36 protein-coding genes and 1 CRISPR repeat array are annotated in these 57,671 nt (G+C 69.0%); of the genes, 16 read left to right on the forward strand and 20 right to left on the reverse strand.

The features are described from left to right. Positions 1-924: 924 nt before the first annotated feature. Both ACFQUV_RS10995 and ACFQUV_RS11000 read left to right on the forward strand, forming a co-directional pair. On the forward strand, positions 925-2,895 hold the full coding sequence (locus ACFQUV_RS10995; protein WP_244601547.1) for a M23 family metallopeptidase: 1,971 nt from the start codon (positions 925-927) through the stop codon (positions 2,893-2,895). Positions 2,896-3,105: 210 nt separating this feature from the next. Beyond that, positions 3,106-4,503, forward strand: coding sequence for a nucleobase:cation symporter-2 family protein (locus ACFQUV_RS11000; protein ID WP_129608735.1), 1,398 nt, complete (start codon positions 3,106-3,108; stop codon positions 4,501-4,503). A gap of 153 nt (positions 4,504-4,656) precedes the next feature. Here ACFQUV_RS11000 and clpB read toward each other — a convergent pair whose 3' ends face one another. Beyond that, complete coding sequence (gene clpB, locus ACFQUV_RS11005) at positions 4,657-7,254, reverse strand: ATP-dependent chaperone ClpB (RefSeq protein WP_129608734.1); 2,598 nt, start codon at positions 7,252-7,254, stop codon at positions 4,657-4,659. 344 nt (positions 7,255-7,598) lie between these two features. On the opposite strand from clpB, the gene ACFQUV_RS11010 reads away from it, so the two are divergent. Then, positions 7,599-8,690, forward strand: a complete 1,092-nt coding sequence (locus ACFQUV_RS11010) for an NAD(P)/FAD-dependent oxidoreductase (RefSeq protein ID WP_129608733.1) — start codon at positions 7,599-7,601, stop codon at positions 8,688-8,690. A gap of 37 nt (positions 8,691-8,727) precedes the next feature. Here ACFQUV_RS11010 and ACFQUV_RS11015 read toward each other — a convergent pair whose 3' ends face one another. Then, a complete protein-coding gene (locus ACFQUV_RS11015; RefSeq protein WP_129608732.1) occupies positions 8,728-10,065 on the reverse strand; it encodes an SLC13 family permease in 1,338 nt (445 codons plus the stop codon). A 328-nt stretch (positions 10,066-10,393) separates the two neighbouring features. Between ACFQUV_RS11015 and ACFQUV_RS11020 the strand changes: the two genes are divergently transcribed. Beyond that, a complete protein-coding gene (locus ACFQUV_RS11020) occupies positions 10,394-11,866 on the forward strand; it encodes a patatin-like phospholipase family protein (RefSeq protein WP_129608731.1) in 1,473 nt (490 codons plus the stop codon). Positions 11,867-11,884: 18 nt separating this feature from the next. On the opposite strand, the gene polA is transcribed toward ACFQUV_RS11020, so the two are convergent. From polA to ACFQUV_RS11035, 3 genes are all read right to left on the reverse strand, one after another. Beyond that, positions 11,885-14,923, reverse strand: a complete 3,039-nt coding sequence (gene polA, locus ACFQUV_RS11025; RefSeq protein ID WP_129608730.1) for a DNA polymerase I — start codon at positions 14,921-14,923, stop codon at positions 11,885-11,887. A 93-nt stretch (positions 14,924-15,016) separates the two neighbouring features. Then, complete coding sequence (locus ACFQUV_RS11030) at positions 15,017-15,403, reverse strand: DUF488 domain-containing protein (RefSeq protein WP_129608729.1); 387 nt, start codon at positions 15,401-15,403, stop codon at positions 15,017-15,019. 33 nt (positions 15,404-15,436) lie between these two features. Further along, positions 15,437-16,522 carry an acyltransferase family protein gene (locus tag ACFQUV_RS11035; RefSeq protein WP_129608728.1) on the reverse strand — a complete coding sequence of 362 codons (1,086 nt, stop codon included), beginning with the start codon at positions 16,520-16,522 and terminating at the stop codon, positions 15,437-15,439. A 162-nt stretch (positions 16,523-16,684) separates the two neighbouring features. Here ACFQUV_RS11035 and hrpB point away from each other — a divergent pair, with 162 nt between their 5' ends. Together hrpB and ACFQUV_RS11045 are read left to right on the forward strand one after the other, a co-directional pair. After that, positions 16,685-19,216 (forward strand): ATP-dependent helicase HrpB, encoded by a 2,532-nt coding sequence (hrpB, locus tag ACFQUV_RS11040; protein ID WP_129608727.1) that lies wholly within the window; start codon positions 16,685-16,687, stop codon positions 19,214-19,216. 81 nt (positions 19,217-19,297) lie between these two features. Further along, complete coding sequence (locus tag ACFQUV_RS11045; protein WP_129608726.1) at positions 19,298-19,816, forward strand: peptide deformylase; 519 nt, start codon at positions 19,298-19,300, stop codon at positions 19,814-19,816. Positions 19,817-19,839: 23 nt separating this feature from the next. Here ACFQUV_RS11045 and ACFQUV_RS11050 read toward each other — a convergent pair whose 3' ends face one another. Continuing rightward, positions 19,840-20,313, reverse strand: coding sequence for a pyridoxamine 5'-phosphate oxidase family protein (locus ACFQUV_RS11050; RefSeq protein WP_129608725.1), 474 nt, complete (start codon positions 20,311-20,313; stop codon positions 19,840-19,842). Positions 20,314-20,408: 95 nt separating this feature from the next. Here ACFQUV_RS11050 and ACFQUV_RS11055 point away from each other — a divergent pair, with 95 nt between their 5' ends. Genes ACFQUV_RS11055 through ACFQUV_RS11065 form a run of 3 tightly spaced genes read left to right on the forward strand, consistent with a single transcriptional unit; the run spans position 20,409 to position 23,066 of the window. Continuing rightward, positions 20,409-21,635, forward strand: coding sequence for an acyl-CoA dehydrogenase (locus tag ACFQUV_RS11055; RefSeq protein WP_129608724.1), 1,227 nt, complete (start codon positions 20,409-20,411; stop codon positions 21,633-21,635). Positions 21,636-21,665: 30 nt separating this feature from the next. Beyond that, positions 21,666-21,815 carry an OadG family protein gene (locus tag ACFQUV_RS11060; RefSeq protein ID WP_111388246.1) on the forward strand — a complete coding sequence of 50 codons (150 nt, stop codon included), beginning with the start codon at positions 21,666-21,668 and terminating at the stop codon, positions 21,813-21,815. 15 nt (positions 21,816-21,830) lie between these two features. Continuing rightward, on the forward strand, positions 21,831-23,066 hold the full coding sequence (locus ACFQUV_RS11065) for a sodium ion-translocating decarboxylase subunit beta (protein WP_129608723.1): 1,236 nt from the start codon (positions 21,831-21,833) through the stop codon (positions 23,064-23,066). Positions 23,067-23,204: 138 nt separating this feature from the next. Here the strand turns inward: ACFQUV_RS11065 and ACFQUV_RS11070 are convergent, their stop codons facing one another. From ACFQUV_RS11070 to ACFQUV_RS11120, 11 genes are all read right to left on the reverse strand, one after another. Next, the gene (locus tag ACFQUV_RS11070) at positions 23,205-24,053 is read right to left on the reverse strand and encodes a class I SAM-dependent methyltransferase (protein ID WP_207211439.1); all 849 of its coding nucleotides are present in this window, start codon (positions 24,051-24,053) and stop codon (positions 23,205-23,207) included. A gap of 135 nt (positions 24,054-24,188) precedes the next feature. Beyond that, positions 24,189-24,614, reverse strand: coding sequence for a DUF3574 domain-containing protein (locus ACFQUV_RS11075; RefSeq protein ID WP_165363849.1), 426 nt, complete (start codon positions 24,612-24,614; stop codon positions 24,189-24,191). A 137-nt stretch (positions 24,615-24,751) separates the two neighbouring features. Then, the gene (locus ACFQUV_RS11080; RefSeq protein ID WP_129608720.1) at positions 24,752-26,149 is read right to left on the reverse strand and encodes an NAD(P)(+) transhydrogenase (Re/Si-specific) subunit beta; all 1,398 of its coding nucleotides are present in this window, start codon (positions 26,147-26,149) and stop codon (positions 24,752-24,754) included. A gap of 152 nt (positions 26,150-26,301) precedes the next feature. Continuing rightward, on the reverse strand, positions 26,302-26,625 hold the full coding sequence (locus ACFQUV_RS11085; protein WP_111388374.1) for a proton-translocating transhydrogenase family protein: 324 nt from the start codon (positions 26,623-26,625) through the stop codon (positions 26,302-26,304). Between the two features lie 175 nt (positions 26,626-26,800). After that, positions 26,801-27,934 (reverse strand): Re/Si-specific NAD(P)(+) transhydrogenase subunit alpha, encoded by a 1,134-nt coding sequence (locus ACFQUV_RS11090; protein WP_129608719.1) that lies wholly within the window; start codon positions 27,932-27,934, stop codon positions 26,801-26,803. Between the two features lie 72 nt (positions 27,935-28,006). After that, positions 28,007-28,159, reverse strand: coding sequence for an aa3-type cytochrome c oxidase subunit IV (locus tag ACFQUV_RS11095; RefSeq protein WP_111388376.1), 153 nt, complete (start codon positions 28,157-28,159; stop codon positions 28,007-28,009). A 650-nt stretch (positions 28,160-28,809) separates the two neighbouring features. Continuing rightward, positions 28,810-41,132: direct repeats of the CRISPR family, unit length 36 nt; unit sequence CTTTCCGCGGTTTCACCGCCGCGGCCTCATTGAAGC. Between the two features lie 29 nt (positions 41,133-41,161). Further along, entirely contained in the window at positions 41,162-41,812 is a 651-nt protein-coding gene (locus ACFQUV_RS11100) for a CAP domain-containing protein (protein WP_207211440.1), read from the reverse strand. Then, entirely contained in the window at positions 41,812-44,253 is a 2,442-nt protein-coding gene (locus ACFQUV_RS11105) for a DUF3772 domain-containing protein (RefSeq protein ID WP_378394814.1), read from the reverse strand. The genes ACFQUV_RS11100 and ACFQUV_RS11105 overlap by 1 nt, the downstream gene beginning before the upstream one ends. Positions 44,254-44,285: 32 nt before the next feature. Next, on the reverse strand, positions 44,286-44,648 hold the full coding sequence (locus ACFQUV_RS11110) for a hypothetical protein (RefSeq protein WP_207211618.1): 363 nt from the start codon (positions 44,646-44,648) through the stop codon (positions 44,286-44,288). 296 nt (positions 44,649-44,944) lie between these two features. Next, complete coding sequence (locus ACFQUV_RS11115) at positions 44,945-45,523, reverse strand: sigma-70 family RNA polymerase sigma factor (RefSeq protein WP_111387743.1); 579 nt, start codon at positions 45,521-45,523, stop codon at positions 44,945-44,947. Then, entirely contained in the window at positions 45,520-45,756 is a 237-nt protein-coding gene (locus ACFQUV_RS11120; protein WP_378394817.1) for a NepR family anti-sigma factor, read from the reverse strand. The genes ACFQUV_RS11115 and ACFQUV_RS11120 overlap by 4 nt, the downstream gene beginning before the upstream one ends. A 163-nt stretch (positions 45,757-45,919) precedes the next feature. Here ACFQUV_RS11120 and ACFQUV_RS11125 point away from each other — a divergent pair, with 163 nt between their 5' ends. The 5 genes from ACFQUV_RS11125 (at position 45,920) to ACFQUV_RS11145 (ending at position 52,434) form a co-directional block, all read left to right on the forward strand. Next, entirely contained in the window at positions 45,920-46,723 is an 804-nt protein-coding gene (locus tag ACFQUV_RS11125) for a response regulator (RefSeq protein WP_129611572.1), read from the forward strand. A 667-nt stretch (positions 46,724-47,390) separates the two neighbouring features. Further along, complete coding sequence (locus ACFQUV_RS11130; protein WP_129611571.1) at positions 47,391-49,238, forward strand: HWE histidine kinase domain-containing protein; 1,848 nt, start codon at positions 47,391-47,393, stop codon at positions 49,236-49,238. A 226-nt stretch (positions 49,239-49,464) separates the two neighbouring features. Beyond that, the gene (locus ACFQUV_RS11135) at positions 49,465-50,004 is read left to right on the forward strand and encodes a hypothetical protein (RefSeq protein WP_129611570.1); all 540 of its coding nucleotides are present in this window, start codon (positions 49,465-49,467) and stop codon (positions 50,002-50,004) included. 583 nt (positions 50,005-50,587) lie between these two features. Further along, positions 50,588-51,391, forward strand: coding sequence for a L,D-transpeptidase (locus ACFQUV_RS11140; protein ID WP_129611569.1), 804 nt, complete (start codon positions 50,588-50,590; stop codon positions 51,389-51,391). A 251-nt stretch (positions 51,392-51,642) separates the two neighbouring features. Next, positions 51,643-52,434 carry a DUF2865 domain-containing protein gene (locus tag ACFQUV_RS11145; protein WP_129611568.1) on the forward strand — a complete coding sequence of 264 codons (792 nt, stop codon included), beginning with the start codon at positions 51,643-51,645 and terminating at the stop codon, positions 52,432-52,434. A gap of 51 nt (positions 52,435-52,485) precedes the next feature. Here the strand turns inward: ACFQUV_RS11145 and ACFQUV_RS11150 are convergent, their stop codons facing one another. Further along, a complete protein-coding gene (locus ACFQUV_RS11150) occupies positions 52,486-54,318 on the reverse strand; it encodes an ABC transporter transmembrane domain-containing protein (RefSeq protein ID WP_129611567.1) in 1,833 nt (610 codons plus the stop codon). Between the two features lie 260 nt (positions 54,319-54,578). Between ACFQUV_RS11150 and rpmE the strand changes: the two genes are divergently transcribed. Then, positions 54,579-54,803 carry a 50S ribosomal protein L31 gene (gene rpmE / locus ACFQUV_RS11155; protein ID WP_111386631.1) on the forward strand — a complete coding sequence of 75 codons (225 nt, stop codon included), beginning with the start codon at positions 54,579-54,581 and terminating at the stop codon, positions 54,801-54,803. 410 nt (positions 54,804-55,213) lie between these two features. Here rpmE and ACFQUV_RS11160 read toward each other — a convergent pair whose 3' ends face one another. Beyond that, complete coding sequence (locus tag ACFQUV_RS11160; RefSeq protein ID WP_129611566.1) at positions 55,214-55,735, reverse strand: DUF1465 family protein; 522 nt, start codon at positions 55,733-55,735, stop codon at positions 55,214-55,216. A gap of 430 nt (positions 55,736-56,165) precedes the next feature. After that, positions 56,166-56,360 carry a DUF1192 domain-containing protein gene (locus ACFQUV_RS11165; RefSeq protein WP_129611565.1) on the reverse strand — a complete coding sequence of 65 codons (195 nt, stop codon included), beginning with the start codon at positions 56,358-56,360 and terminating at the stop codon, positions 56,166-56,168. Positions 56,361-56,601: 241 nt separating this feature from the next. On the opposite strand from ACFQUV_RS11165, the gene ACFQUV_RS11170 reads away from it, so the two are divergent. Beyond that, positions 56,602-57,612, forward strand: a complete 1,011-nt coding sequence (locus tag ACFQUV_RS11170; protein ID WP_129611564.1) for an NAD(P)H-quinone oxidoreductase — start codon at positions 56,602-56,604, stop codon at positions 57,610-57,612. Positions 57,613-57,671: the final 59 nt, after the last annotated feature.

Here is a 57,671-nt window from a genome sequence, read left to right on the forward strand (position 1 = left end):
GCCATTGCGGCTCGGCCGGCCAAACCGGGGTGACGGCGGCGCCGTCGGCGGGCCGCCGCCCCTCCCCGGCCTGCCCACTGCTCGCCCACCGACCGAACCCGAGCGTCGTCCCACTCGCTGCGGACTCAGCCCCACTCGCTCGCGGGAGACGCCCCACTGAGAGGACGACCGAGCGGGGACCGATCCCGCACTCGGCACCCGTCCGCGAGGCGGGGGCGCCGCACCGATCGGGCCGCAGGGGCGGGGACGCGCTCCACGAGCGCACATTCGTCGGATAGGAGGCTGGCCGTGTCTCCCGTCTCCCGGCCACTCCACCACTCCACCCCCGGCGCCAGTTTTCCCCCAACAGCCCGCAGGCCGGCCGCGGCCGGGCCACGAATGGCCGACCGCGAACGGGCGGCCGGCGAACCGACGCGGTCGATCGGCGCAGCGGCGTCGGCCGGCAGAGCGCGAATCGCCCGACGCAGCCCCGGCAGCACCCCGCCCCGGTGTCGCGCCGGCCACACCCGCCCGCCGAGTGCGGCCGTTGCGGCCGGAAGCCCCATTGCGGCCACAAATTTCGGGCGACTGTGGTGGCGTACGGGTAAGGGAGTCCATCCAGGGTTTCGACGGCCTGCCGCGTCGACGCGACCGACCGAACACCGTCCGGAGTCTCGGCCTGAAGGCGCTGCCCCAACGGCGCAATCTCCGAACGGCTCGATCTCCGAACGGCACCGTCGTTCCACAGCACGGTCTTCGAAGACGACATCGCTCGAAGACGGCACTGTCCGAACGACGGCCGATCGGCCGCAGCGCGATCGCGGCGAGGGACCGACCGGCCGGCTTGGCGCTCATGGCGCCGCGCTGTCGTCGTGCCGCCGGGGGGCGGCGCCGAATCTGGATGAGAGCGGCCGCCCGGTCGCTCGACAAGGGGGAACGAAGGCCGTGGATCAAGGCAGGCCGCGCGGGCCGTATCGGCCGGGACCGAGTCCCGCCGCCATCGATCTCGGCAACGAGCCGCCGCTGTCGGTGGACGGCGAGGTCGGCGAGCTCGACCGTCGCCGCATCTCGGTCCAATGGTTCAGCGGCACCATCCTGACAGGCCTGTGCGGCGCCGCCCTGATGGGGGGCGCGGTGTTCGCCGCTCTCGACGGGGAAGCCAATTTCGCCGCGAGCCCCGAGCGATTCGAGGCCGGCCTGCGCGGCACCCTCGGCACTCAGGGTGAGCGCACCGCCAGCCGCAAGGGCGACCGCCTGCCGACCGCCAGCGAGACGGTGGCGGCCCGTCACGTCATCCGGGTGTCCACGACGGCCCGGATCGGCGACCGCGAGATGGTGCGGGTGCGCCCCTATGTCCGGGTCGGCGCCAACCTGTCGCTGTCGCTCAGCGAGGCCGCCGGCACGATCCCGCCGTTCAATCCGCAGAAGCTGATCGCCGAGCCGGGCGCCGCCACCGCATCGACCGACGACGGCGCCGCCGCGCCCGACGCCGAGGTCACCTACGTGACCCGCGATCTCGGCAGCGTGCTGCCGCGCGCCAAGATCGCCGTCACGGTGCCGCTCGACGAGGTGCTGGGCCGCGTCCGCGAGGCCGCCAACTGGACCGGCGCCGGCTCGACCCGCTACGCCTCCGCGGATCTCACCGGCACCCGCCTCGCCTATGCGGTGGAGGGCGCGATCGACCCCTATGCCGGCTTCGAGGCGCGGATCGTTCCAGAGAACATCACGCTGCTGCCCAAGACGGCGAGCCAGACGACCGGCGGCAGCACCGCCAACGAGCGCATCGTCCCCGTCAAGAAAGGCGACACGGTCGCCTCGATGCTGCGCGAGCTCGGCGCCACCGCCGAGGAGATCCGGGCGATCGCCGCCCTGCTCGGCCCGCGCGGCCGCGACGCCCTGCGCGAGGGCCAGAAGCTGCGCGTCCTGCTGTCGCCCGCACCCGGCGGCCGCAGCCAGCCGGCCCGGGTGATGCTGATCGGCGAGACCGCCATCGAGGCGGTGGTCGCCCTGTCGGACCTCGGCAAGTATGTGGCCGTCGACGTCCAGAGCGCCATGACCCAGCAGGTCAGCGAGCCGGACGACGAGGAAGACGACGGCACCGGCGTCCGCCTGTATCAGAGCCTCTACGATACCGCACTGCGCAACAACATTCCGCGCCCCGTCATCGAAGATCTGATCCGCATCTACTCGTACGACGTCGATTTCCAGCGCCGGGCGCAGGCCGGGGACTCGTTTGAGGTGGTCTATGCGGGCGAGGACGACACCGCCGGGAAGGATACGGCGGGACGTTCGGAAATCCTCTATGCCGGCCTGGTGGTCGGCGGCGAGACCAAGAAGTACTACCGCTTCCAAACATCCGACGACGGCGTCGTCGACTACTACGACGAGACCGGCAAGAGCGCGAAGAAGTTCCTGGTCCGCAAGCCGGTCGCCACCGGCATCATGCGCTCGGGCTTCGGCTCCCGCCACCACCCGATCCTCGGCTACACCAAGATGCACACCGGCGTGGACTGGTCGGCCCCGATGGGAACGCCGATCTTCGCCTCCGGTCACGGCACCATCGAGAAGGTCGGCTGGGAATCCGGCTACGGCAAGTACATCCGCATCCGCCACGCCAACGGCTACGAGACCGCCTACGGCCACATGACCGCCTATGCGCGCGGCATGGAGATCGGCACCCGGGTGCGGCAGGGCCAGGTGATCGGCTTCATCGGCTCCACCGGCCTCTCGACCGGCGCCCATCTGCACTACGAGATCCTGGTCAACGGCCGCTTCGTCGACCCGATGCGGGTGCGCCTGCCGCGCGGCCGGGTGCTCGACGGCCCGACCCTCGTCGGCTTCGAGCGCGAGCGCGACCGGATCAACGGCATGATGGGTCAGACGCCTGCGCGTGTGGCGCAATCCAGCCGCTCGTGACTTCTCCGTAAATTATCGGACGCCGCCCCACCCGAAACGTGATCATGCTCGCGCGCTCTACCACCATAGGGTGGAGCGTTCCGAGCCCGTGCCGGGCTGCCCCCGTCCCCGGGCCTGCGAACCGCGTGTGTATCGCGGTGCACTCCTCGCGATAGACACGCGATTTCACTTCGCTTCGTCCATCGCCGCCCAACCGTAAGGGGGGAGACCTTGCAGCGCGCCTTCGATCCCGTCGACGAAGTCCTTCCGGCACCTCGTCTCGTCACCCTCGGCCTCCAGCATGTCCTCGTGATGTATGCCGGCGCCGTCGCGGTGCCGCTCATCATCGGCCGCGCCCTCAAGCTGCCGCCCGAGGACGTCGCCTTTCTGATCAGCGCCGACCTGTTCGCCTGCGGCATCGTCACGCTGGTGCAGTGCGTCGGCTTCCCCGGCGTCGGCATCCGGCTGCCCGTCATGATGGGCGTCACCTTCGCGGCGGTCGGCCCGATGCTGTCGATGGCCGCCTCGCCGGACATCGGCCTGCTCGGCATCTACGGCTCGGTCATCGCGGCCGGCGTGTTCGGCATCATCGTGGCGCCGTTCATCAGCCGGCTGTTGCCGTTGTTTCCGCCCGTGGTGACCGGCTGCATCATCCTGATCATCGGCATCTCGCTGATGCGCGTCGGCATCAACTGGGCCGGCGGCGGGCTGCCCACCATCACCAAGGTGGTCGATGGCGTGCCCGGGGCGTTCCCGAACCCGAACTACGCCCAGATGGAAGGTCTCGCCATCGCCCTCTTCGTGCTGCTGATCGTGCTCACGCTGGTGCGCTGGGGCAAGGGCTTCGTCTCCAACATCGCGGTCCTGCTCGGCATCGTGGCGGGCTCGGGGCTGGCCGCCTTCCTCGGCAAGATGCACTTCGCCAAGGTGGCCTCGGCCCCCTGGTTCGACCTGGTGCTGCCGTTCCACTTCGGCATGCCGCAGTTCCACATCGTCCCGATCGTCACGATGTGCATCGTGATGATCGTGGTGATGATCGAGTCGCTCGGCATGTTCCTGGCGCTCGGCGAGATGACCGGCCGCAAGGTCGACCAGAAGGCGATCGCCCGCGGCCTGCGCGCCGACGGCGTCGGCACGCTGGTGGGCGGCATCTTCAACACCTTCCCGTACACCTCGTTCTCGCAGAATGTCGGCCTGGTCGGCGTCACCGGCGTGCGGTCGCGCTGGGTCACGGCGGCGGGCGGCGTCATCCTGCTGCTGCTCGGCCTCGCACCGAAGATGTCGGCGCTGGTCGAGGCGGTGCCGCAGGTGGTGCTGGGCGGCGCCGGCATCGTGATGTTCGGCATGGTGGCGGCCACCGGCATCCGCATCCTCGGCGGCGTCGACTTCAAGACCAACCGCTTCAATCCGTTCATCGTCGCGCTGGCGGTCGGCTTCGGCATGATCCCGCTGGTGGCGCCGAACTTCTTCAAGGTGCTGCCGCACGCCCTGCATCCGCTGCTCGAGTCCGGCATCCTGCTCACCGCCATCGTGTCGGTGATCCTCAACGCCTTCTTCAACGGCATCGGCTCGGCCGAGAAGGCGGAGCATGACGCAGCCGACACGGCAGCCGCCGCCGAGCACGTCTGATCGCCTCCCGGGCGCCGCACCGCGGCGCCGCGGGAGCCACCACGAAAAACGGCCGGCCGAGGCATCTCGGCCGGCCGTTTCGTTGTCGCAACCCGATGCTGAAGCTCGACATCGGCGCCACGGGCGGACGGCGCGACACGACGCCGCCGCCGCTCACGCGGCCCGGGCCACCACCTCGCCGTTGAAGGCGAGGCCGGACTTGCCGGCCGTCACCGTGACGGTCTCCTCGTCCTTGACCTTGCCGGACAGGATCAGCTCGGCGAGCGGGTCTTGCAGCGCCTTCTGGATCACCCGCTTGAGCGGCCGCGCCCCATAGGCCGGGTCCCAGCCCTTGTCGGCCAGCCATTCCCGCGCCTTGGGCTCCAGCACCAGCCGGATCTTGCGCTCGTCCAACAGCTTCTGGAGCCGGCCGAGCTGGATCTCGACGATCCGCCCCATCTCGTCCCGCTTGAGCCGGTGGAACAGGATGATCTCGTCGATCCGGTTGAGGAACTCGGGCCGGAACGAGGCCCGCACCACCGCCATCACCTGATCCTTGACGGCGTCGCTGTCCTCGCCCTCCGGCTGATCGACCAGGAACTGCGAGCCGAGATTCGACGTCATCACGATCAGGGTGTTGCGGAAGTCGACCGTGCGCCCCTGCCCGTCGGTGAGCCGGCCGTCGTCGAGCACCTGCAACAGAACGTTGAAGACGTCCGGGTGCGCCTTCTCGATCTCGTCGAACAGGATCACCTGATAGGGCCGCCGCCGCACCGCCTCGGTCAGCGCCCCGCCCTCCTCGTAGCCGACATAACCGGGCGGCGCGCCGATCAGCCGGGCGACCGAGTGCTTCTCCATGTATTCCGACATGTCGATGCGCACCATCGCCTGCTCGTCGTCGAACAGGAACTCGGCGAGCGCCTTGGTCAGCTCGGTCTTGCCGACGCCGGTAGGGCCGAGGAACATGAACGAGCCGATCGGCCGGTTGGGGTCCTGAAGGCCGGCACGCGCGCGGCGCACCGCGGTCGACACCGCCCGCACCGCCTCGGCCTGGCCGACCACGCGGCGAGCCAGCCCCTCCTCCATCTTGAGAAGCTTCTCCTTCTCGCCCTCCAACATCCTGTCGACCGGAACCCCGGTCCAGCGCGACACCACCTGGGCGACGTGATCGGCCGTGACCGCCTCCTCGACCATGGCGCCCTTGCCGTCGGCGGCCTCGGAGGCGGCGAGCTTCTTCTCGATCTCCGGAATGCGGCCATAGGCCAGCTCGCCGGCCTTCTGGTACTCGCCGCGGCGCTGCGCGTTGGCGAGCTCCACCCGGAGCTGATCCAGCTCGGTCTTGAGCTTCTGGGCGTCGGAGAGCTTCTCCTTCTCGGCCTTCCAGCGCGCCGTCAGCTCGGCCGAACGCTGCTCCAGCGCCGCCAGCTCGGTCTCCAATCCGCCGAGCCGCGACCGCGAGCCCGGGTCGTGCTCCTTCTTCAAGGCTTCCTGCTCGATCTTGAGCCGGACGATCTCGCGATCGATGGAGTCGAGCTCCTCGGGCTTGGAATCGACCTGCATCTTCAGCCGCGCCGCCGCCTCGTCGACAAGGTCGATCGCCTTGTCGGGCAGGAAGCGGTCGGTGATGTAGCGGTTCGACAGCGTCGAGGCCGCGACGATCGCCGCATCGGTGATGCGAACGCCGTGATGCGCCTCGTACTTCTCCTTGAGGCCGCGCAGGATCGAGATGGTGTCCTCGACGGTCGGCTCGGAGACGAACACCGGCTGGAAGCGGCGGGCGAGCGCCGCGTCCTTCTCGACGTGCTTCTTGTACTCGTCGAGCGTGGTGGCGCCGATGCAGTGCAGCTCGCCGCGGGCGAGCGCCGGCTTCAGCAGGTTGGAGGCGTCCATGGCGCCGTCCGCCTTGCCGGCACCGACCAGGGTGTGCATCTCGTCGATGAACAGGACGATGCCGCCGTCCGAGGAGGTCACCTCCTGGAGCACGGCCTTCAGCCGCTCCTCGAACTCGCCGCGGTACTTGGCGCCGGCGATCAGCGCGCCCATGTCGAGCGCCAGCAGCTTCTTGTCGGCGAGGCTCTCCGGCACGTCGCCGTTGACGATGCGCTGCGCCAGCCCCTCGACGATGGCGGTCTTGCCGACGCCGGGCTCGCCGATCAGCACCGGGTTGTTCTTGGTGCGCCGCGACAGGACCTGAATGGTGCGGCGGATCTCCTCGTCGCGGCCGATCACCGGATCGATCTTGCCGTCGCGCGCCGCCTGGGTCAGGTCGCGGGCGTACTTCTTCAGGGCATCGTAGGCGTTCTCGGCGGAGGCCGAGTCGGCGGTGCGGCCCTTGCGCAGCGTCTCGATGGCGGCGTTGAGGTTCTGCGGCGTGACGCCGGCAGCGGCGAGCGCCCGGCCGGCCTCGGAATCCTTCTCGATGGCCAGCGCCAGGAGCAGCCGCTCGACCGTGACGAAACTGTCCTTCGCCTTCTCGGCCGCCTTCTCGGCGGTGTCGAACACCCGCGCCAGCGCCGGATCGATGTAGAGCTGGCCGGCGCCCGAGCCGGCGACCTTCGGGCGCTTCTTGAGCGCCGTCTCGACCGCGGTCGCCACCTGGCGGGCATTGCCGCCGGCGCGCTGGATCAGCCCGGAGGCGAGGCCCTCGGGGTCGTCGATCAGCACCTTCAGGAGGTGCTCGGGGGCGAACTGCTGGTGCCCTTCACGAAGCGCAAGGGCTTGCGCGGATTGAACGAATCCGCGCGACCGATCGGTGTATTTGTCGAAGTTCATCACTCGTCTCCCTCGGCCTGGCCGCCCGCCCCGCAGGCACGCGGCGGCCATCGTCACAGGGGCGCGCTCGGCGCGCCGTTGCGTCACAGGGGCGCGCTCAGCGCGCCAGTGCGTACACACCGGCGCGCTGGGCGCGCCGGTGTGTCAACCCGGCGCGGCCCGGAACGGCGCCACGCCTGTCGTGAGAAATGTGGGAATGCCGCCCCGCCCGCGGTAGGGGAGGCGGGCCACCCGGCGACGCTCAATTCGAGAGGCCGGGCAGCCGTTCGCGGACGGCAATTGCCCCGCCGCCGTCCGGATGTTAGCGGGACGCCGGCCGCCCCAGGGCGGCGACGGAGGGCGGCATGCTGGTTCTGGTGGTCGGCGCCGGGGTGGTCGGGCTCGCGGTGGCGCGGGCGGCGGCGCTGTCGGGTCACGAGGTGATCGTCGCCGAAGCGGCGGGCGCCATCGGCACCGGCACCTCGTCGCGCAACAGCGAGGTGATTCACGCCGGCATCTACTACCCGCCGGGATCGCTGCGGGCGCGCCACTGCGTGCCTGGCCGGCGGATGCTGTACGCCTATGCCGAGAGCCATGGAATACCGCACCGCAAATGCAGCAAGCTGCTGGTCGCCACCCGCGACGCCGAGGTCGCCAAGATCGAGGCGCTGGTCGCCCAGGCGCGGGTGAACGGCGTCGAGGGCATGACGATGCTAGACGCCGCCGCGGCGAAGGGGCTGGAGCCGGCGCTCGCCTGCGTCGCCGCCGCGCTGTCGCCGGAAACCGGCATCGTCGACAGCCACCGGCTGATGCTGGCGCTCCAAGGCGACATCGAGGACGCCGGCGGCGCCCTCGCGTTCCACACCCCGGTCGTCGGGCTCGCGCCCGGCCCGGAGGGCTGGACGGTGCGCCATGGCGGCGCGGAGCCTGGCACCCTGACGGTCGACGCCGTGGTCAACGCCGCCGGCCTCGGCGCCCAGCGGCTCGCCGCCGCGACCGAGGGCTATCCGCCGGCCCGGGTGCCGCGGCTCGTCCTCGCCAAGGGCAACTACTTCCAGTATGCGGGCCGCCCGGTGTTCTCGCGGCTGATCTACCCGGCCCCGGTCGAAGGCGGGCTCGGCACCCACGTGACCCTCGACCTGGCCAGCCGCATGCGGTTCGGTCCCGACGTGGAGTGGATCGAGACCGAGGGCTACGAGGTCGACCCGCGCCGCGCCGATGCCTTCTATGCCAGCATCCGGACCTACTTCCCCGGCCTGCCGGACGGCTCGCTGATGCCCGACTATTGCGGCATTCGCCCCAAGCTCACCGGCCCCGGCGAGCCGGCCGCCGACTTCCTGATCGAGGGTCCGGCCGAGCACGGCCTGCCCGGCCTGGTTCACCTGTTCGGGATCGAGTCGCCCGGCCTCACCAGTGCGCTGTCGCTCGCCGACGACGTCGTGGCGCGGCTCCGGTGAGGCGTCGTTCCGCGCGCCGCGCCCGGGACAGAGCCCGTCAGAAGTAGCGCAGCCAGACGTAGACGTGGGCGATCGCGATCGACACCAGCATCATCGGGAAGCCGTACAGCGTGTAGGTGACGAAGCGGAACGGCACGCCGTTGCGCTCGCCGAGCCCGGCCACGATCAGGTTGGCGGAGGCGCCGATCAAGCTGCCGTTGCCGCCGAGGCAGGCGCCGAGCGCCAGGCACCACCACAGCGGCTGGATGGCATCCGCCCCGCCATAGGCCGGCGCCATGCTCTTGATGAGCGGGATCATGGTGGCGACGAACGGGATGTTGTCGACGATCGCCGACAGCACCGCCGAGGCCCACAGGATGGCGTAGCCGGCGGTCGCCATGTCGCCGCCGGTGGCATCGACCAGATCCTTGGCGAGCAGCGCCAGCAGGCCGCCGACCTCGACCCCGTGGACCACGATGAACAGGCCGACGAAGAAGAAGATGGTGATCCACTCGACATCGCCGAAGGTGCGGTGGACGTTCTCGGACTGCTTCTCGGCATGGTGCTGCCAGTTGTCGAGCAACATCAGCACGGCGGCGCCGCCGATCGCGATGGTGGCCGGCTCGAGATGCAGCGGCCGCGCCAGCACGAAGCCGACGATGACGGCGCCGAGCACCGCCAGCGACTGGCGCAGCAGCACCGGGTCCTCGATGGCGGCGCGCTCGTCCATGCCCATCACCAGCGCCTGGCGGGCCGGGGTGGTCTTCAGGCTACGGCCCCACAGCAGGTGGATCATCACGAGCTGCACCGCCATGATCACCACGATGATCGGCGCGAGGTGAATCAGGAAGGCGTTGAAGTCGAGGCCGGCGAGCGAGCCGATCAGGATGTTGGGCGGATCGCCGATCAGGGTCGCGGTGCCGCCGATGTTGGAGGCGAACACCTCGGCGAACAGGTACGGATAGGGCGGCACGTCCAGCTCGCGCACGATCGCGATGGTCACCGGCACCACGAGCAGCACGGTGGTGACGTTGTCGAGGAAGGCCGACAGCACCGCGGTGGTGATCTGCAAGAGAAGCAGAATGCCGGCCGGGCTCGCCTTGGCGCGCTTGGCGGCCCATACGGCGAGATACTGGAACATGCCCGAGCGGCGCGAGATCGACACCAGGATCATCATGCCCGTAAGGAGCCCGATGGTGTTCCAGTCGACGCCCTTCAGGGCCTCGTGCTGATCGAGCACGCCGACGAGGATCATCACGGCGGCGCCGATCAGCGCCACGATCGCTCGGTTCAGCTTGTCCCAGATGATCACCGCGTAGGTGAGCGCCAGCACCACGGTGGAGACCGCCATCGGATCGAGCCCGAACCAGACGTTCGGAACGAAGCCGTGATCCATTTGCCCATCCCCCTCTCGGCGACGCCGACCGCATCCTCGGGACCGGGTCGCGATGCCGGCCCGCGCGCCATGCGATGCCGCCGGCACGCTCCGAGACGGGTGGATTCAAGTCAAGCGAACAAGCCCTTACGCGAAGGCATCGACAGGGCAGCCATGCGGAAGGCGAGCGGCAGCCGAGTCTTGCGACCGCGTCGCCGCCGCGCCGAGCGGATGTCCCGAGCTCGACAGGGCGGGGGGGCCCCGGTAAAGCCTCCGTAACCTCGCCGGCGCCATATTGCGCTGCATTTTAACGGCCGGGACCGCCGACCGGCGGCACGGAGGGGCATCGATGAGGTTGCGCGGCGGCGTCTGGACGGTCCTGCTCGGCGTCTGCCTGGCCGCGGCGGGCTGTGCCGGCATGCGCAACGTGCCCGCAAACCTGCCGACCGCTGCCCCCGTGGTGGGTGACGCCGAGGGCATCGGCGACTTCCTGGCCGACGACGACGTCATGCTGGGCCTCGCCTTCTCGGGCGGCGGCACGCGGGCGGCAGCGTTCTCGTTCGGCGTGCTCAAGCAGCTCGCCCGGATGCCGCTCCCCTACGAGGGGCGTCCGCTCACCATGATCGACCGCGTCGACATCGTCACCGGCGTGTCGGGCGGCTCGGTCACCGCCGCCTATTTCGGCCTCCGCCGCCGGGCCGCTCTCGACGACTTCCGCGAACGTTTCCTGGTGCGGGACGCCGAAGCGGCGCTCAACACCGCGGTGTCGTTCGGCAACATCGCCCGCGCCTTCGGCGGCGGCGTCAACGGTGACGTGCCGCTGCGGCGCTGGCTCGACGCCAATCTGTTCGGCGGCGCCACCTTCGGCAACTTGCTGGCCAACCAGCGTCCGCATGTGGTGATCAACGCGAGCGATCTCTACAACCGCACGCCCTTCGTGTTCACGCCCGCCACCTTCGCGGCGCTGTGCAGCGACATTTCGAGCTATCCGCTCTCGGCCGCGGTGGCGGCGTCTGCGGCGGTGCCGCTCGCCTTCGCGCCGGTGGTGCTGGCGACCTATCCGGAGAGCTGCAAGACGCCGCTGCCGCCCTGGGTGGTGCGCGCCCGCGACGACCCCGAGGCGAGCCCGATGGTGAAGGCAGTGGCGCGCGGCCTGACCCGCTACCGCGACGGCGCGATGCGCTACGTCAAGCTGGTCGACGGCGGCGTCGTCGACAATTTCGGGCTGTCGAGCTTCACGGTGGTGCGCGAGGCCGCGCAGACGCCCTACGGTCCGCTGACGCCGGCGCACGGCGTCAAGCTGCGGCGCATCCTGTTCATCGTGGTCGATTCCGAGCAGGCCGTGGAAGGCGACTGGGTCAGCACGCTGGACGGGCCGAGCGGCGTCGAGCTGATCACCGCCTCCGCCAATGCGGCGCTCGCGTCGAGCGTGTGGTCGAGCTACAGCGCCTTCCAGCTCAGCCTGCGCAAATGGCGCGACGACCTGGTGCGCTGGCGATGCAGCCTGTCGGCCGGCGAGGTGGCGCGCCTGCGCGGCTCGACGGCCGGCTGGAACTGCCGCGACGTCGAGGGCTTCATCGGCCGCGTCGCCTTCGACCAGCTCGAGCCGGAGCGCGCCGCGATGCTGAACGCGGTGCCGACCCGCTTCCGCCTGCCGCCCGAGCAGGTCGACGCGCTGATCGAGGCCGGCGGCGACGCCGTCGCCCGCCATCCGTCGGTGCGCGCCTTCCTCAAGAGCCTCGGCGCCCCGGCTCCGATCTCCCGCACCGTGGCGGCGGCCGAGCCGGTCACGCCGGCGACGCCGGTGCCAGCGGCACCGTAAGCAGAGCGCGCCGCCAGCTCAGTGCGCCTCGTCCCAGTTGTCGGCGCCGCGGGCGTCGACATGCAGCGGCACCGAGAGCGCCACCGCCGGCATCGGCGCCTCCTCCATCACCCGCCGGACCACCGGAAGGGTCTGCTCGACCTCGCTCTCCGGCACCTCGAACACCAGCTCGTCGTGGACCTGGAGCAGCATGCGGGCCGACAGCTTCGCCTTCTCCAAGGCCGGCTCCATGCGCACCATGGCGCGGCGGATGATGTCGGCGGCCGAGCCTTGCAGGCGCGCATTGATGGCGGCGCGCTCGTTGAAGGCCCGCAGCGACGGATTCGAAGCGCCGATGTCGGGGTAATGGCATTTGCGCCCGAACAGCGTCTCGACATAGCCGTGCGTGCGGCAGAACAGCTTGGTGGCCTCCATGTAGTCGCGGATGCCGGGGAAGCGCTCGAAATAGCGCTTGATGTAGGCGCCCGCCTCCTCGCGCGGAATGCCGAGCTGGTTGGCGAGGCCAAACGCCGAGATGCCGTAGATGATGCCGAAGTTGATCGCCTTGGCGCGCCGGCGCACCTCGGCCGGCATGTCCTTCACGGGCACGCCGAACATCTCCGACGCCGTCATCGCGTGGATGTCGAGGCCGTCGCGGAACGCCGCCTTGAGCACCGGGATGTCGGCGATCTCGGCGAGCAATCGCAGCTCGATCTGCGAGTAGTCGGCCGACACCAGCTTGGTTCCCGGCTGCGCCACGAAGGCGCGGCGGATCTTGCGGCCCTCCTCGGTGCGGATCGGAATGTTCTGCAAGTTCGGATCGGCCGAGGAGAGACGCCCGGTGGTGGTGGCGGCGAGCGCGAAGGTGGTGTGGACGCGACCCGTCTCCAGATTGACGAAGGTCGGCAGCAGGTCCGTGTAGGTCGATTTCAGCTTGGTGAGCTGGCGCCATTCGAGCAGCTTGACCGGCAGCGCGTGGCCCTGCTCGGCCAGCTCGTCGAGCACCGAGGCGGAGGTCGACCACGCGCCCGTCTTGGTCTTCTTGCCGCCCGACAGGCCGAGCTTGCCGAACAGGATGTCGCCGATCTGCTTGGGGCTGCCGAGATTGAACGGCTCGCCGGCGAGCGTCTGCACCTCGGCCTCGAGCGCCGCCGCCTTCTGGGCCAGCTCGCCGGACAGCCGCGACAGCATCGCGCGGTCGATGGCGATGCCGCGCCGCTCCATCCGCATCAGCACCGGCACCAGCGGCCGCTCCAGCGTCTCGTAGACGGTGCGCATCCGCTCGGCGACGAGGCGCGCTTCGAGCAGCCGCCACAACCGCAGCGCCATGTCGGCCTGCTCGGCGCAATACGGGCAGGCACGATCGATCTCCAGCCGCTCGAACGGCACCTGGGCCTTGCCCTTGCCGGCGATGTCGACGAGAGCCAGCGCCTCGTGGCCGAAATGCCGGTGCGCCAGATCGGCGAGCCCGTGCGGCGCGACGCCGGCATCGAGCACGTAGGACATCAGCTGCACGTCGTCGAGCGACGCGAGCGCGATGCCGTGGCGGACCACGGCGTGCAGGTCGGCCTTGAGATCGTGGCCGATCTTGAGGACGGCGGGGCTCTCCAGCATGGGCCGCAGCAGCGCCAGCGCGGCATCGCGATCGACCTGCCCGGGCGTGAGACCGCCGCCGGCGAGGAGATCGTCGCCGCGACGATGGCCGAGCGGCACGTAGCAGGCGCGCCCGGGCGCGAGCGCCAGCGCGACACCGATGATCTCGGCCCGCATCGGATCGGGCGAGTCGGTGACGATGTCGATCCCCACGAGATGCTGATCGGTCGCCTGTGCGATCCAGCGGCCGAGTGTCGCGAGATCCGACACGGTCTCGTAGCCGGCGCGATCGAACTTCTGGCGCGCCAGCTCGTCGCGGCGGGCGGTGGCCCGCTCCTGCGGCGTCACCACCACGTCCAGGGCGCCGGCTGGCCGCACGGCCGGCTTCGGGCGGGTGTCGTCGAGCCCGAGGCCGAGCTGCGCCGAGGCGCCGGCCCGGCGCGGTGCGGGCTCCGGCGCCGCCGCGGCAGCATCGTCGGCCTCCGCCGAGTCCGCTGCCGGCGCGCCGGTGGCCCGCAGGGCCGGATCGGCCTCGATGTCGTTGGGATCGACCGCCAGCGCCTCGGCGACGCGGCGCGTCAGGGTCGAGAACTCCATCGCCTTGAGGAAGGCGATCAGCTTCTTCGCGTCGCGGCCGTCGAGCAGCAGGTCGTCGAGCGGGCAGACGAGATCCACTTGGTCGTCGAGCAGCACCAGCCGGCGCGACATCCGCGCCGTCTCGGCATGCTCGACCAGCGCCTGACGGCGCTTCTCCTGCTTGATCTCGGCGGCGCGCGCCAGCAGCGTGTCGAGGTCGCCGTACTCGCCGATGAGCTGCGCCGCCGTCTTGACGCCGATGCCGGGAACGCCCGGCACGTTGTCGGTCGGGTCGCCGATCAGCGCCTGCACGTCCGGCACCTTCTCGGGCGGCACGCCGAACTTGGCGATCACCTCGTCACGGCCGATGCGGCGCTCGTTGCCGGGCATCGGGTCGTACATGACCACGCCGTCGCGCACGAGCTGCATCAGGTCCTTGTCGCCGGCCACGATGGTGATGTCGGCGCCGGCCGCGCGGGCGACGCGCGCATAGGTGGCGATCAGGTCGTCGGCCTCGAAGCCCTCCTGCTCGACCGGGATCAGGCCGAAGGCGCGCACCGCGTCGCGCATCAGCGGGAACTGCGGGATCAGCTCGTCGGGCGGCTCCGGCCGGTGGCCCTTGTAGTCGGTGTAGATCTCGTTCCGGAAGCTCTTGCCGGAGTGGTCGAACACCACCGCCAGATGGGTCGGGCTGACACCGTCGAGCCCCTCGCGCAGAATCTTCCACATCATGTTGCAGAAGGTCAGCACGCCGCCGATCGGCAGGCCGTCCGAGCGGGTGAACGAGCGGCCCCGGCTCTGCGCCGCCTTGAACATGGCGAAGTAGGCGCGGAACACGAAGGACGACCCGTCGATGAGAAAGACGTGGTCGCCCGGTCGGAGCGGGCGGGCGAGCGGTTCGGCGGACATTCTCGGCTCGGCGTTGGTGAGCGGGATCGATGATCGGGGCCGGTGGTCGGCGCGGCGCACTATACACGGCCGCGACGCCGCGCCAGTGCCGGCCTACACGATCCAGGCGCCGCGCGCCGACAGCAGCTCGCGCAGCACCGCGCGATGGCAGCGGGTCTCGTCCTCGCAATAGCAGCCGATCGACACCGCGGCATGATGGGACAGCGCCGCGAAGAGATCGAGCAGCCGGCGCGCCGTCGGCTCGTTCATCTCGGCCCGGAAGGCGCGCGTGAATGCCTTCCAGTCGGCCGGAGTCGCTGCCGCATGGGCGGTCGCCACCAGGTCCGGGCTCGGTGACAGCTCCGGCAGCCAGACGTCGAACCAGTCGTCGGCCGCCCAGCGATCCTTGCGCACACCGCGCGGGGGCCGCCGCACGGTACCGATCCGCAGCCCTTCGTCGGGCGCCCGCGGCGTGCCGAGACGGACGATGCGCAGCGGCATGGGCTCCTCGCGTGAGCGGTGAGTGTCGCCGTTCTACTCGGCCGGCTGCAACCGCGGGGCGCGGCGCGGCGCGATATGGGCCCAGTCGGGCCGCTCGAACAGGATCGACAGGCGGGTGCCACGCACCGCCCACCAGATCGCCAGCGCCCCGGCGATACCGGCGAGCGTCACGATCACCGACATCGTCCCGACATCGGCGATCACCCCGGTCTTCAGCAGCGCGATGCGGGTCGCCGCCATCGGCAGGAAGAAGGCGAGGTAGATGACGATCGAGTGCTCGCCGCAGAAGCGCACTGGATCGAACAGGCGCGTCTTCGCCATTAGGACCGACAGCACGATCACGGCGCCGGCCCCCGCAAAGCCGAGGGCGAGGGAGACGAGCGGCAGCTCGGCATAGCCGCCGAACACCAGCGCCCCGTTGATCACCGCCCAGGCCAGGAGGCCGGCCGCGGCGGCGAGCGGCCGCGCCGCGGCCGTCTCGGCCAGGCCGAACACCCGGGTGGCGAGAAGATAGCCGGTATAGAAGTACACGAAGCGCGCCGCGAACTCGTCGATCGCGGTCCAGCCGGTGTGGATCGGGGCGATCTCCAGCGCAGCGGCGACCAGCCACACCAAGAGCGGCGGGACGCGGAGCTGCCGCGCCGCCTTCGTCAGCACGAAGAACACTGGCAAGAGGTAGATGAACCACAGCGTGCCGAACGGCTCGATCAGCGCCAGCAGCCACTGGCCCGGCACCCCGGCCCAACCGTGCTCGGCCGCCAGCACCGGCGCCTTGACGACGAGCTGGATGGTCATCCACAGCAGGTAGAAGTAGGCGAAGTGGACCACCTTGCGGTCCGTGTAGGTGCGCCAGTCGCGGTCGATCACGCGCGCCAGGAACAGCCCCGAGATCAGGAAGAAGTCGGGCATCCGGAACGGCTTGGCGAAGGCCACCACGACATGCAGGAAGCCTTCGCGGCCGGCTGCCGCCTCGACCCCGAAGGTCGAGTGCAGCATCACCACCATGATGATGCAGAGGCCCTTGGCGGTGTCGACCCAATCGACCCGGCCGGCGTCGGTCCGAAGGGTGTCGGTCCGGCTGGCGTCGATCCGGGCGGTCTCGGTGGTGGGGGTTGCCATCGTCCGTCCCAGCTTGTTTCTGGCGTCTCGCGCGGGGCACCTGTCCCGGAACAGGCCAAGTGTGGTTACGCCTCCGTAAATTGGGGCAAGAACCGGGCCTTTCCGCAAGGGTGGGCTCGATTTGGAGTTAATGTCCAGCCCGCGCGGCTGCACAGGACCGTGATGACGAGTGTTTCGCGCTTCGACGCCCCGCTGCCGATCGACGAGGCCCTGCCGGCCCTGACGGCGGCGCTCGCCACTCGCGACGCGGCCGTGCTGGTCGCCCCGCCGGGCGCCGGCAAGACCACCCGGGTGCCGCTGGTGCTGGCCGGGGAGCCGTGGGCGGCGGGCCGCAAGATCCTGGTGCTGGAGCCGCGCCGCCTCGCCGCCCGCGCCGCCGCCGCCCGCATGGCGACGACGCTCGGCGAGAGCGTCGGCGAGACGGTCGGCTACCGCGTCCGCTTCGGCTCGAAGATCTCGGGCAAGACCCGTATCGAGGTGGTCACCGAGGGCGTGTTCACCCGCATGATCCTCGAAGACCCCACCCTCGACGGGATGGCGGCGGTGCTGTTCGACGAGTTTCACGAGCGCTCGCTCGACGCCGATCTCGGCCTGGCGCTCGCCCGCGACACCCAGCAGGGCTTTCGCGAGGACCTGAGGCTCCTGGTGATGTCGGCCACCATCGACGGCGCCCGCATCGCCAAGCATCTCGACGACGCCCCGGTGATCGCGAGCGAAGGCCGCGCCTTCCCGGTCGAGACCCGCCATCTGCCGCGCGATCCCGCCCGGCACCTGGAGCCGCAGGTGGCCGACGCGGTGCTGCGGGCGCTGCGGGCCGAGCCGGGCTCGATCCTCGTCTTCCTGCCGGGTGCCGGGGAGATCCGCCGCACCGAAAGCCTCCTCGCCGAAAAGCTCGCCGATCCGGCCGTCGACGTGGTGCCGCTCTACGGGGCACTCGATGCCGACGTGCAGGACCGCGCGGTGGCACCGGCCCCGCCGGGCCGCCGCAAGGTGGTGCTGGCGACCTCGATCGCCGAGACCTCGCTGACCATCGAGGGGGTGCGGGTGGTGATCGATTCGGGCCTCGCCCGGGTGCCGCGCCACGAGCCCGACCTCGCCCTGACCCGGCTGGAGACCGTCCGGGTGTCGCGGGCCGCCGCCGACCAACGGCGCGGCCGCGCCGGCCGCACCGAGCCGGGCGTCTGCTACCGGCTGTGGGACGAGCGCGAGACCGCCTCGCTCGAACCCTTCGTGCAGCCCGAGATCCTCGCCGCCGATCTCGCCGGCTTCGTGCTCGATCTCGCCCACTGGGGCGTCGGCGACCCCGCCAAGCTCCTGTTCCTCGATCCGCCCCCCGCCCCGGCGCTCGCCGAGGCACGGGCGCTGCTCGGCCAGCTCGGGGCGCTCGATCCGGACGGCCGCATCACCGATGTGGGCCAGCGCCTGCGCGTGCTGCCGCTCCCGCCGCGGCTCGCCCGGATGGTGCTGGCGGCGGCCGGGCTCGGCGCCGCGCCGCTCGCCGCCGACATCGCCGCGGTGCTGACCGAGCGCGGCCTCGGCGGCACCGATGTCGACCTCCGCCACCGGGTCGAGGGCCTGCGGCGCGACCGCTCGCGCCGCGCCGAGGAGGCGCGCCGGATGGCGGCGCGCTGGGCCGAGATCGCGGCCGCCGGCCGCCGCGCCGGCGGCGATCTCGGGCTGCCCGCCAACGCCCGCCTGCCGAAGGACGACGGCGCCGTCGGCGCCCTGCTGGCGCTCGCCTATCCGGACCGCGTCGCCAAGGCGCGCGGCGGCGGCAGCGGTGCCGTGCTGATGGCCAATGGCCGCGGCGCCTCGGTCGATCCCGCCTCGCCGCTCGCCCGCGCCCCCTATCTGGCGGTCGCCGATCTCGCCGGCAGCGCCGCCAATGCCCGGGTGCTGCTCGCCGCGCCGCTCGCCGCCGAGGTGATTGAGGCACTGTTCGCCGACCGCATCGTCGAGACCGACGAGGTGACGTTCGATGCCGCCGCCGCGTCGCTGCGCGGCCGCTTCGCCCGCCGCCTCGGGGCGATCGCGCTGGCCGAGCGGCCGGTCCGCATCGTCCCCGACGCGAGCACCGCGCGGACGCTCGCCGAGGGCATCGGCACGCTCGGCCTCGATCGCCTGCCGTGGTCGGCGGCGCTCTCCCAGTGGCGCGACCGGGTCGTCTTCCTGCACCGCCACGAAGGGGACGGCTCGGGCGACGAATGGCCCGACCTCTCGGATGCCGCCCTCGCGGCCACCATCGGCGACTGGCTCGCCCCGGCGCTCGCCGGCAAGACGGCACTGTCGGACCTCGGCGCCGACGCGCTGTCCCAGGCGCTGCACGCGCTGCTGCCGTGGAACCTGCGCCGAAAGCTCGATCACGAGGCGCCGACCCATTTCGACGCCCCCTCGGGCTCGCGCCTGCCGATCGACTATGCCGACCCGGAGGGGCCGCGGCTCGCCGTCCGGGTCCAGGAGATGTTCGGGCTCGACCAGCACCCGACGGTCGCCGGCGGCCGGGTGCCGCTGATCGTCGAGCTCTTGTCACCGGCGCAGCGGCCCGTGCAGATCACCCGCGACCTGCCGGCCTTCTGGCGCGGCTCCTACGCGGATGTCCGCACCGACCTGCGCGGCCGCTACCCCAAGCACCCGTGGCCGGACGACCCGCTGGCCGCCCCGGCGACCCGCCGGGCGAAGCCGCGCGGCACCTGACCGGGCCGCCGATGCGGCCGAGACCGGCCGTAGCAGCCCGGATTTGACGGCCCGCACGTCTCCCCTTACATCCTCGCCGCCATGGCCCTGCGCGACATCCTCCTTCTCCCCGACAAGCGGCTCCGTCTGGTGTCCGAGCCGGTGACGACCGTCGACGACGAGATCCGCACCCTCGTGGCCGACATGTTCGAGACCATGTACGACGCCCCCGGCATCGGCCTCGCCGCCATCCAGGTCGGGGTGGCGAAGCGCGTCGTCACCATGGACATCTCGCGCAAGGACGAGGAGAAGCGGCCGCGCGTCTTCATCAATCCAGAGATCGTCTGGTCGTCGGACGAGACCAATGTCTACGAGGAAGGCTGCCTGTCGATCCCGGAGGTCCACGAGGACGTCGAACGGCCCGAGCGGGTCCGGGTGCGCTGGACCGACCTCGACGGGCAGGCGCACGAGGAAATGGCGGACGGCCTGTTCGCCACCTGCATCCAGCACGAGATCGACCATCTGAACGGCGTCCTGTTCATCGATCACATCTCGCGCCTGAAGCGCCACTTCATCACCAAGAAGTTCACCAAGCTGGCGGCCCGCCGCGCCGCCGAGTAGCGCGGCCGCAGCGCACTGCGCGCTCAGCCTTCGCGCCGCAGCATCAGCCGCTCCTTGTGGCCGAAGCCCCGGCTGTTGTCGATCAGCACCACGTCGTCGGGATCGAGCCGATAGACGGCGACCTGCGCGAACGCGGACCGCAGCGCCTCGGGCGCGCGGGCCAGCTCCTTCAGGAATGGATAGCGCTCGGCCAGCGCGGCACGCAGCCGCTGCGCCTCGGCCGCATCGTCGACCCGGGCGGCGCGGCCGTGCATCTGCACGCCGCGCACCGCGGCGTGCTCCGCCGTGTCGGGTGCGACCGTCGCCGCGACGGCCGGATTCGACGCGATGTCCAGCGAATGGCGAGAGCCCGCATCGGACACCCAGACGAGCCCCAGCCCGTCGCGCACATAGAACAGATTCGCCGCATGTGGCCCGTTCGGGCCGGCGGTCGCCAGCGACATCACGTGTTGCGTATCGAGAAAGGCAGCCACGCGCGCGTGAAGCTGATCCGGCATGGGGATTTCACTGTTCTTCGGGCTATAGGGGTTCGTTATAATCGAGCAGCACGCGGGATAAGAGGTTCCGGCCACCCAGACAAGGGGACGTTGCGATGAGCATTGCCGAGACCGACCGCGCCCAGCCTACCATCGACCCGCTGGGCGGCGCATTCCAATGGGACGACCCGTTTCACCTCGACGACCAGCTCACCGCCGACGAGCGGATGATTCGTGATGCCGCCCGGGCCTATGCGCAGGAGCGGCTCCAGCCGCGGGTGATCGACGACTACCTCAACGAGCGCACCGACCGGGCGATCTTCCGCGAGATGGGCGAGCTCGGCCTGCTCGGCGTCACCCTGCCGGAGGACTTCGGCGGGGCCGGGGCGAGCTATGTGGGCTACGGCCTGGTGTCGCGCGAGCTGGACCGCGTCGATTCGGGCTTCCGCACCATCATCACCGTGCAGTCGTCGCTGGTCTCCCATCCGATCTTCCATTACGGCAGCGACCGCCAACGCGCCACCCTGCTGCCCAAGCTGGTGAGCGGCGAGATCGTCGGCGCCTTCGGGCTGACCGAACCGGACGCCGGCTCCGACCCGGCCGGCATGCGCACCCGCGCCGACCGGGTGACCGGCGGCTGGCGGCTGACCGGCTCCAAGATCTGGATCACCCACGCGCCGATCGCCGACCTCATTCTAGTGTGGGCGCGCTCCGTCGCCGAGGACGGGCTGCTGCGCGCCTTCCTGGTGGAGCGCGGCGCGGCCGGGCTCTCGACCCCGCCGATCGGCGGCAAGCTGGCGCTGCGCACCTCGATCACCGGCGAGGTGGTCATGGACGGCGTGTTCGTGCCCGACGACGCGGTGCTGCCCGGCACCTCCGGCATGGCGGGCGCCACCCGCTGCCTGTCGCCGTCGCGCTACGGCATCGCGTTCGGGGTGATGGGCGCCGCCGAGGATTGCTGGATGCGCACCCGCGACTACGTGCTGGATCGCACCCAGTTCGGCCGGCCGCTCGCCGCCACCCAGCTGGTGCAGAAGAAGCTCGCCGACATGCAGACCGAGATCGCCCTCGGCCTGCAAGGCGCGCTGCGCCTCGGCCGCCTCTTGGACGAGGGCCGCGCCACCGCCGAGCTGGTCTCGCTGATGAAGCGCAACAACTGCGGCAAGGCGCTCGACGTCGCCCGCACGGCGCGCGACATGCACGGCGGCAACGGCATCCAGATCGAATACCACGTCATGCGGCACGCCCAGAACCTCGAGGCGGTGAACACCTACGAGGGCACGCACGACATCCACGCCCTGGTCATCGGCCGGGCGCAGACCGGCATCAAGGCGTTCGCCTGACGCGACGACCACCACGCACGGGGAGACAGCATGGACAAGTTGACTTTCGGACTCACCATGATGGTGGTGGGCATCGGGGGGACGTTTCTGACCCTCGCGATCCTCATCTGGTCGATCCAGATCCTCAAGAAGCTCTTTCCGCTCTCGGCCGAGGACGGAAACAAGTCCAACCGCGGCTAGAGGGGGAGTCCCGCGATGACGGAAGGAATTTTCGAGGGCCTCCTGGGCCTCACGGCCGGCCTTCAGATGCTGTTCACGATCGCCGGCCTGAAGAACATGGTGATGCTGCTGATCGGCGGCACCCTGATCTATCTCGGCGTCAAGAAGGACGTCGAGCCGCTGCTCCTCGTGCCGATCGGCTTCGGCTGCCTGCTCGTCAACATCCCGGGCAGCGAGCTGATGCACCAGGGCATCGACATCGGTGCCAAGCAGGTGCTCGACGCCATGGGGCCCGCGGCCCCCGAGGCGCTCCAGCAGATGGCCAAGGACGACACCGGGTTCCTCCGCAGCATCTACAACATGGGCATCGCCAACGAGCTGTTCCCGCTGCTGATCTTCATCGGCATCGGGGCGATGACCGATTTCGGCCCGCTGCTGGAGAACCCCAAGATCCTGCTGTTCGGCGCCGCCGGCCAGTGCGGCATCTTCCTGACGCTGCTGCTGGCGCTCGCCATCGGCTTCCCACATCTCCAGGCCGTGTCGATCGCGGTGATCGGCGCCTGTGACGGCCCGACCGCCATCTACGTCGCGTCGCAATACGCGCCCGAGCTGCTCGGCCCGATCTCGGTCGCCGCCTACTCCTACATGGCGCTCGTCCCGATCATTCAGCCGCCGATCATGAAGGCGCTGACCACCGAGAAGGAGCGGGCCACCCCGATGCCGGCGGTGAAACGCAGCGTGTCGCCCACCACCAAGCTCCTGTTCCCGATCGTCGTCACCGTCGTGACCGGCCTGATCGCGCCCAAGGGCCTGCCCCTGATGGGCGCCATCATGCTCGGCAACTTCATGCGCGAGTGCGGCGCCGTCACCCGCCTCACCAAGGCGTCCGAGAACGAGATCGCCAACATCGCGACCCTGTTCCTCGGCGTCGCCATCGGCGCCACCATGGGGGCCGAGGCGTTCCTCAAGCCGACCACGCTGGCGATCTTCGCGCTCGGCTTCATCGCCATCTGTCTCGACACCGTGGTCGGCGTGGCGTTCGGCAAGATCTGGTACACGCTGTCGGGCGGCAAGATGAACCCGCTGATCGGCGCCGCCGGCATCTCGGCCTTCCCGATGGCGGCCCGCGTCGTGCAGGCGCAGGGCCAGCGCTACAACAAGCAGAACTTCCTGCTGATGCACGCCATGGGAGCCAACTGCGGCGGCCAGATCGGCTCGGTCGCGGCGGCCGCCGTGATGCTCTCGGTGCTCAAGGGCCTCGGCCTGATCTGAGATGAGCCCACAGGGCGCCGCCACGGCGGCGCCCTGTATCGGCCGGCCCCGCCCCGACGGCCGGACCGCCGGGACCTGATACGACATCGTGCAGGCTGCGGCAGGATTCAGAGCCCGTTTGGAAACTCCGACGGACTCTCAGACCAGCGGTCGCTTGGTCAGGAAGGCCCACAAGTTGGCGGGGGTGCGCGGCACGCGCTTCCTCACCACCGGCGGTGGCTCCGGCGGCAACTGGAGTTCGGCCCCGAAGACAGCGAACAGTCGGCGCGCCGCCAGCGCAGCCGGGGGCGGCCGCTCGCCGGGATCGCTGAGCAGGCTCGCCAGCGGCGCCGGCACGTCGGGGCCGATCGCCAGCACGCCGAGGCCGGAGCAGTGCTCGAAGGTCAACGTCCGGTGCCGGCCGCACAGCTCGTCCCACAGGCGCCACACGCCGAACCGCGGGCGCCGCTCCGCGACATCGTGAAACAGCACGACCGCATTGGGCGCCAGCTTGGGCAGCCAGGTCTCGAAGTCGTGCCGCACCGCCTCGTAGGTGTGGCTGCCGTCGATGTGGAGCAGGTCGACGGTGCCGTCCGCAACCTCGTCCAGCGCCTCGTCGAAGGTCATCCGTAGCAGCCGCGCCAGACCGCCATACTGCTCTTCGCAGTGGGCCTTCAGGCCGAGATACAGGTGCTCGGGATACGACCCGGTGAACTCGTCGCCCTGCCAGGTGTCGACCGCCACCGCCTGGCGGGCACGCTCGCAGCGCGCCATCGCCTGGAGGAAGGCGCAGAACGAGACGCCACTGTAGGTGCCGAGCTCCACCAGGGTCGCAGGCCGGAGCACCGAGATCAGCCACAGCGCGAACGGAACATGGCCCGACCACGCCGACATCCGGTACCACCGCGGCGTCTCGGCCACGATGGAGACCAGGTCCCACACGGATGCCATGTCCTGCCCGGCGAGGGCAGGCTTGTCGGACCAGGGCGCGGCTGTCGTGGCCGGCATCGTATCACCCATCGGCTTGCTCGGGCGGGTCGGCTCGTCCTGATCGAGCACCGAACGTTCCGCCTCGAATTGGCGATCCGGCACCATAGAGCACGGCGTCCGGGGCCGTCGATCCAGCATCCGGTGGACCGACGGTCAGAACTGCGCGCAGGCCATACGGGTGAGGACCAGCACCGAGCGCTGATCGAAGCGGCGCTTGTAGGCATCCACGATGGCGGCGACGCGCGCTTCGCGCGAGGCCCCCGCCGTCGCCCGGTCACCTCCTGTCGCCGGCGTCACCAGCACCACCACCTTGGTGGCCTCGCGGACGACTCGCGCCGCCCCGTCGCGCCACTGGCCACGGCCGTCGAGCACCGTCAGCCCGTCCGGAAAGCGCGGCGTGATCTCGCGCGCCAGGAAGCGCTCCCACGCGGCGTCGCTCACCACCCGCCGGCCGCCGCGGCTGCGCCCGAGATAAAGCTCGGTGACGACGGCCGCCACCGCGCCCGCCGCGCATTCGGCTGCTCCGGCCAGCGCCGCCGGAAGCACCGGCTCGGCCCGCCCCTCTGTGGTCGCCGTCACGACGAGAGCCAGCGCCAGAAAGAGCAGCCCAGAGCGAACAGACGCGAACCGGGAAAAAAGAAAGGCACGGCCCCGACGGGGCCGTGCCTCGGACGATGTCATGGCGACCGATGTCTCGCGCCGGCGCAAGCGAGTGGTCAGCCCAGCGCCTTCACGATCTCCTCGGTCATCTTCTTGGCGTCGCCGAGCAGCATCATGGTGTTGTCGCGATAGAACAGCGTGTTGTCGATGCCGGCGTAGCCCGAGGCGAGCGACCGCTTGGAGAACATCACGGTGCCGGCCTTCCACACCTGGAGGACGGGCATGCCGAAGATCGGCGACTTGGGGTCTTCCTCGGCGGCCGGGTTGGTGACGTCGTTGGCGCCGATCACGAAGGCCACGTCGGCCTGCGAGAACTCCGAGTTGATGTCCTCCAGCTCGAACACCTCGTCGTAGGGCACGTTCGCCTCGGCAAGCAGCACGTTCATGTGGCCGGGCATGCGGCCGGCGACGGGGTGAATCGCGTACTTCACCTCGACGCCCTCGGCCTTCAGCTTGTCGGCCAGCTCGCGCAGCGCGTGCTGGGCCTGAGCCACCGCCATGCCGTAGCCCGGCACGATGATGACCTTGCCGGAGTTCTTCATGATGAAGCCGGCGTCGTCGGCCGAGCCGAGCTTGACCGGGCGCGCCTCGGCGCCCGCCGCCGGTCCCGCCACCTCGCCGCCGAAGCCGCCGAGGATGACCGAGATGAACGAGCGGTTCATGCCCTTGCACATGATGTAGGACAGGATCGCGCCCGAGGAGCCGACCAGCGCGCCGGTGATGATCAGCGCCGAGTTGCCGAGCGTGAAGCCGATGCCGGCGGCCGCCCAGCCCGAGTAGGAGTTCAGCATCGAGATGACGACCGGCATGTCGGCGCCGCCGATCGGGATGATGATCAGGACGCCGAACAGGAACGACGCCAGCGTCAGCGCCCAGAATGCCGTGTAGCTCTCGGTCCGCGCGAACACCACGATCAGGGCGACGATCGCCAAGAACAGCGCGATGTTGATGACGTGGCGGCCCGGCAGCATGATAGGCGCGCCGCTCATCTGGCCCGACAGCTTGGCGAAGGCGATCACCGAGCCGGTGAACGTGATGGCGCCGATGGCCACACCGAGCGACATCTCGATCAGGCTGGCGCCGTGGATCTGGCCCACCGTGCCGATGTCGAAGGCCGCCGGAGCATAGAGCGCGCCGGCAGCGACCAGCACCGCCGCCATGCCGACCAGCGAGTGGAAGGCGGCGACCAACTCCGGCATCATGGTCATCGGCACCCGACGGGCGATGACGGCGCCGATGCCGCCGCCGATCGCGATGCCGAGCACCACCAGAATCCAGGCGCCGGTGCCGGCCGGCGGATGCGCCGCCAGCGTCGTGCCGACGGCGATCAGCATGCCGATCATGCCGAACATGTTGCCGCGCCGGCTCGACTCAGGGCTCGACAGCCCGCGCAGGGCCAGGATGAACAGCACTCCTGCAACCAGGTACAGAAGCGCGGCGATATTCGCGTTCATGTCACATCGTCCTCGTTCAGCGCAATGCGCGACCGCCGTCGATCAGGCGGAGCGAACGGCCGGAATGAGGAGGGTGCACGAGAAACCCCGCGGCGATCCGGCCCCCCTCGCCCGGATGCGCCGACCATGTCGGGTCGCGGTCGCCGCCGCGCTCACTTCTTTTTCTTCTGGTACATCGCCAGCATGCGCTGGGTGACCAGGAAGCCGCCGAAGATGTTCACCGAGGCGAACACCAGCGCCACGAAACCCAGCACCCGCGCCAGCAGCGGGCCGTTGTCGTCGCCGACCAGCGCGACACCGACCGCCAGCAGGGCGCCGACTACGATCACCGACGAAATCGCGTTGGTCACCGACATCAGCGGCGTGTGCAGGGCCGGGGTGACCGACCACACCACGTAGTAGCCGACGAACACCGCCAGCACGAAGATCGACAGCCGGAAGATGAACGGGTCGATCGCACTTGCCACATGCTCCATCGCACGTCTCCTTGAACGAAGGCGCCCGCTCCCTCCGCGGGACGAGGCGCGCTATTCCTGTTTGCCGCCGGCTGCGGCCCGCGGAACGGTCCGCTCGATCGTGTCGGCCGCGCCGTGTCGTCTGGTTCCCGGCGAAGCTGGCCGCGAACCCGGGTCCGCGGCCGCGCCGCCGCCGTCAGGCCGCCGTCTTCGGCGCGAAGTTCGGGTGCACCACCGCGCCGTCCTTGGTCAGCGCCGTGGCCTTGACGATCTCGTCGTCCCAGTTCAGCGCGATCGCCTTGGTCTTCTTGTCAATCAGCACCTCGAGGAAGGCGTAGAGATTCTTGGCGTAGAGCGCCGACGACGAGGCGGCGAGCCGGCCCGCGACGTTCAGGTGTCCGACGATCTTCACGCCGTTGATCTCGACGACCGCGCCGGGCTTGGCGCCCTCGACATTGCCGCCGCGCTCGACCGCGAGGTCGACGATCACCGAGCCGGGCTTCATCGAGGCGACCATCTCGGCGGTGATCAGCCGCGGGGCGGGGCGGCCCGGGATCAGCGCCGTGGTGATCACGATGTCCTGCTTCTTGACGTGCTCGGCGACGAGCGCCGCCTGCTTCGCCTGGTACTCCTTGGACATCTCCTTGGCGTAGCCGCCGGCGGTCTCGGCCTGCTTGAACTCCTCGTCCTCGACCGCGATGAACTTCGCTCCGAGGCTCGCCACCTGCTCCTTCACGGCGGGGCGCACGTCGGTGGCGGTGACGATGGCGCCGAGGCGGCGCGCCGTGGCGATCGCCTGCAAGCCGGCGACGCCGACGCCCATGATGAACGCCTTGGCGGCCGGCACCGTTCCGGCCGGCGTCATCATCATCGGGAAGGCGCGGCCATACTCGGCGGCGGCATCGATGACGGCGCGGTAGCCGGCGAGGTTCGCCTGGCTCGACAGCACGTCCATCACCTGGGCGCGGGTGATGCGCGGCATCAGCTCCATTGCGAAGGCGACCACGCCGGCGCGGGCGAGCGCGGCGAGCGCCGCCTCGTGACCGTAGGGGTCCATGATGGCGATGACGAGCGCGCCCTTCTTGTAGGCGGTCAGCTCCATCTCGTTGGGCCGGCGCACCTTGAGGACGATGTCGGCGTCCCGCACGGCGTCACGCGACACGGTGGCGCCGGCCGCCTCGTAGTCCGCATCGAGGATGCCGGACTTCAGCCCTGCCCCCGGCTCGACCGCGACATCGGCGCCGAGCGCCTTGATCTTCTTGACCGTCTCCGGGGTTCCGGCGACCCGCGGTTCGGCAGCGTCCGCCTCGGCACAAATCGCGATCTTCATGATGTCTCCTGCGAAAGGCATGACCGGACGGGCGTTGCGGCCCCGCGCCGCCGCCGCGGTCCGGAACGGTCTTCAGACCAGCACGACGGCCATCAGGACGAGGACGAGCACCGTCGCGCCGACGCTCCATTTCACGAATTGTAGAAAGCCCTGGTAGGTCGCTTCGTGCTGGGCGAGATCGTTGCCCGACGCTGTCTCGTATTGCACGCTGGCGTGCTCGGCCATCGCGTCCTCCAACTCACGGGTTCCCCGCGGCGGGGCTTAGCGCAAATGAACGATAAGGGCAATGGAGTGGCGGATTTTCGCCACCCCGACGACAGCCTCGGGAGGCCGGCAGGGCAGCGGCGCCCGCCGCGCATGGCTGGGAAAATGGGCGTCCCGCGGTGGCGGGCGGCCGATCTTCGCGTGTGGCGCGACCCGGCGTCGCGATGCCCCACCTCGCCGACCGCGATGGTCGCGGTCGGCAAGACGGAGCGGCGCGCCGCCACCGAGGCGGCGGGACGGCCGCTCCCAAGGGGTCATGGAAGACCAAACCGGCGATATGGCGCGCCCCGGCGGCCGGTTGGACCGAAGGGGCCGGACCCAGCGAGCCAAGGGCCTGATGCTGCGGATTTGATCGCCCAGACCATGCCGCGACCTCCCAGGGTGTTATGATGGCCGGGCGTTGTCGGCAGGTCGCCGCTGCCGCGCGAGCGCTGCGGTGGCGGCGGAATCCCGGGGACCGCTCGCGGGCGGGATTCGGCTTGCACCAGCGCGGGTTGTTTGACATCGTGAAGGATCGGAGCAGCCCTTCGGCGGGCGCTCGGCCGTCCATTCCGGGAGCGCTCGCAAACGCCGTCGAATCGCTTGCCGCTCCGGCGGCTTGCAGGCAGACGGCTTTCCGCGGTTTCACCGCCGCGGCCTCATTGAAGTAGCCTCATGGACTTGAGCGTGCCGAAGCCCAAAGCTTGCTTTCCGCGGTTTCACCGCCGCGGCCTCATTGAAGTGAAGATGTCCGGCGTATGCGGCTTCGGCTGGCTCGCCCGGCTTTCCGCGGTTTCACCGCCGCGGCCTCATTGAAGTACGTCACACCTGAAATGGCGGCGGACGACGAAACGGTCGCTTTCCGCGGTTTCACCGCCGCGGCCTCATTGAAGTGCGTTGACGACAATCGAGACGGCGATCGGGCGGTTGCCGCTTTCCGCGGTTTCACCGCCGCGGCCTCATTGAAGTATCGACCGCGGCGCCGTGGTCACCTGCAAGCTCTACGCGCTTTCCGCGGTTTCACCGCCGCGGCCTCATTGAAGTCACGCACGCCCATTGGCAGCACGCCCCCGCGTAGTACTCGCTTTCCGCGGTTTCACCGCCGCGGCCTCATTGAAGTCATGATCGGCTGGTGCGTGACGTAGAAACGCGCGGCGTGCTTTCCGCGGTTTCACCGCCGCGGCCTCATTGAAGTTTGCCGCCGCCGGCCTTCCCGCTGCCCTTGCTGCCCTGCTTTCCGCGGTTTCACCGCCGCGGCCTCATTGAAGTCCCAGCCTCGGCGTGGTGCCGGAGGGCGGCGAGTATCAGGCTTTCCGCGGTTTCACCGCCGCGGCCTCATTGAAGTATATGTCAGGGGCACTCGGAGAGCGTGTTCCGGCGGGCTTTCCGCGGTTTCACCGCCGCGGCCTCATTGAAGTTCGAGACATGCTCGAAAATTCGGTCAAGAAAGAGGGGCTTTCCGCGGTTTCACCGCCGCGGCCTCATTGAAGCGATCAGGTAATCAGGGGGGCATCAGGGTGGCATGACGGGCTTTCCGCGGTTTCACCGCCGCGGCCTCATTGAAGCATCCCGTTCGACCGAGAAGAGGCCGAGGACATGATCGCTTTCCGCGGTTTCACCGCCGCGGCCTCATTGAAGCTCGAAGTCGCGCCGCACCGCGAGGCCGAGAATGCGACGCTTTCCGCGGTTTCACCGCCGCGGCCTCATTGAAGCGGTGCGTTCGACGAGTGGCCGGAAAAACAAGACGGGCGCTTTCCGCGGTTTCACCGCCGCGGCCTCATTGAAGCTTTCTATTTTCGTATATTTTCGTATATTTTTGTATAGCTTTCCGCGGTTTCACCGCCGCGGCCTCATTGAAGCCGCAAAATCTGCGGTGTACGTTGCCGCCATGAAACAGCTTTCCGCGGTTTCACCGCCGCGGCCTCATTGAAGCGTCGGAGAAATCGCCGACCTTTGGCGCGGTGCGAAGGCTTTCCGCGGTTTCACCGCCGCGGCCTCATTGAAGCCCCGCATATTGGCCGTCGATGATCTCGGCATCGAGCTTTCCGCGGTTTCACCGCCGCGGCCTCATTGAAGCTTCGTGGCGTGTTTAGGATGCTCGCATCGAAGTTGAGGCTTTCCGCGGTTTCACCGCCGCGGCCTCATTGAAGCTCGAAAATAAGTCTGAGATAGAGGCTTAATCGGGTCCCTTTCCGCGGTTTCACCGCCGCGGCCTCATTGAAGCTCGTTGATCAGCTCCAGTTGCCTGTCGTTGACCTGCCCTTTCCGCGGTTTCACCGCCGCGGCCTCATTGAAGCGACAGTAATCCTAATCCGGCCGTAATTGCCGGAAAAACGCTTTCCGCGGTTTCACCGCCGCGGCCTCATTGAAGCAACCGAACCAGATCGTCCCACGACCAGAACTTGAGAGCTTTCCGCGGTTTCACCGCCGCGGCCTCATTGAAGCGAAAACCTATGAATTACCAATTCTTAGACGTTGGTACGCGCTTTCCGCGGTTTCACCGCCGCGGCCTCATTGAAGCCCGCCGAGCAGCGTCGTCCCGCGGAACAGGTTGGCGAGCTTTCCGCGGTTTCACCGCCGCGGCCTCATTGAAGCTAGGGTAGCCGCTCGATGAGCGTCAGCGATCCGGTAGCTTTCCGCGGTTTCACCGCCGCGGCCTCATTGAAGCACATGCACCAGCACACGGCCTCTGGAGGCAACGAGAGCTTTCCGCGGTTTCACCGCCGCGGCCTCATTGAAGCGATTATTCGCGCGACGCTGATCCTCGCCTACGAGGCGCTTTCCGCGGTTTCACCGCCGCGGCCTCATTGAAGCGTGTCTAATTCGGTATAGGTAAGATTACCGCCTTTTCCGGCTTTCCGCGGTTTCACCGCCGCGGCCTCATTGAAGCGAGTACGGTAACGTTAACGCCATGTTGACACCTTGGGCGGCTTTCCGCGGTTTCACCGCCGCGGCCTCATTGAAGCGACAATAAGTTGCCGCCGGTTGACATCGAAGGTCTGGCCGAGCTTTCCGCGGTTTCACCGCCGCGGCCTCATTGAAGCATGTATTTTTCCTTAATGACGACTAGCGATAATACCGCTTTCCGCGGTTTCACCGCCGCGGCCTCATTGAAGCGCCGTATCATTATCCATTGACAATCGAATATTTTCGCTTTCCGCGGTTTCACCGCCGCGGCCTCATTGAAGCCGGTTCGGGCAGTAGAGCTTCTGCACCACCGTGTGGTCGCTTTCCGCGGTTTCACCGCCGCGGCCTCATTGAAGCTACAAAATCTACTGATTATGATGCACCGGGGTATTAATGCTTTCCGCGGTTTCACCGCCGCGGCCTCATTGAAGCACCATTCCGGAAGATCTGATCGGGAGCCGGTTCGCGCTTTCCGCGGTTTCACCGCCGCGGCCTCATTGAAGCGCCCACAGGGGCGCGGCTGTCGTTTCCGCGCCGCGGCTTTCCGCGGTTTCACCGCCGCGGCCTCATTGAAGCGCCTCGTAGGCGAGGATCAGCGTCGCGCGAATAATCGCTTTCCGCGGTTTCACCGCCGCGGCCTCATTGAAGCCGAGAGCCGCCACGACGGCAGCCTCGGCGATCGGACGGCTTTCCGCGGTTTCACCGCCGCGGCCTCATTGAAGCATCGGACCGTCCGAAATCCGAAGCGATGCCGCACTCGCTTTCCGCGGTTTCACCGCCGCGGCCTCATTGAAGCGCTGAATATCCGACGTCTCGACAAGCTTCGCACCGAGTGCGGCTTTCCGCGGTTTCACCGCCGCGGCCTCATTGAAGCTCGTCGACACGCCGGATGCCGTGAAGCACCGACGTGGCTTTCCGCGGTTTCACCGCCGCGGCCTCATTGAAGCTAGAAGATGCCCTTCGTGAGAGCGGCCAGGATCGCCGACTGCTTTCCGCGGTTTCACCGCCGCGGCCTCATTGAAGCCCCAACAACGCCGCGGCGCTGCCGCAGGCCGCGGAGTGACGCTTTCCGCGGTTTCACCGCCGCGGCCTCATTGAAGCGTCATCCCCACCGCGCACGCAGACGCGATGTGCCGGCTTTCCGCGGTTTCACCGCCGCGGCCTCATTGAAGCGAGCACGTCTCCGCCGTGTCGGGCGGCCTGAAGCGGCTTTCCGCGGTTTCACCGCCGCGGCCTCATTGAAGCTGAAGGATCTTCAGGAAGCCACGCTCGAAGCCGGACGCGCTTTCCGCGGTTTCACCGCCGCGGCCTCATTGAAGCGACAGGACGAGGTCCCCTGCGAACTCAGCATTTTCGGGACTTTCCGCGGTTTCACCGCCGCGGCCTCATTGAAGCCAGCACGCGGCGACACGTAACTGCGATGGAACGTGGCCTTTCCGCGGTTTCACCGCCGCGGCCTCATTGAAGCCTTGTAAGACCGTGTCGCCGAAGATATCGGCAATTAACCTTTCCGCGGTTTCACCGCCGCGGCCTCATTGAAGCAATATACAGGCCGTGGTATCCGCCACATGACACCGGCGCTTTCCGCGGTTTCACCGCCGCGGCCTCATTGAAGCAAATGCTAATTAACGAGGGGTATATCGTACCTCCAATGCTTTCCGCGGTTTCACCGCCGCGGCCTCATTGAAGCTTGTAATACGGTGAAAACCGAGCTGTTGGGCATTGAGGCTTTCCGCGGTTTCACCGCCGCGGCCTCATTGAAGCATCGAAATGATGGTTAAGTTTTCGTGCCTCTTCCGACTTTCCGCGGTTTCACCGCCGCGGCCTCATTGAAGCATCGCAATCGGCGGTAACCTTTATGTTCAAATGACGGCTTTCCGCGGTTTCACCGCCGCGGCCTCATTGAAGCCGAACAATGCGGAGCATATAATCATCCGCGTGTCAAGCTTTCCGCGGTTTCACCGCCGCGGCCTCATTGAAGCACGAGCCGCTACAACCCGTGATCGACGACGCGACGGGCGAGCTTTCCGCGGTTTCACCGCCGCGGCCTCATTGAAGCGCCAGCGTGTGGCAGCCTACTTCGTCGGCGGCGTCTGCTTTCCGCGGTTTCACCGCCGCGGCCTCATTGAAGCGCGTGTGCGGGCTTCGGCTGCGGAGCCGGAGCCGGGGTGGCTTTCCGCGGTTTCACCGCCGCGGCCTCATTGAAGCTGAATGTTGATGCCAGCTCCGCGCAACCACTCGACAAGCTTTCCGCGGTTTCACCGCCGCGGCCTCATTGAAGCGCGCATCAGCCGCATTACCGTTTTCTGTTATACTTGGCTTTCCGCGGTTTCACCGCCGCGGCCTCATTGAAGCGACGTAGCCTGAGTGACAGTGCCACCTGCACCAGTGGCTTTCCGCGGTTTCACCGCCGCGGCCTCATTGAAGCGGGCGACGAATGGCGTGATCATCGCCGAAGCATGGCACCTTTCCGCGGTTTCACCGCCGCGGCCTCATTGAAGCGTGGCGCTACGAGGATCATGGCGGCCCGAAGCCGACGCTTTCCGCGGTTTCACCGCCGCGGCCTCATTGAAGCAGCATATCTTTTGTCGGCTCGTCGGCCGGTATAGTCGGGCTTTCCGCGGTTTCACCGCCGCGGCCTCATTGAAGCTACCAATCGAAATTTGAACACTATCGTAGAAAATTTGCTTTCCGCGGTTTCACCGCCGCGGCCTCATTGAAGCAAAATTGCCCAACCTGTAATTCGACATTAGACGAAGCTTTCCGCGGTTTCACCGCCGCGGCCTCATTGAAGCCTCTTGGCCTCTGCGGCCTGCTCGGGCAGCGGGTAGAGCTTTCCGCGGTTTCACCGCCGCGGCCTCATTGAAGCTCATTCAAACATCGAAACGGAACACTCACACAAAAGGGCTTTCCGCGGTTTCACCGCCGCGGCCTCATTGAAGCTTATCCATGTAATTTGTGAACCCGGTGTTGGTGCAGCTTTCCGCGGTTTCACCGCCGCGGCCTCATTGAAGCGAAAATGGCAGTTGGCATTGGGCGGCAATTAAGGAAGGCTTTCCGCGGTTTCACCGCCGCGGCCTCATTGAAGCCTGCCCGCGGCCGCGGCGCGCGCCGGGTCGACGTTATCTTTCCGCGGTTTCACCGCCGCGGCCTCATTGAAGCCTTTGAAGTAAGATATCCTGATCTAAAGGCGGACAAGGCTTTCCGCGGTTTCACCGCCGCGGCCTCATTGAAGCCATTAAAAAATACTCCTGTGATTAATTAGTGAACCCAGCTTTCCGCGGTTTCACCGCCGCGGCCTCATTGAAGCGCACAAACAAGGGCGATATTATATCGTCCACTTCAAGGAAGCTTTCCGCGGTTTCACCGCCGCGGCCTCATTGAAGCTTCTCCAATTTCATTATAAACAAATTTTGCTCTGTGCTTTCCGCGGTTTCACCGCCGCGGCCTCATTGAAGCTCGTGAGCCTCCCGTGTGCGGCGCTCGCGATCGCTGCTTTCCGCGGTTTCACCGCCGCGGCCTCATTGAAGCATGTAAACAAAAAGTAAGACGGTCACACAAATTAACGCTTTCCGCGGTTTCACCGCCGCGGCCTCATTGAAGCGGCGCATCAACCGGGCCGACTCGCGCCATGCACCGCGGCTTTCCGCGGTTTCACCGCCGCGGCCTCATTGAAGCCGGTCTCGACAAGCTTTGACCCGTTTCCGGTTGTCGAGCTTTCCGCGGTTTCACCGCCGCGGCCTCATTGAAGCTCGCTAAACCGTAACAATTCAGATACGTCAGCAAGGTTCTTTCCGCGGTTTCACCGCCGCGGCCTCATTGAAGCGCGAGTATTTCGGCCGGCACGGTGGGCCTGGCGTGGCTTTCCGCGGTTTCACCGCCGCGGCCTCATTGAAGCGCGCGACGACAGGCCGACGTCACGGCGAGCGCAGCGGGGGCTTTCCGCGGTTTCACCGCCGCGGCCTCATTGAAGCCCGCTGTTCTGGCCGCTTGCGCCGCCACCGCCGCGCGGCTTTCCGCGGTTTCACCGCCGCGGCCTCATTGAAGCAACTCCTCGAACGCCGTCATCAGGCCGTTAACGGCCTCTTTCCGCGGTTTCACCGCCGCGGCCTCATTGAAGCGAGGTACAAGCACCCGACCTCGTCGGCCTGGGTGGCGTAGCGCTTTCCGCGGTTTCACCGCCGCGGCCTCATTGAAGCGAGCATCCGCAGATAGTGATGCGGAATGCTGACGCGATGCTTTCCGCGGTTTCACCGCCGCGGCCTCATTGAAGCCGGGATGGTTTCTTGGCATCTCTCCACACACATCACGGGCTTTCCGCGGTTTCACCGCCGCGGCCTCATTGAAGCTACTTCTCGCCGGTGGGCGAGGTGGAACACTTCCGGCTTTCCGCGGTTTCACCGCCGCGGCCTCATTGAAGCGTTCGAAAGCGTTAATATACGATCCGATGGTTTCGGCCGCTTTCCGCGGTTTCACCGCCGCGGCCTCATTGAAGCACCTCATAGTCCGCCGAATTTCGATAATGAGCTATATTCTTTCCGCGGTTTCACCGCCGCGGCCTCATTGAAGCAACGTGGTCACGTCGAACTTGCTGCCGCTGTCGTCCAGGCTTTCCGCGGTTTCACCGCCGCGGCCTCATTGAAGCCAACAATGTGCTTGAGGCTGATTGGCGCCACTGCACCGCTTTCCGCGGTTTCACCGCCGCGGCCTCATTGAAGCGTGTCCGCGTCAGCCGCGCGGAGGTCGATCGTCTCGGGCTTTCCGCGGTTTCACCGCCGCGGCCTCATTGAAGCAATTCCCTGTCGGAAGACCTCGGCGGCTGGCGCGAGCGCTTTCCGCGGTTTCACCGCCGCGGCCTCATTGAAGCAGCCTCTCCGAATAGATGGGCCTCGGCGCCGGCGCCGGCTTTCCGCGGTTTCACCGCCGCGGCCTCATTGAAGCATCGCCTCGTGGTCGCCGGACTTGCGCTCGACCACGGCTTTCCGCGGTTTCACCGCCGCGGCCTCATTGAAGCCTGACCAGCGGCGACAGGTAACCGTCGTCGATGCCGGCTTTCCGCGGTTTCACCGCCGCGGCCTCATTGAAGCGATGTCCGCCTTCCATTGCCCAAGGGCGCGGCGGGCGAGCTTTCCGCGGTTTCACCGCCGCGGCCTCATTGAAGCACGGCGAGGTATAAGCACCGCCTCAATCCCGTCGCGTGCATGCTTTCCGCGGTTTCACCGCCGCGGCCTCATTGAAGCGACGACATCATTCGCGACATCGGCATCACGGCCGATCCTTTCCGCGGTTTCACCGCCGCGGCCTCATTGAAGCTCCCACTTGAACCCCTTGATCCCGACCATATACGAGCTTTCCGCGGTTTCACCGCCGCGGCCTCATTGAAGCTCCACGACGATCGCCGGCCAGATCGCGGCCAAGCTGAGCTTTCCGCGGTTTCACCGCCGCGGCCTCATTGAAGCCGTGCCGCGCTCGGCGTCGTCGTCATCGCGCCAAACAGGCTTTCCGCGGTTTCACCGCCGCGGCCTCATTGAAGCATCACCATGGAGCGCCGTGACGAGCTGCTGCAGCGCGCTTTCCGCGGTTTCACCGCCGCGGCCTCATTGAAGCATCTCGCTTCGAATCCCGCCGTGGCCGGAGGTGAAACGCTTTCCGCGGTTTCACCGCCGCGGCCTCATTGAAGCTGCCCAACCAGATGATGGCCCCACACGCGCTCGCGAGCTTTCCGCGGTTTCACCGCCGCGGCCTCATTGAAGCACCTCGGCCCACGCCTCCACGAGGCGGGAGGACGAGCTTTCCGCGGTTTCACCGCCGCGGCCTCATTGAAGCGACCACGACGCTGGCACTGGAAATACTGCATCGATGCGGCTTTCCGCGGTTTCACCGCCGCGGCCTCATTGAAGCCGGCCGAGCCATCTTCGACCTCGCGTTGCGCCGGGAGCTTTCCGCGGTTTCACCGCCGCGGCCTCATTGAAGCCAGCGACGACGATCGTGGTGCCGGTTGAGCTCGACACGCTTTCCGCGGTTTCACCGCCGCGGCCTCATTGAAGCAGATTGCGGGAGAGGTGAACGCCGCCGGCCCGGGCCGGCTTTCCGCGGTTTCACCGCCGCGGCCTCATTGAAGCCGTCCTGATCCCACACCGATGAGCAGGACGGGCAGGTCGGCTTTCCGCGGTTTCACCGCCGCGGCCTCATTGAAGCGCGAACTCGCACGCCTCGGTGGCGGTCCGAAACCCGGCTTTCCGCGGTTTCACCGCCGCGGCCTCATTGAAGCGGATCTAACCAGCAAGCAAGCTCAGAACTCGGGGCTGCTTTCCGCGGTTTCACCGCCGCGGCCTCATTGAAGCGTCGAGAACCCATAGTGATCGGCCACGGCTTGCAGCCTTTCCGCGGTTTCACCGCCGCGGCCTCATTGAAGCGGGATGCCGCGCCTCGGGTGGAAGTCCCTTATGTCGCGCGCTTTCCGCGGTTTCACCGCCGCGGCCTCATTGAAGCGATCTCGGCCGAGATCGCCGCATGGGCGAGGTCCGCCGCGCTTTCCGCGGTTTCACCGCCGCGGCCTCATTGAAGCGCGACGATCAGATCGCCCACCGCGTAGGTGGTCAACGCTTTCCGCGGTTTCACCGCCGCGGCCTCATTGAAGCCCGACGATCGCCTCCGCGATTGCTCAGAAGGGGTTGCTTTCCGCGGTTTCACCGCCGCGGCCTCATTGAAGCTAAGTGGGTCTGCAAAACCGTTTACGCCGGTTCAATGCTTTCCGCGGTTTCACCGCCGCGGCCTCATTGAAGCTTGACATCTGGTGCAGCCTCGTCGCTGTCATCGACCTGCTTTCCGCGGTTTCACCGCCGCGGCCTCATTGAAGCTGCTTGGCCAGCTTGCGCCCCCCCGCCGGGTTGGTCTCAACCAGCTTTCCGCGGTTTCACCGCCGCGGCCTCATTGAAGCATGTGTTGCGCTTCATCTCGGCCGAGCTGGCGCTGGTCGCTTTCCGCGGTTTCACCGCCGCGGCCTCATTGAAGCTGAGCCAGCGAGACCTGCACTTGCTCGGCTGTCTCTGCTTTCCGCGGTTTCACCGCCGCGGCCTCATTGAAGCCAGCGGCGATCTTGGTGTCGCTGTCGCCTCCGTCCAGCTTTCCGCGGTTTCACCGCCGCGGCCTCATTGAAGCAACAAGACCCCGAAGCCTGAGAAGCTTGAGATCGCGCTTTCCGCGGTTTCACCGCCGCGGCCTCATTGAAGCCAGGGCGGAACGCAACAGCATGGCCGAGCAGACCCAGCCCGCTTTCCGCGGTTTCACCGCCGCGGCCTCATTGAAGCCTTAATGAACTTGCTGATGAGCACCCGGTTGCTGGAGCGCTTTCCGCGGTTTCACCGCCGCGGCCTCATTGAAGCATTTAACCAACTTCGGTCTGATAAGAGCGGAACGGTTACGCTTTCCGCGGTTTCACCGCCGCGGCCTCATTGAAGCAACAACACCTGATCCTCACCATCGTAGATGGTGTAAGCTTTCCGCGGTTTCACCGCCGCGGCCTCATTGAAGCCGCGGCAGGAACAGCGCGGCCGGCCTGCCCGGCACGCTTTCCGCGGTTTCACCGCCGCGGCCTCATTGAAGCAAATTGATCGATGAACCTCTCGTGGGGACACCGATCGGCTTTCCGCGGTTTCACCGCCGCGGCCTCATTGAAGCCTGACCGTGCGCTTCAACAGGCGGTGATTACCGCCAAGCTGCTTTCCGCGGTTTCACCGCCGCGGCCTCATTGAAGCTGGTGTCGGGGAGGGGGCGAGCGCAGGGGCCGGTGGCGCTTTCCGCGGTTTCACCGCCGCGGCCTCATTGAAGCGAAGGTGAGGCGCAAGGAAAGCCCTAGGGCCTGACTGGCTTTCCGCGGTTTCACCGCCGCGGCCTCATTGAAGCCGGATGTCCGCGTCGCCCGTCGCGTTGAGCCCTGCCGGCTTTCCGCGGTTTCACCGCCGCGGCCTCATTGAAGCAATTAATACTTTCATCAGGCACCATTAGTAAATTTGCTTTCCGCGGTTTCACCGCCGCGGCCTCATTGAAGCTGCAATAGCATTGGCTTCACGTTCTAGCTGGAACAGCTTTCCGCGGTTTCACCGCCGCGGCCTCATTGAAGCTCGTCATCCAGGTGGCGATCGTGCGGCCGGGGCCGGCTTTCCGCGGTTTCACCGCCGCGGCCTCATTGAAGCGGTGACAAGCTACAATTGACGGCGGACGGCACCATCACGGCTTTCCGCGGTTTCACCGCCGCGGCCTCATTGAAGCCAGGGCGTCAAGCGGTACGATGTCCTGCGGCACGAAGCTTTCCGCGGTTTCACCGCCGCGGCCTCATTGAAGCGACGAGCCGGCAGCGCTGTTTCGGCATCCCGACGAAGGCTTTCCGCGGTTTCACCGCCGCGGCCTCATTGAAGCCGACCCACCTGATTCATGATGTTTCCTCCCGCTGGCGCGCTTTCCGCGGTTTCACCGCCGCGGCCTCATTGAAGCCGTGACCCCGCCACCAGCTCCCGTGGCGTAGCCGATGCCTTTCCGCGGTTTCACCGCCGCGGCCTCATTGAAGCGACCTCCGGATGTGGACGATGATGCCATCCGGGGTCCGCTTTCCGCGGTTTCACCGCCGCGGCCTCATTGAAGCTATACAATAACATTAAATAATTGGGAAACTCCTGTAGGCTTTCCGCGGTTTCACCGCCGCGGCCTCATTGAAGCCCGGATGCAGGGTCACCCAATGGTCAACGCGCTCAAAGCTTTCCGCGGTTTCACCGCCGCGGCCTCATTGAAGCGCAGCGGCGCCGACCTTGCGCTTGGGCGGCACCGCGAGCTTTCCGCGGTTTCACCGCCGCGGCCTCATTGAAGCTATGCGAATGCGGCCCCGGTGACGGGATTGCCCGCCTCGCTTTCCGCGGTTTCACCGCCGCGGCCTCATTGAAGCTCGACGGCAAAATGGGCTAGATACCTATACTCAATCGCTTTCCGCGGTTTCACCGCCGCGGCCTCATTGAAGCTTCGCAAGAGGTTAATACTACGTATAACGATTACGGAGGCTTTCCGCGGTTTCACCGCCGCGGCCTCATTGAAGCCCTCTCGATCAGGCCGACTCTGGCCGCCCCGCAAGGGCTTTCCGCGGTTTCACCGCCGCGGCCTCATTGAAGCTCGAGCGCGGACGCAAGCGCGTGCATCACGTCGAGATAGGCTTTCCGCGGTTTCACCGCCGCGGCCTCATTGAAGCATAGTCACGAGCCGACGAAAGAAATTTTGCGCCATCGCGCTTTCCGCGGTTTCACCGCCGCGGCCTCATTGAAGCGTTAACCGTATGTTGGGGAGGCTGATTTTCGTGGTTGCTTTCCGCGGTTTCACCGCCGCGGCCTCATTGAAGCTCCTGCCTTCAGCGCGGCCCCGAGGCGCGGGCTTGGCTTTCCGCGGTTTCACCGCCGCGGCCTCATTGAAGCGTCGCCATCACGCCGCCTCGCGCCGCCCGACGACCGCGCTTTCCGCGGTTTCACCGCCGCGGCCTCATTGAAGCGTCGCCATCACGCCGCCTCGCGCCGCCCGACGACCGCGCTTTCCGCGGTTTCACCGCCGCGGCCTCATTGAAGCGAGACGGTGGGGTGGGTTAGCGGGTTTGTGGCGCCGCGCTTTCCGCGGTTTCACCGCCGCGGCCTCATTGAAGCCGGCTGAATTCCGCCCCGCCATTGCGCTTCTGGACGGGGCTTTCCGCGGTTTCACCGCCGCGGCCTCATTGAAGCCATGTTATCGCAGCGCAAAAGCTTGACCGTATCGAAGCTTTCCGCGGTTTCACCGCCGCGGCCTCATTGAAGCTCGTATTCGCCGCGAAGATCACGCAAAGCGCCGCGTGTGCTTTCCGCGGTTTCACCGCCGCGGCCTCATTGAAGCACCTTGGCAAGACCCCACACAATCTGGCCGCCCTTAAGAGCTTTCCGCGGTTTCACCGCCGCGGCCTCATTGAAGCCACCACTGCGCGTTCTCGCACACTTCGAACCAGTCGCTTTCCGCCGCTTCACCGCCGCGGCCTCTCCGGGCCCGGCGACCGTGCGGAGATCGGCCCCGCGCTCAGCGGATCGCCCATTGCTGCGACAGGCCCCAGCGATGCGGCGCGCCACCACCCGCGGTGCCGCCGCCCGGGGTGCCGCCGGCCGGCACCGCCGCCGGGCCGGCCGGGCCGGCCTCCGCCCGCTGGTCGGGCGCCGCCAGGATCAGCGCCCAGAACACCTTGTACTTGGTGCCCGGCGCGAAGGCGGCCGCGATGCCCATGCGGGTCGCGTCCTTGGCCAGCATGTTGGCGCGGTGCGGCGGCGAATCGCGCCAGCCCGAGAACGCCTCGGCGAGCGTGTGGTAGCCGGCCGAGACGTTCTCGACCGCCATCCGGGCGTCGAAGCCGGAGCCGGCGATGCGGGTCTTGAAGTCGCGCCCGACATTGTGGTCGAGCTTGTTCTTCGCCGCCATGGCGCGCGCCTGCTCCTCGGCGAGCCGCATCAGGATCGGATCGATGGTGACGGCGCCGAGGCCGTTGTTGCGGCGATAGCCGGAGATCATCGAGGCCGCCGCGGCCGGATCGAGATCGGCGCCCTTGGTGAGATTGCGGTAGAAGCTCGGCTCGTCGACCCCGGGGTCGCGATCCCCGGCGCAGCCGGCGAGCGCCAGCGCGGCGGCGGCGAGCACGACCAGATGCCGCGACGGACGCGGCAGGCGGCGAGCGGACATCATGGTGTCGGTTCCTCGATCATGGGCGGACCCGGCACGCGCTCGTCGTGAATCGGGTAGGGAATCTTGATGCCCGCCTCGCGGAACTTCTGCAAGACCGCGACGTGCAGGTCGTTCTTCACCGACAGGCCGTTCTCGACATTGGAGAGGATGCAGCGCAGCTCGAAGTCGAGCCCGATGTCGCCGAAGCCGAGCAGGAAGACGCCCGGCGGCGGCGCCCGCAGCACCAGCGGATGGGCGCGCGCGCAGCCGGCGAGAATCTCGCGCACCCGCTCGACGTCACTGTCGTACGCCACCCGCACCTTGAGGATGACACGGCCGAGCGTGTTGCCGTGCGTCCAGTTCTTCACCGAGGAGGTGATGAACTCGGAGTTCGGGATGATCACGCTGGCGCGATCGAAGGTCTCGATCTCGGTGGCCCGCACGCTGATCTTGCGCACGAACCCCTCCTCGTTCTTGACCACCACCCAGTCGCCCACCCGGATCGGCCGCTCGGCGAGCAGGATCAGGCCCGACACGAAGTTCGACACGATCGATTGCAGGCCGAAGCCGATGCCGACCGAGAGGGCGCCGGCGATGAGGGCGATCTTCTGGAGGTCGATGCCGATCGAGCCGAGCACCGCGGCGAGCACGCCGATCAGGCCCGCGTAACCGAACAGGGTCGAGATCGAGTGCTGCAAGCCGGGGTCGAGGGCGGTGCGCGGCAGAAAGCTGGTCTCCAGCCAGCGCTGCGCGCCACGCACGCCGAGCACACCGATCAAGAGGATGGCGATGGCGCCCAGCACGGTCTGGATCGAGATGGTGACGCCGCCGACCTGCCAGCCGAACGCCGCCTCGGCCAGGCGGGTCAGCACGTCGTCGGCGAACACGCCCCACGGCCCGAGCACCGCCAGGATCGCGAGCACCAAGAGCGACACCCGGATGATCGCCGACAGCAGCGTGGCGATGAGGTCGAGACCGCGGCTCGACAGGCCGAGCAGCCCGGAGATGGCGCGGCCGCGCTCGCTGCCGCCCGACAGCACCTGGGTGAACAGCGCATCCACGAAAGCATCGAGCACCACCAGCATGCCGGCCAGCGACAGCACGATCACCAGCCGGCTCGCCATGAAGGCGGCGAGCGCGATGTAGCCGGCCGCCAGCGGCACCGCGATGGCCACCACGAAGAGGGCCAGCAGCACCCGCGCGCCACGCAGGCCCGGGCCGGGCGGCGCATCCTCTGCGGCGGCGCCGCGGGCGGTCCGCCACATGAAGTTGACCGCGAGGCCGACGATCGTCACCGCCAGCATGGCGCTGGTCGCCACCGTCAGGGCGATCGGGGCGGTCGTCGTCTTGTGGATCAGGTTGAGAACGATGACGAGGCCGAGCGCGCGCGCCGCCCAGGTCAGGTGAAAGGTCGCCCGGGTCGCCTCGGCGTCGCTCCAGGCGAACAGCCGGCGGCTCGGCTGGTCGGGCGCGAACAGCGCGCGGGCGACGGCCCGCCCGGTGCTGGCGGTCGCCACCGCGAGCCCGATGCCGACCCCGAGGCTGCGAATCCACGCCGGCATCAGCCCGTAGTTCTCCAGCACCAGCACGGTGACGATCACCGCCGCCGGCATCGTCAGCGCATGGGCGAGCAGCACCATCACGGCCTGGTAGGCGCGGTCGAAGCGGGCCGCCAGCCCGCCGTCGATCAGCCGATGGTGCAGCCAGCGGAACAGCAGCACGGCGCCGAGCCCGAAGCCGAGCAGCGTCAGCGCCGCGCCGGCGACGCTGCCGCGGGTCGCGGCGGCGCCGGCATAGAGCCACCAGGCGCGGCCGAGCTGGACGAGGCGGCCGGCCTCCGAGCGCAGGCCCTCGGAGACGTCGGCCCAGAAGGTCGGGTTGAACAGCCCGGCACTGCGGGCGAACAGCTCGCGGGTGAACAGGCCGCGTCGCAGGTCGGTCACCCGCTCGCTCGCCTCGTCGGCCTTGACCAGCAGCAGCCGCCCCTGCTTGACGGCGGCCTCCACCTCGCTCTGCTGCTTGGTCAGCTTGGCCCGCTCGGCGGCGACGCCGGGGTCCTCCTTGGGCTGGTCCTCCTCGGGCGGATCGCCGAGCTGCTTGAGCTGGGCGGTGGCCTGGTTCAGCTCGCCTTCGAGCGCCCCGATGGTGTCGCGCAGCTCGGCCCGCATGACGGTGAGGCGGCGGCGCAGCTCGGCGAGGGAGTCGTCGAAGTGAGCGTCGGCGGCGAGCGCCTTCTCGATCTCGTCGAGGCTCGCCTTGGTGGCGTCGAGGCGCGCCGCAACCGGCGGCGGCTGGGGCGCGGCCGCCGGCTTGGCGCCGGGCTGGGCGGCCCCCGCTGTCGCGGCCACCAGCGCCAGCCCGAGCCAGGCGGTGAGCACGAGGCCCGCCAGCGCGGCGGCGCCCCACCCCACGCCCCATCGCGCGCCGCCCCGGCGCAGCCCCGTCGTCGTCTGTCGCATTCTCCGCCCCCGTCCAGCTCCGATGCGGCGCTTCAGCGACGCGGCCCCCTCGCCCGCACCGCCATCGGCTCGCCGCGCCGCTCCACCGCGGGGGCGGCCGGCGCCGCAGCGCCGCCGCCGGCGCCGTCGTCGCGCTCGCCGAGCCGCATCACGGCGGTGCCCATCACCCAGCTCCCCAGCGTCACGGCAAAGCCGAACAGAAGGAGGCCGATCGCCACCACCGGCGACTGGTCGCCGAGCACCAGCGTCCGCAACCGATGCGCGTCGAGGGCCATGAGCCCCGCCACCGCGAGCACCGCGATCACCAGGCCGATGGCCAGGTTGATCGCCAGCAGGCGCACCAGCGGCAGCCGCAGCAGGCGGCCGGCCGGCGTGTCGGGCCGAGAGTGGGTCATGGGGAGGTCCTCCGCCGCGGCGCGGCCCTCGTGGCCCGCCGGAACCTTATGGCCCAACCGGAATCGCCGTGTCGAGCCGCCCTCCCGTTGCCGTGTCTCGATGGCGGAAGCATGGTGCGACCCGCAGCCGCCGGCGGAGGGAGCCGGGGACCGGCCCTCGCAGGGCGGTCGCACCGCAGTGGCGCACCCGTAATGGGCGCACCTATAGTGGTTCATCTACTGCGGCGCATCCATAGCAACGCACCGGCCACGGCGGACTGCCGCGGCCGGTGCGAGCCGAACAAGAAGTAAGGTATTTAGCTGCCGCCGCCCGAGAACACGGCGCGCAGCTCGCGATCGGGACCGAGGTCCTCGATGCTCTCGATGGCCAACAGCTCGGCGAGGCGCGTGCGGGCGCGGTTGACGCGGCTCTTGATGGTGCCGACCGCACAGCCGCAGATCTCGGCGGCCTCCTCGTACGAGAAGCCGGACGCGCCCACCAGCACCAGCGCCTCGCGCTGGTCCGGCGGCAGCTTGCCGAGTGCCTCGCGGAACTCCTCGAACTCGACCCGGCTCGCCTGCTCGGGCTGCGTCTTCATGCTGTCCGCATAAGCGCCGTCGGAATCCGGCACCTCGCGCCGCCGCTTGCGGTACTCGGAGCGGAACAGGTTGCGCAGGATGGTGAACAGCCACGCCGACATGTTGGTGCCGGGCTCGAACGAATCGAGATTGGCCCAGGCCCGCAGCAGGGTCTCCTGCACCAGGTCGTCGGCGCGGTCCACATTGGCCGACAGCGAGATGGCGAAGGCGCGCAGGCTGGGCACGGCCGCCAGCATGGCCTCGCGAACGCTCGCGTCGTTGCGCGAGTCGGCCCGTCCGGACGGATCGCGGCTCATTCGCTCGCGTCCTTGTCGACGCCTTCCGTGCGGACCGCCTTGGTGTCCAGATTACGCAGGAGATCGGCGAAGCGATCGGGCACGCCCTGGTCGACGATATCGTCGTAGACGGCCCGGAGCTGCTGTCCGATCTTGGTCTGAATCTCGCGGTTCAAGGCGGGGCCCGGTCTCGCCGGGCTCGGACGCACCTGAACCAACCCTTCGGGCCGCGACGACTTTCTTTCCTTCATCATGTCCTCACACCGGCTCGCCCGTGACCCGGGAAACGCCGGACCCCCGCGCACTTTGAACCAACTCCGGAAACCTGTCATAGTTCCAGCCGAGGGAACCTTTATGTGATCACCGCGTTCCCCTCGGGCTCGTCCACGGGGTCACACACATTTGGGAGTTCCAGCTTTGTCGTCGGCGCAAATGGTTGCTCACCATCTTCCGTATCTGCGCCGGTATGCGCGCGCGCTCACCGGCAGCCAGTCGTCGGGAGACGCCTACGTCGCCGCCACCCTCGAGGCCATCGTCAAGGAGCCGTCGATTCTCGCCGACGCCGGCAAGCCCAAGGTGGCCCTGTTCCGCTGCTTCACGGCGATCTGGAACTCGTTGCCGGTCAACGGCTCCTCCGATCTGGTCGAGCCCGACAGCCCGGCCGAGCGGCGCCTCGGCCAGCTCACGCCCAAGGCGCGGCAAGCCTTCCTGCTCGTCTCGCTCGAAGGCTTCTCGGAGGAGGACGCCGCCGGCATCCTCGACGTCGATCTCTCCAAGATTCGCAGCCTCGTGGAAGAGGCCGGCCGCGAGCTCGCCGCCGAGATCGCCACCGATGTCCTCATCATCGAGGACGAGACCTTCATCGCCCTCGATCTCGAAGGGCTGGTGGAGAGCCTCGGCCATCGCGTGGTGGGCATCGCCCGCACCCACAGCGAGGCGGTGCAGATCGCCCAGAAGAAGCGGCCGGGCCTGATCCTCGCCGACATCCAGCTCGCCGACGGCAGCTCCGGCCTCGACGCCGTCAACGAGCTGCTCGACACCTTCGAGGTGCCGGTGATCTTCATCACCGCCTATCCCGAGCGCTTCCTCACCGGCCAGCGGCCGGAGCCGGCCTTCCTGATCGCCAAGCCGTTCCAGCCCGCCACCGTCTCGGCCGTGGTCAGCCAGGCGCTGTTCTTCGAGCGCAACGCCACCCGGCGCGAGCGCCGAATTCCAGCCTGACGCCTCCCCGCGGCGACGCCGTCGCCGCGGGCTCCCACCCGTCGGGTGATCGCCAGGTCCCGCCGCGTCCGCCTCCTGCGCCGCTTCCTATCTCCCGCATGTCGTACCGTCTTGCCTTGGGGAGGACGGTCCCTCCGTAAGCCGAGGACGAGATGGGCCGTCGGAAGAGGTCGGCCGGACCGCCGGCCAGCGAGGCGCGACGAGCCGGGCAGCGCGAACACGGGGCGCGGGACCTGGACAGAGATAAAGAGCGTGGACCGCGAAAGGGCCCGGACAGAGAAAAGGCGTGGTTGACGAAGTCAACCACGCCTTAAATGGCCGGCCGAGCACGGGGGGGGAGGGGGAATGGCGGCCGGTCACCAGGACAACCGACCACCAGGACATTGGTTCCGGACATCTTGAAAAAATTTTGGACCCGAGCTCGCCTCCCTCCGGGAGGCGCCGCGTCGGCGGCGTCTTCTCTGCGGCCGCAGCGCCTCCCGCGACAGAAACCATCGACGGCGTCACGGCGTTCCGCTCGGGCACAGCACCCGAATCCGGGCCGAGGGAGCGGCCGCGGACCGCTCCCGACACCGGGCGGCTTCGCCACGCTTGCCCGAAATCAAAGCGGAGACTGGAGGGCCCGGCAGGATTCGGGTGGCCCTTCGGCCCCGATGGAGTGTGGGACATGAGCGGGTTGGTCGCGTGGCTCGGCCTCGCGCCGGACGGCCTGACGGTCGCCGGACGCGCCGGCACCGACCTGTTGCGGCTCACCACCGAAGCGTTCATCGCCTTCAGCTTCTTCGGGATTCTGTTCGGGCTCGTGTGGGTCGCGCGCCAGCGCGCCGATCTGCGGCGGGAGTACCGCGCCCTGGTCTGGGCCGGCGGCGGCTTTCTCTTGGCCTCCGCCCTCGCGCATCTGCTCGGCGCCCTGGCGGCGGTGCTGCCCTGGGGCGGATTGTTCAATCTCGCCAATGCGGTGGTGGCGGTGCTCGCCTCCGCCACCGTGGTGCTGCTGCTGCCGCTCCTGCCGCAGCTCGCCCGCGCCCCCTCCACCGCCCAGCTCGCCCAGGCCAACGAGAGCCTGCGCCGCGAGGTCGCCGGCCACGAGGTGACGCTGCGCGAGCTGGAGACCGTGCAGCGCGAGCTGGAAACCCGCGTGGTCGAGCGCACCCGCGAGCTGTCGACCGTCACGGCGCGGCTGGAAACGGCGCTGCGCGGGGCCTATGTGCATGCGTTCTCACAAGATCGTGATCTCCGCTACACCTGGGTCTACGATCCCGGCGGCGATAGCGGCGACGGGATGGTGGGCCGCACCGACGAGGAGGTGTTCCCGCCGGGCGAGCGCGACGCCATCGTGGCGGTGAAGCGCCGCGTGCTCGCGACCGGGCAGGCGGAGACCTGCGAGCTGCCGGTCGTCAGCCCGCGCGAGCGCGGGCTGTACGCCGTGCACCTCGAGCCGGCCCGCGGCCTCGACGGCGCCATCGCCGGGCTGACCGGGGCCGCCATCGACATCTCGCGCCTGCGCTCGCTGGAGAGCGAGCAGCGCCGCCTCGCCGACGAGCTGCGCACGGTGCTGCAACGCTACGAGATCGCGCTGCGCGGCTCGCACATGACCCTGTTCACCCAGGACCGTGACCTGCGCTTCACCTCGATCAGCAATCCGCTGTTCGGGCGCGAGGTCGTCGACATCGTCGGCCGCACCGACGCCGAGATCCTGCCGGCCGAGAGCGTCGCCCAGTTCGGCACCCTGGCGCGGGCGGCGCTCGCCACCGGCAAGGCGCAGGGCGGCGAAGTCAGCGTCAAGCACGGCGAAACCCGCTGGTACGAGCTGCATGTCGAGCCGCTGCTCGATTCCGCCGGTGCCGTCATCGGGGTGGCCTGCGCGCTGTTCGACGTCACCGAGCGCAAGACCGGCGAGAGCCATCTGCGCCTCCTGATGCGCGAGCTGACCCACCGCTCCAAGAACCTGCTCGCCGTGATCCAGGCGATGGCGCGCCAGACCGCCCGCCACTCCGGCAGCATCGAGTCGTTCCTGGATGCCTTCGGGGCGCGCCTCCAGGCGCTCGCCACCTCGCACGACCTGCTGGTCCAAGAGGGCTGGTACGGCGCCTCGCTCGGCGACCTCACCCGCCGTCAGCTCGCCAAGTATCTCGACGGCGCCGCCGCCCGCGTCTCGGTCGAGGGGCCGCCCATCCACCTCAAGCCGGCCGCCGCCCAGAGCTACGGCCTCGCCCTGCACGAGCTCGCCGTCAACGCGGAGCGTTACGGCGCCCTCTCGGTGCCGGACGGACGGGTGGCGATTGCCTGGAGCCTGAAGCCGGCGGAGGCCGGCGGCGAGGAGGCGATCGAGATCCTGTGGTCGGAGTCCGGCGGCCCCGACGTCGCCGCCCCCGAGAGCCGCGGCTTCGGCACCCTGGTGGTCGAGAAGAACCTGGCCCGCGCCCTCGACGCCGAGGTGGTGCTGAGCTTCGATCCGGGCGGTGTGCGCTGCCGCATGGTGATCCCGGCCTCGCATCTGCTGGCCGCCCGCTGAGCCGGCGCCCCCACCCTCGCCCTCCGCTCCGCCGCCCAGAACGCGAATCGGCCGTGAACCTCACGGGGCCGTGAAGGAACAAACTGATTAACAGACTGTTATCAGCTCGGACCGTCCGGGGGCGGTCTGTTCGCACGGGGCCTTCTCGGCATATTGGACCGATCCGATGTGCAAGACCAAGATCTTGTCTGCCATGGGCGTTTCCGCGCTGGTCGCGTGGGCGGTCGTGACGATCGGAGGGGAGCCGGTGTTCGGCGGCACCGAGCGCGCCAAGGCGGATCGCACCGCCTCGCTGGCCGCGCCGGTGGACCGCGCACGGAAAAGTGATCGCCTGCCGGACGCCGCCACCGAGCGGCCCGAGGCCCGCGTCATCTCCACCGTCGAGGTGATCGGCATCCGCGACGCCGCCATCGTGTATCGCGATCGCGACGGCCGCGTGCTGTATCGCAGCGATCCGCTGACCAACGCCACCGTCGTCACCAAGGGCGTGGTGCTGCCCGCCGTGACGGTGCGTGAGACGCCGGCGAGCGCCGTGCGTCCGGTCGCCACCGACGCCATTCCGCCCAAGCCGGCGCTGCCCAACCAGCCGTCCGTCAACTCGCGCGACCTGCCGGCGAAGCCGGCGAGCGCGCCGGCCGGCCGGCCGCGCATCCCGGAAGGCTGCGATCCCGCCGCGAGCCCGATCGCCTCGCCGCAGCTCTCGCACATCCTGAGCAAGTGCCTGGTCGAGGCGCCGACGCCGACCAAGCTCGCCGCCCTGATGTGAGCTGCGATCGATGTGAGCTGCGCGACGCGAGCGATCTGATCACGAACCTGTGACGACAGCCGGGCCTCGCCCGGCTGTTTTCGTTTCCGCCACCGGGCAGAAGCCGCGCGGCGACGGCACGATTTGATCGGATCGGTGGGCCTCCGACCCCCGAGTAATCGGCTCGCCGTCGTTGCGGGCGCGGGGTTGTCCCGGCCATCCACGTCATTGTTGCTGCTCAGCCTGATAATGCCCGGCACGAGGCATGTGCTCGGGCCGGCCGAAGGCCGGACCCGAGTGCCGGGCCTGACGAGTCGGCATCAGCGGCCATCGGCATGGGATCGACGAGCTGATCAGCCGGGTCTCGTGCGACGATCCGCGTGCAAGCCTGCGACGGCCTTCTCCGCGGGCCTTCTCACAAGGGCTTTTCCGCGGGCCTCGCCGACTGCTCTCACGCGGCAGCTCGCGGCGTGATCACGTCGCGATGTCTCGGATCAGATTCACGTTTGCTTAATTTTCATCGTTAACGCCACGGAACTCTTTTCCCGATTCGCGGTTGTAGATGCGGCAGTCGATCTGCCGGGGATATTTCGGGGAGGGTGACATGGCTCGCAGCGCGAAGCTTCATCTCGTCGTCGGTGCCGTGGCGGCGATGATCGCCGGCGCGACGTTCACCCCCGCCAAGGCCGACCCGCTGGCCCTGTTCGCACCGGACGGCTACCGCACCTCGCGCATCGACCCCTACATCAGCGACGAGCGCATCCGCCTCGACCAGGCGGACGAGACCCGCACGGTCACGCCGGCGCATCTGCGCCGCCAGGTCGTGGCCTATAGCGGATCGGAGGCGCCCGGCACCATCGTGGTCGACACGCCCAACACCTATCTCTATCTGGTGCTCGGCGGCGGCAAGGCGATGCGCTACGGCATCGGCGTCGGTCGCGAGGGTTTCACCTGGTCGGGCGTCGAGCAGATCACCCGGATGAGCGAGTGGCCGGACTGGACCCCGCCGTCCGAGATGCTCCAGCGCCAGCCCTATCTGCCGCGCTTCATGGCCGGCGGCCCGGGCAACCCGATGGGCGCCCGCGCCATGTATCTCGGCAACACGGTCTATCGCATCCACGGCACCAACGATCCGTCGACCATCGGCAAGCGCGTCTCGTCCGGCTGCATCCGCCTCGCCAACGAGGACGTGATGGACCTCTATGCCCGGGTGAAGCCCGGCGCCACCGTGGTGGTTCTGCCGATGAACGGCCGCCGCACCGTGGGCGCGCCTGCGCGGCCCGCCGCCGCGAAGCCCACTGCCGCCAAGCCGGTCGCAGCCCAGCCGGCGAGCCCGGCGCCGGCCGCCGCCGTGCCGGCCACTCCGGCCCGCACCGCCGACAGCCTGACCGGCCCGCGCACCAACTGAGTGCCCAGGCGGGGTCTGCGGACCCCGCCACCCACCTCCCCTCTCCCTCGCGCCATCGCGAGAGACCGGGACGCCAGCGCCTCGCGTCGCAATGTCTCGCGCGAGGGACGCAGTAAGATCAGGCGACGAGTTCGGCCCGCCGTGAGCGACCCGAGTGGGTTCGACGAGCCGCCGAGGGCAGCCGTCGACCGCCTCCGACCGCAGCCGGTGCCCGCTCCGAGAATGTCCACACCAGGCCGCCCGCGCCCGCGATGACCACCACCACATCCCACAATCATCGCACCCCGCACCGCCGCTCGGCGCGCGTGCTGCTGATCGTCGCCGCCGCGTTGCTGATCACCGACGCTGGCCCCGGGGCTGCCCAGACCGCGTCCTGGTCGAGCCGGCCGGCACCCGCCTCCGCGCCCGTGCGGCCGGCCGGCGACCTGTTCTCGACGCTGTTCGGGGCCTTCGCGCCGCCGGCGGCAGCGCCGTCGCCTGCCCGCACCGTGCCGGTGATGGCCTATGGCCCGTCCGGCTTGGCGGTGGATCGCGAGACGCCGGCCGCCCCGATGCTCGTCCCCGATGCCGCGCCGGCCCAGGCGGCCTATTGCGTGCGGCTGTGCGACGGCCGCTTCTTCCCGCTCAGCCCGGCCGCCGCGGTGACGCCGGCCAAGCTGTGCGGAGCGCTGTGCCCGGCGAGCCGCACCAAGGTGTTCGAAGGTCCCGGCATCGATCAGGCGATGGCCACCGACGGCAGCCGCTACGCGGCGCTGCCGACCGCCCATCTGTATCGCCGCGAGCTGGTCGGCGGCTGCACCTGCAACGGCCGGGACGCCTTCGGGCTGGCGAAGATCGATCTCGCGGCCGACCCGACGCTGCGGGCCGGCGACGTGGTGGCCACTGGCGACGGCTTCAAGGTCTTCCGCGGCGCCGCCGGCAGCCGGCACCGCGCCGCCGACTTCACGCCGGTGCGGCGCTCGCCGCTGGTCGCCGACGATATCCGCCACCGCCTGCGCACCCTGCGCATCGCCCGCGACACCGGCGCCGCTCGGCGACTCTGATCGCGGCAGCAGCTCGGGCGGCGGCCGCCATCCGAGTGGCCGAACGGTCGCTCACACCACCGGCATCGGCTCCGGCGACGTGTCGAACTGGAGGCGGGCCAGGCGGGCATAGAGGCCGCCCTGCTGCACCAGGCTGTCGTGGGTGCCCTCCTCGACGATGCGACCCTGGTCCATCACCAGGATGCGGTCGCAGGACAACACCGTCGCCAGCCGGTGCGCGATGACGAGGGTCGTGCGGCCCTGCATCAGGCGGGCGAGCGCCGTCTTCACCAGCGTCTCATTCTCGGCGTCGAGCGACGAGGTCGCCTCGTCGAGCAGCAGCAGCGGCGCCTCGCGCAGGATGGCGCGGGCGATGGCGAGCCGCTGGCGCTCGCCGCCCGACAGCAGCACGCCGCGCTCGCCCACCGGCGTGTCCATGCCCTGCGGCAGGCGGGCGATGAACTCCGAGGCGGCGGCCAGCTCGGCCGCGCGGGCGACGTCGGCGTCGCTGGCGTCGGGCCGGCCGAAGCGGATGTTCTCGGCGACGCTCGCTCCGAACACCGCGGCATCCTGCGGCACCAGCGCGATGCGCGAGCGCACGGCGCGCGGATCGGCCTCGGCGAGGCGCACGCCGTCGAACCGCACGGCGCCGCTGTCGGGATCGTAGAAGCGCAGCATCAGGTGAAAGAGCGTGCTCTTGCCGGCCCCCGAGGGACCGACGATCGCCACCTTCTCGCCGGCCCGCGCCGTGAACGACACGCCGTCGAGCGCCGCCACCTCGGGCCGGGTCGGATAATGGAAGCGCACCGCCTCGAAGGCGACCTCGCCGCGCGGCTTGGCCGGCAGCGGCACCGGGCTCGCCGGCACCTCGATGTCGGGCTCGATGGCGAGCAGCTCGTTCAGCCGCTCGGCGGCGCCGGCCGCCTGCGAGATCTCGCCCCACACCTGCGACAGCTCGCCGAGCGCCCCGGCCGCGAACACCGCGTAGATGACGAACTGGCTCAGTCGCCCGGCCGTCATCCGCTCGTCGGCGACGTCCTGGGCGCCGACCCACAGGATCACCACCACGCTGGCGAACACCATGAAGATGGCGATGCCGGTGAGCCAGGCGCGCGCCTTGGTGGAGGCCACCGCCGCCGCGAAGGCGCGCTCGACCGCCGCGGCGAAGCGGTGCGTCGCCATCGCCTCGTTGGTGAACGCCTGGAGGGTGCGGATGGCGCCGATCAGCTCGGCCGCGTAGCCCGAGGCCTCGGCGAGCGTGTCTTGCGCCTCGCGCGAGCGGCGCCGCACGATGCGGCCGAAGGCGACCAGCGGCAGCACGATCACCGGGATGGCGGCGAGCACGAACAGCGACAGGCGCGGGCTGGTCACCACCATCATCAGGGTGGAGCCGAGGAACAGCAGCAGGTTGCGCAGCGTGATCGACACCGAGGCGCCGACCGCCGACTTGAGCTGGGTGGCGTCGCCGGAGAGCCGCGAGATCAGCTCGCCGCTCTTGGCGCTGTCGAAGAAGCCGGCCGACAGCGCCGTCAGGTGCTCGAACACGCGGGTGCGCAGGTCGGAGACGATGCGCTCGCCGAGCGTGGTGACTAGGTAGTAGCGCAGCGCGCTCGCCGCGGCGAGCACGCCCGCCACGATCAGGAGCACCGTGAAGTACTGGTGGATCAGCCCGGCGGCATCCTGGGTGAAGCCGACATCGATCATGCGGCGGACCGCGACCGGCAGCACCAGGGTGGCGAGCGAGGCGGTGACCAGGGCGATCAGCGCCGCCAGCGCGCGGCCCTTGTAGCGCATCACATAGGGCACGACCGCGAGAAGCGGCCGGATGTCACGGCGGCCGGCGGTGACCTCGCCAGACTGCGGCCCGGTCGATCCGAGCCCGCGCCCTCCGCTGTCCAGATTCATGGATGATCTCGCTCGACGTCCACTGATGAGGCGAGAGCGAGCCCGCGCGCCGGGGAGACGCCGACGGGCTCGCCGCGCGGCGGACAATGCCTCGCCGTGTGGCCGGTGACAATGCGGCGGCCGCCTCCGGTGCGGCTTTTTCGAGGACATGGTGGCCGCCTACGGTCGGGCGCGGGCCGGCGACGCCGGCTTGTCTCGCCGCACCCCCTGGGCTATAGACCCCGCAACCATCGACACAGCGCGACGATCAGGACCGAGCGATGAAGCCCGACATCCACCCCCAGTACCATACCGTCAAGGTCATCATGACCGACGGCACCGAGTTCAACACCCGGACGACCTGGGGCCAGGCCGGCGACACGCTGCGTCTCGACATCGACCCGAAGTCGCACCCGGCCTGGACCGGCGGCTCGCAGCAGCTTCTCGACCGCGGCGGCCGCGTGTCGCGCTTCCAGAAGAAGTTCTCGGGCCTCGGCCTGAAGTAATCGCGCCGACGAGCCGCCGCACGCGGCATCGCCGATCGGTTCGAGGCCGGGCCCGCCGCCCGGCCTTTCGGCGTTTGCGGGCCGCGGTCGCGCCGACGCGCGACGTCGCGACCGGGGTCCGCACCCGAACGGGCCGGCGCGCCGCACACCAGATCCCGGTGATCATGCCGAATGGCCGCTGATGCTGACTCGTCATGCCCGCCTTGTGTGCCGGGCATCCACTTTAAGCCTAGCAACAACAAGAACGTGGATGGCCGGGACAAGCCCGGCCATGACGGAGGATGCAGTCCGAGAGTGCTGCCGTTGGTATCAGGTCGCGTCATTCCGGGGCGCGGCGACGCCGCGAACCCGGCAAGCCGCGAACCGAATCCAGCGGCAATCGTCGAACGAGTGCTCGGCCGGATCTTGGATCAGTCGCCGTCGCGCTCGAAGGCGGCCTTGAGCAGGCCGAGCTGGCGCTCCAACGGATTGGCGGCCGGAGCCACCTCGGGCAGCGGGGCGTGAATGGTGGCGTCGAGCCGCCGCACCTGATCCTGGAGCTTGAGCGAGCGGTCGATCAGCTCGACCAGGCGCTCGGGCAGCAGCGCCAGCACGTCGGGATCGGCCGGGTCGGCCATGCCGAGCTTGACCTTGGTCTTCTCCCGGTTGGCCTGGTCGAGGGACATCTCGCCCTCGTTGACGGCGCGATGGAGCAGCAGCCAGGAGGCGAGCTGCATCAGCCGCGTGGTCAGCCGCATGCTCTCGGTCGCATAGGACAGCGCCGACGTGCGCTCCAGGCGCTTGGACTCGCTGCGGCCGGGTCCGTCCAGGTAGGCCGCCGTCTCCTCGACCAGCTTCATGCCGTCGCTGAACAACGTCACGAAAGCCTGGGAGGACGCGAGCCTCGCGCCGAACGACACCGGACCCGCCACGATCGGCGAATGGTCGGACATGGCAATCCCTCTGTTCGCGGCGACTATGGCGCGCGCGGACAGCCGGAGTCCAGCCGGCGGGACTTCGGCCCCCGCCAAGATTTTTCGACATAGTTTCCGTATCGGCGACGTCCGATCGCCCACGGAAGGCCAAAAAAGGGGCCGCCACGAAGGCGGCCCGAAGTGTCAACAGGGAGGCGTCAAACAGAGTGGACAGGAGCCACTCGATGTCCACGAGGTGGACGTACACAGTAATATTCGGGAAAGCTTAACGAGCCCTTACCGGCGCGGCCGGGCGGCAGCCCGCGGCCCGCCCGGCGGCGCGGGCCAGACCGGCGCCGGATGCAGGGCGGATGGCGCCTCGAGCCCCGGTCGGGCGCATCGGCCTCGGGAAATCGGCCTTATGGGGCATCGGTCCTGGCGGACGGCCGGGTCCGGGCCGGCGAGCCGGTCAGCGCCGAAAGAACTGGTCGGCGGCCGAGCGCGACGCCTGCTTGGCGTCGCGGGCCGCTTCGAGGCGGACGATCTCGGCCCGCAGCAGGTCGATGCGCTCGCCCAGCTCGGCCACCGAGAGGAGTGCGATGTCCTGGCCGATCTCGTGCCCGAGCTTGCGCTTGGGGCGGTCGTCCTCGTCGCCGATCGCCATGGCGGTCCTCCTCGTTCGGCCGGCCGGGGTCGTCGCGCGCCGCCTCCATCCCGGGGCGGCCACCCCCGCGGACGGCAATACAGGTTCCCTCGCGCCGGCAAAATGCTCTAGTGTGTCGGCCTGCCGTTGCGCCGCGCCCGGCGCGGCGACCTTGCGCCGAGGACCACCCGGGTGGCAAGCGCGCGCCGTCGGCGCGCCCTCGGGCCGGCCCGGTCGAACCACACAGGACTCCCCTTTCTCCATGACGTCGACGCCGTACCCCGTTCCCGCCCGCATGACCGCCATCGCCATCCGGGCGCCGGGCGGCCCCGAAGTCCTGGTCCCCGAAGAGCGCCCGGTGCCGGCGCCCGGGCCGGGCGAGATTCTGGTCAAGGTCGAGGCCGCCGGGGTGAACCGCCCGGACGTCGCCCAGCGCAAGGGCCACTACCCGCCGCCCCCTGGAGCGCCCGACATTCCGGGCCTGGAGATCGCCGGCACCGTGGTGGCCTGCGGCGAAGGGGCGACCCGCTTCGCGCTCGGCGACCGGGTGATGGCGCTGGTGGCGGGTGGCGGCTACGCGCCCTACTGCGTCGCCCACGAGAGCCACGCCCTGCCGGTGCCGGACGGGCTCTCGGCCGCCGAGGCGGCCGCCGTCCCGGAAACCCTGTTCACGGTCTGGCACAACGTGTTCGAGCGCGGCGGCCTGAAGGCCGGCGAGACCCTGCTGGTGCATGGCGGCTCGTCCGGCATCGGCACCATGGCGATCCAGCTCGCCAAGGCGTTCGGCGCCCGGGTGATCGTCACCGCCGGCTCGGCCGAGAAATGCGACGCCTGCCGCAAGCTCGGCGCCGATGTCGCCGTGAACTACCGCGAGCAGGACTTCGTCGCCGAGACCAAGGCGGCGACCGACGGGGCCGGCGCCACGCTCATCCTGGACATGGTCGGGGGCGACTACATCGAGCGCAACTACGAGGCGGCCGCGGTCGAGGGGCGGATCGTTCAGATCGCCTTCCAGGGCTCGCCCAAGGCGACCGTCGACTTCCGCCGCATCATGCTGAAGCGGCTGCACCACACCGGCTCGACCCTGCGGGCGCGCTCGACCGCCGACAAGGCCGCCATCGTGCGCGCCGCCGGCGAGGCGGTGCTGCCGCTGATCGCGGCCGGGCGGGTGCGGCCCGTGATGGACCGGACGTTCCCGCTCGCCGAGGCGGCGGCCGCCCATGCCCGCATGGAATCGAGCGCCCACATCGGCAAGATCGTGCTCGCGGTCTAGAGCATTTTCCGGCGAAGTGGATTCCGGTTCGCCGTAGAAAATGCGATCGAATTTGGCGC

It is taken from the genome of Rhodoplanes sp. P11 (assembly GCF_964266735.1).
In the GTDB taxonomy this organism is placed as follows: domain Bacteria; phylum Pseudomonadota; class Alphaproteobacteria; order Rhizobiales; family Xanthobacteraceae; genus Rhodoplanes; species Rhodoplanes serenus.

Bases quoted from the DNA above. Each gene is read 5' to 3' on its own strand.
- rpmE (WP_111386631.1), top strand. From the start codon at position 54,579: ATGAAGCCCGACATCCACCCCCAGTACCATACCGTCAAGGTCATCATG.
- ACFQUV_RS11055 (WP_129608724.1), top strand. From the start codon at position 20,409: ATGAGCATTGCCGAGACCGACCGCGCCCAGCCTACCATCGACCCGCTG.
- ACFQUV_RS11060 (WP_111388246.1), top strand. From the start codon at position 21,666: ATGGACAAGTTGACTTTCGGACTCACCATGATGGTGGTGGGCATCGGG.
- hrpB (WP_129608727.1), top strand. From the start codon at position 16,685: ATGACGAGTGTTTCGCGCTTCGACGCCCCGCTGCCGATCGACGAGGCC.
- ACFQUV_RS11045 (WP_129608726.1), top strand. From the start codon at position 19,298: ATGGCCCTGCGCGACATCCTCCTTCTCCCCGACAAGCGGCTCCGTCTG.
- ACFQUV_RS11035 (WP_129608728.1), bottom strand. From the start codon at position 16,522: ATGGCAACCCCCACCACCGAGACCGCCCGGATCGACGCCAGCCGGACC.
- ACFQUV_RS11095 (WP_111388376.1), bottom strand. From the start codon at position 28,159: ATGGCCGAGCACGCCAGCGTGCAATACGAGACAGCGTCGGGCAACGAT.
- ACFQUV_RS11160 (WP_129611566.1), bottom strand. From the start codon at position 55,735: ATGTCCGACCATTCGCCGATCGTGGCGGGTCCGGTGTCGTTCGGCGCG.
- ACFQUV_RS11010 (WP_129608733.1), top strand. From the start codon at position 7,599: ATGCTGGTTCTGGTGGTCGGCGCCGGGGTGGTCGGGCTCGCGGTGGCG.
- ACFQUV_RS11090 (WP_129608719.1), bottom strand. From the start codon at position 27,934: ATGAAGATCGCGATTTGTGCCGAGGCGGACGCTGCCGAACCGCGGGTC.
- clpB (WP_129608734.1), bottom strand. From the start codon at position 7,254: ATGAACTTCGACAAATACACCGATCGGTCGCGCGGATTCGTTCAATCC.
- ACFQUV_RS11020 (WP_129608731.1), top strand. From the start codon at position 10,394: ATGAGGTTGCGCGGCGGCGTCTGGACGGTCCTGCTCGGCGTCTGCCTG.
- ACFQUV_RS11120 (WP_378394817.1), bottom strand. From the start codon at position 45,756: ATGATGAAGGAAAGAAAGTCGTCGCGGCCCGAAGGGTTGGTTCAGGTG.
- ACFQUV_RS11100 (WP_207211440.1), bottom strand. From the start codon at position 41,812: ATGTCCGCTCGCCGCCTGCCGCGTCCGTCGCGGCATCTGGTCGTGCTC.
- ACFQUV_RS11130 (WP_129611571.1), top strand. From the start codon at position 47,391: ATGAGCGGGTTGGTCGCGTGGCTCGGCCTCGCGCCGGACGGCCTGACG.
- ACFQUV_RS11150 (WP_129611567.1), bottom strand. From the start codon at position 54,318: ATGAATCTGGACAGCGGAGGGCGCGGGCTCGGATCGACCGGGCCGCAG.
- ACFQUV_RS11170 (WP_129611564.1), top strand. From the start codon at position 56,602: ATGACGTCGACGCCGTACCCCGTTCCCGCCCGCATGACCGCCATCGCC.
- ACFQUV_RS11050 (WP_129608725.1), bottom strand. From the start codon at position 20,313: ATGCCGGATCAGCTTCACGCGCGCGTGGCTGCCTTTCTCGATACGCAA.
- ACFQUV_RS11145 (WP_129611568.1), top strand. From the start codon at position 51,643: ATGACCACCACCACATCCCACAATCATCGCACCCCGCACCGCCGCTCG.
- ACFQUV_RS11105 (WP_378394814.1), bottom strand. From the start codon at position 44,253: ATGCGACAGACGACGACGGGGCTGCGCCGGGGCGGCGCGCGATGGGGC.
- ACFQUV_RS11065 (WP_129608723.1), top strand. From the start codon at position 21,831: ATGACGGAAGGAATTTTCGAGGGCCTCCTGGGCCTCACGGCCGGCCTT.
- ACFQUV_RS11015 (WP_129608732.1), bottom strand. From the start codon at position 10,065: ATGGATCACGGCTTCGTTCCGAACGTCTGGTTCGGGCTCGATCCGATG.
- ACFQUV_RS11115 (WP_111387743.1), bottom strand. From the start codon at position 45,523: ATGAGCCGCGATCCGTCCGGACGGGCCGACTCGCGCAACGACGCGAGC.
- ACFQUV_RS11070 (WP_207211439.1), bottom strand. From the start codon at position 24,053: ATGCCGGCCACGACAGCCGCGCCCTGGTCCGACAAGCCTGCCCTCGCC.
- ACFQUV_RS11110 (WP_207211618.1), bottom strand. From the start codon at position 44,648: ATGACCCACTCTCGGCCCGACACGCCGGCCGGCCGCCTGCTGCGGCTG.
- ACFQUV_RS11030 (WP_129608729.1), bottom strand. From the start codon at position 15,403: ATGCCGCTGCGCATCGTCCGTCTCGGCACGCCGCGGGCGCCCGACGAA.
- polA (WP_129608730.1), bottom strand. From the start codon at position 14,923: ATGTCCGCCGAACCGCTCGCCCGCCCGCTCCGACCGGGCGACCACGTC.
- ACFQUV_RS11140 (WP_129611569.1), top strand. From the start codon at position 50,588: ATGGCTCGCAGCGCGAAGCTTCATCTCGTCGTCGGTGCCGTGGCGGCG.
- ACFQUV_RS11080 (WP_129608720.1), bottom strand. From the start codon at position 26,149: ATGAACGCGAATATCGCCGCGCTTCTGTACCTGGTTGCAGGAGTGCTG.
- ACFQUV_RS11085 (WP_111388374.1), bottom strand. From the start codon at position 26,625: ATGGAGCATGTGGCAAGTGCGATCGACCCGTTCATCTTCCGGCTGTCG.
- ACFQUV_RS11165 (WP_129611565.1), bottom strand. From the start codon at position 56,360: ATGGCGATCGGCGACGAGGACGACCGCCCCAAGCGCAAGCTCGGGCAC.